This is a genomic window from Limnohabitans sp. (assembly GCF_036804465.1).
Lineage (GTDB): Bacteria > Pseudomonadota > Gammaproteobacteria > Burkholderiales > Burkholderiaceae_C > Limnohabitans.
Genome location: NZ_DAIRSK010000002.1, coordinates 136,331 through 183,700 on the forward strand (window position 1 = coordinate 136,331; position 47,370 = coordinate 183,700).

Below are 47,370 nucleotides of genomic sequence, written 5' to 3' on the forward strand. Positions count from 1 at the left end.
CAGGCGTCTTGTGTTGAGGTCTTCCAGCTTGAGTGACGTCATCTCAACGGCAAGGCGCCGAAGAAGTCTCTTCTTCTTCTCGGACACCCCCCCGTCAGCAATGTAGTCTTCAAAAATGACTGGGAGAGTTTTCTGCAACTGTTTGCGCTGCTGAACCGGCTTGCCCTCATTGATGTCGTTCTCAACCGATGTAGCCCACGCAACCGCATCGGATTTTTTGACGAATGTCTTGGATCGGTTGACACCGTTCAATCTGACCTTTGCTTGCCAAGAAGTCTGTCCCGTTCTACCTATGCGCTTGAGGAAGGCTGCCATTGTCTACTCCGTGTCCCAAATTTGTCCCACAGGGTCATTTATAGCGTACTTTTTCAAATTTTCTCATTTAAAGACAACGACTTAGAATAATAAAATCTAACCCCTCCTAAGGTGTAGATACAGGTTCGATTCCTGTCGGAGGCACCAGCTTTCAGTGGGCCTCGAGTTCTTGCGCATCAATGAGTCCCTGCCTCACCAAAGCGGACAGGCTTTGCTCCATGGTTTGCATTCCCACCGCACGTCCCGTTTGAATCGCTGAATACAACTGCGCCACTTTGCCTTCGCGGATCAAGTTGCGCACAGCAGGTGTGGCCACCATCACCTCAAAGGCGGCCACACGGCCCGCACCTTCTAGACGTTTGCACAGCAGTTGCGAAATCACGGCGATCAGCGATTCAGACAACTGGCTTCGCACCATATTTTTTTCCTCTGCGGGAAACACATCCACCATGCGGTCCATGGTTTTAGCGGCGCTGGATGTGTGCAAGGTGGCCAGCACCAAATGACCTGTTTCAGCTGCAGTGATGGCCAACCGCATGGTTTCAAGGTCGCGCAGTTCACCCACCAAAATGACATCGGGGTCTTCGCGCAGCGCAGATCGCAGGGCGCTGGCAAAACTCAAGGTGTGTGTACCCAACTCGCGCTGTTGAATCAAGCATCGCTTGGGTGTGTGCACAAACTCAATCGGGTCTTCGATTGTCACGATGTGTTTGGGTTGGGTTTGATTGATCTCATTCACCAAGGCGGCCAAGGTAGTGGACTTGCCCGATCCCGTCGGTCCCGTGACCAACACCAAGCCGCGTGAACGTTGCGCCAGTTCATTCAAAAGCGCGGGTGCTTGAAGCGATTTCAAACTAGGGATAAGGTGGGGAATAACTCGAAACACCGCCGACACACCCCTTGCTTGGTGAAACACATTCACACGAAAGCGGGCGAGGTTAGGCACCTCAATGGAAAAATCACATTCAAGGTGTGATTTAAAAAATGACTGCTGCGTCGATGACATCATGCTCATTAACGCCTCATGCGCCTGGTCGTGAGTAAAAACAACATCTAACAACGGTTGCAAGCAGCCATCAATCCTCAAACACACAGGTGTGCCTGAGGAGAGATGCAGGTCCGATGCGCCTTGAGCGATGCATTGTGTCAATAAATTTTGCAGTGTCATGTGCCTGTTTCTATGCTGAAACAGTTCTAGATGTGTAACTAAACAGAATTCATTTTTGAAGCCTATCTTGCAGAACCCGCCATCTCAGGGAATTTCCTAGGCATTCTTTGTCAAAAGCACGGCAACAAGCCAAAAATTACTGAGCAAAACTGGCACAATTTGCGCGTTATTGACAAGGAACTGACTCATGAACAAAACTGAATTGATCGAAGCCGTAGCTGCCCACACAGACTTGACAAAGGCCGATGCTGGTCGCGCTGTCAATGCCATCATTGATGTCATCACACACGCTGTTGCGAAAAAAGACGACGTGCAATTGATCGGCTTCGGCACTTTCAAAGCTGCTGCGCGCGCTGCACGCACTGGCAAAAACCCACGCACTGGCGAAGCCTTGAAAATCGCTGCAGCTGTGGTGCCTCGCTTCACTGCTGGTGCTGCCTTCAAAGCTGCTGTGAACACCAAGAAGAAGTAATTCTTCGCGTTCACGCACAAAAGCGGCATCGGGTTACCGAGCCGCTTTTTTTACGTCTGATTCAAATTGGAAAACACGATGTTCACACACATTTTTTTAGGCGCTCAAGATCTTGAGGCCTCACGCAAGTTTTATGACGCAGCACTCGGCGCCTTGGGCCACGCACCCGGCACGGATGCAGGCAACCGCTATGTGTATCGCACAGCCACAGGCACCTTTGGCATCAGCTCTCCCATCAACGGTGCAGCCGCCAGTTTTGGCAACGGCAGCACCTTTGGTTTTGCCGCCAAATCTGAGGCCGAAGTGAACGCCTTTCATGCAGCCGGCATTGCCAACGGCGGCGTGACCTGCGAGGACCCGCCGGGTTTGCGCACCAACCCAGCCTTTAGCTACTACATCGCTTATTTGCGCGACCCATCTGGCAACAAGATTTGCGCCATGTATAGGCCCGCAAAATGACTGAACGATTCACACAAATCACCTACGAGCAACTCGCTCCCGACGTTCGTCCGCTAGCAGATGACATTCTCAAAGTGTCCAGTGCCGCGCTTGGCGGCCCCTACAACGCTTTGCTGCGCAGTCCCGACATGGCGCGTCGCTGCTTTGACTTTCTGGACTACCTGCGCTTCAAAACATCGGTGAGCAAGCGGCTCAATGAATTTGCCATCCTGATTCAAGCCCGCATTGCCAACGCCCAATACGAATGGTGGGCACACGACCCTATTGCCCAGCGTGCTGGCTTGTCCACGGACATCATCGAACAACTGCGTCAATGCAAACGCCCTGAAGGCATGCAAGCTGACGAGGCCTTGGTGTATGACTTTTGCATCCAACTCAGCCTCAATCACCGTGTGCCAGATGCGCTCTGGCAAAAAGCGGTGGCCGACATGGGCGAACAAGCGGTGGTTGATCTCACCGTGCTGTCGGGCACCTATGTGATGGTGTCGATGCTGCTCAATGCCACGCAAGTGGGCATACCCAACGGCGGCGCTGAACCTCTTGAGGTGTTGTCACCGCTCGACATTCGCCAACGCTTACTGGCCTAACTTTGCTTCACACCTCAGGAGAATCCCTTGATTTCACGCCGTCACATCGCCTTGGCTACCAGCTTGCTGTTGGCCTCATTCAGTAGCTTTGCGCAAAACAACACGGTACGTTTGGTGGTGCCTTTTTCAACAGGCGGGCCCACTGACATTGCGGCCCGCGTGATTGCGCCTTTGTTGTCAGAGGCCATGGGCAAGACAGTCATTGTCGACAACCGCGTGGGCGCGACAGGCGCAATTGGCGCAGAGTTTGTGGCACGCGCACCCGCAGACGGCAACACCATTTTGTTTGGCACCAGCAGCATCATGGCGGCCAATCCCGCGCTCGTGCAAAAGTTGCCCTACGACCCTGTGCGTGACTTTGCAGCGGTCAGCACGGTCGCCACGATTGAAAACATCTTAGTGGTCCACCCTTCTGTGCCAGCCAACAACGTGCAAGAGTTGGTGCGCTACGCCAAAGAAAATCCAGGCAAATTGTTTTATGGCTCATCTGGCATCGGCAGCACCTACCACTTGGGCTCCGAAATGTTTGCCAACATGACCAAAACGCAGCTGGGCCATGCGCCCTACAAAGGCCAAGGTCCTGCCGCACAAGACTTGTTGGCTGGACATATTCAAATCATGTTTGATGCCTTCAACTCGGCCGTGCCCAACATCAAAGCAGGACGCGTGAAAGCGCTGGGCATTGCCAGCGCCAAACGCCATCCAGAGCTGCCCGACCTGCCCACCATCAGCGAACAAGGCGTGCCCGGCTACGCCACCACGATTTGGCTGGCCTTCTTCTTACCAGCCAAAACACCCACCGCCATCGTCGACAAAATGAACCAAGACCTGCGCACGATCTTGCAACGTCCCGATGTGAAAGAGCGTTTCAACAAGCTAGGCATGCAAGCCGCCAACTCCAGCACAGCTGAGCTCGATACCTTGTTGAGACAAGAACTCGTGCAGTGGGCCAAGGTGGTGAAAGACGGCAACATCAAGCCCGAGTGAGCTCAAGCGGTGGAGGCTTTTTGTCGCGCTAGCCACAGCAAGCCAGCACCGGTGATCAGCACGGGTACCAACGAGCCCCAGTTGAGCCACGTCCAGCCTTGAGTGGTCACCAACGCACCCGAAGCAAATGAGGTGAACGCCATCGTTGCAAAAACGCAAAAGTTGATGGCGGCTTGCGCGCGGTTTTTTTCTTGAGGGGTATAGGCTTGCATGGACAGCGTGGTGCTGCCTGTGAACAAGAAATTCCAGCCGACACCCAGCATGAAGAGTGCAAACAAGAACTGGTGCAAATCCACACCAGACAAAGCCACCGCAATACAGCCAATATTGAGCAGTACACCCACACCCATGATGGTCAGCACGCCAAAACGTTGGATGAGGTGGCCCGTGAAAAAACCAGGTGCAAACATGCCAATGACATGCCACTGCAACACCCAAGCTGTGTCTTCAAATGGGAACCCACACACTTGCATGGCCAGTGGCGTGGCAGCCATGAGCAGGTTCATCACGCCATAGCCCAAGGCTGCTGACATGGCGGCAATCACAAACACAGGTTGTCGCATGATCTGGCTCATGGGGCGACCCCCGGTGTCATTTACTTTGACCACAGTCGCCGCAGGAAATTCGATGAAATGCATCACCCCCATCGACAACACAGCCACTCCCATCAAAGCCACATAGGCTCCTGCAAACGGCATACCCAACAAGCTCTTGGTTTGAATGGCCAAGTTGGGGCCAATCACAGCGCCAATCAAACCACCCGCCATCACCAAAGAAACCGCCTTTTCACGGTAGTCGGGCTTGCACAACTCAGCCGCTGCAAACCGATACAACTGACCATTGGCGCTGTAGTAGCCCGCCACCAAAGTGGCCGTGACCAACAACCAAAAAGACTGTGAAAGCACAGCAAACGCACCCAAGGCTGCCGACAAAAAAGCCACCAACAGCCCCAACTGAAAGGAGCCCTTGCGCCCAAAACGCTCTTGCGATTTCGCCACCCAACCCGTACTCAACGCACCACCCACCACATAGCCCATCACGGGCAAGGTAGCCATCCAACTCTCTGGCGCCAAACTCAAACCGACCAAACCGTTGATCGCAATGAAGGTGATGTTGTTGGTCAGGAACAGTCCCTGCGCAATGGACAGCAATACGAGATGGATATTCATGCGTCCATGTTGCCATGGTTCACTGCAGTGGCCCTGAAAAATTAGAGGCTGTTCAAAGGAATTTTCAAATAATGGGTGCCATTCGCTTCGGCAGGCGGCAAGTTACCCGCACGGATATTGATTTGCACTGAGGGCAGGATCAGCGCGGGCATTTCTAGGGTGGCATCGCGTTGCTTTCGCATACGCACAAAGTCAGACTCACTCACGCCGTGATGCACGTGAATATTCTTTGTGCGCTGCTCTGCAACCGTTGATTCAAATGCAACAGCGCGATCTGTAGGCGGATAGTCGTGACACATGAACAAGCGGGTGTCATCTGGCAAGCTCAGAAGTTTTTGCACAGAAGCGTAAAGAGATTGGGCATTGCCACCAGGAAAGTCGCAACGCGCTGTGCCCACATCTGGCATGAACAAGGTGTCGCCCACAAACACGGCATCGCCAAACTGGTAAGCCACGCAGGCCGGTGTGTGTCCAGGCACATCCATGATGTGGCCGACGCCTTCATCAAGCGCAATCGATTGATTGGCGCTCAGCAACACATCAAACTGTGAGCCGTCGGTTTTGAACTCATCCTCAAGGTTGAAGACCTGCTTGAACACTTGCTGCACTTGCGCGATGTGGGCGCCAATGCCAATTTGGCCGCCCAGTTTTTCTTTCAAATAAGGTGCTGCAGTCAGGTGGTCCGCATGGGCGTGGGTTTCGAGTATCCACTTCACACGCAAATTGTGTTGATGCACATAGTGCACGACCTTGTCGGCTGATGCATGGCTGGTGCGACCTGATTTGGTATCGAAATCGAGCACTGAATCAATGATGGCGCAAGCACCGCCTGGTTTTTCGTACACCACATAAGTCACAGTCCACGTGGCGGGATCAAAGATGCCGTGCACCAAAGGTTTGAATGTGGTTTGGTTCATATTTTTCAATCTGTTAGATTACAATCTACTTTTTAATATACTATATATATCGACTATATGTAAAAAATCAACGATGAAAAGTAAAGAAATTGACCTCATCGATATGCACCAAGCCGCAGAGCAAGCCTGCAGGCTGATGAAAGTGCTTTCCAATGTGGACCGTCTGATGCTTTTGTGTCAGCTGTCACAAGGCGAGAAGTGCGTGGGCGAACTTGAAAGCCTGCTAGGGATTGTCCAGCCCACCCTCTCCCAGCAGCTCACCGTGCTGCGTCATGAAGAACTGGTCGTCACTCGCCGCGAGGGCAAAAACATTTATTACCAAATCAGCAGTTCCGAAGCTTTGGCGGTGATGCAGGTTTTGTACAAAACGTATTGCAAGGTCTAGAGAAAAACACATGAATAGGAGAAAAACATGACGATCGATTGGACACATTTCACACCTGGCACGTCGTTGGCAGGAGGCGTTTTGCTGGGCGTGGCTTCGGCCCTGTTTGTTTTATTGAATGGTCGCATTTTGGGCATCAGCGGCATTTTGGGTGGTTTACTTCCTGCCAAGGTCGGCGATGGCGCGTGGCGTGTGACGTTTTTGCTGGGCCTGCTTGTATCGCCTCTGGTGATGAAGGTCCTGGCGCCTGCCGATTTTTTGCATGCGCCGCGCATCGATGCCAGCATGGCGATGGTGGTCGTCGCAGGTCTGCTGGTAGGCGTGGGCACACGCTATGGATCAGGCTGCACCAGCGGTCATGGTGTGTGCGGCTTATCACGACTTTCCCCTCGCTCCATGGCTGCCACTGGCTTGTTCATGGCGGCTGGATTTGCCACCGTGTTTGTGCTCAAGCACATCCTCTGAGGAGCCATCATGCATCGCATCAGTGAATTTGTTGTCGGCCTGTTATTTGGTTTGGGGCTCATGCTCTCGGGCATGACCGATCCAAGCAAGGTCCTTGGCTTTCTTGACCTCTTTGGCGCGTGGGACCCCTCGTTGATGCTGGTCATGGGGGGCGCAATTGCGGTTGGCTTCTTTGCGTTTGCAGTAGCCCAAAAACGCACCACTAATTTTTTAGGTGGGGCTTTGCACTTGCCCACTTCCAGCCAAATCGACCAACGTTTGGTATTGGGCAGTTTGGTGTTTGGCGCAGGTTGGGGCTTGGCTGGTTTTTGCCCAGGGCCCGCATTGGTCAGCATGGCGGCTGGTCAGGACAAAGCCCTTGTTTTTGTAGTAGCGATGGTTTTTGGGATGATTGCCTATGAAGCTGCTCAGCGCTTCGTTCATTCACCCAAACAACCCAGAGATACAAAATGAACCACGACCCGATCACAGACAGCCATGCCCTGCTCAACAGCACCGACGCCTCACTCACGCCTACGCGTCGTTTAGCCTTGCAAACAGCATTGGGAATGGGCTACGCCGCTGCCGCCATGCCGTTGGTGGCGCAAACAGCGGTTCAAACCTCGTCAGAAGGTTTGACCACGGGGCGTGTTGAGATAGATGTCAGTGGCTTCAAAGTTCCCGCCTACCGCTCAGCCCCTGCGGGCAAAAGCAACCTGCCCGTGGTGCTGGTGATTTCTGAAATTTTTGGCGTGCATGAGTACATCGCTGACGTCACGCGACGGCTTGCCAAAGAAGGCTACTTGGCCATCGCTCCTGAAATGTTTGTACGCCAAGGCGACCCCAGCCAATACAAAGAGATTGCCAAGCTACAAGCAGAAATCATCACCAAAGTGCCAGACGCGCAAGTGATGGCTGACCTCGATGCCACCGTCAAGTGGGCCGCTCAAAACGGTGGCAATACCAACAAACTGGCGATCACAGGCTTTTGCTGGGGCGGTCGCATCACTTGGCTTTACGCCGAGCACAACCCCAAGGTCAAAGCTGGCGTGGCTTGGTATGGTCGCCTAGAAGGTCAATCCAATGCCATCACGCCGAAACACCCTATCGAATTGGCCGCTTCCTTGAAAGCCCCCGTGCTGGGCTTGTACGGCGGCGCAGACACAGGCATCCCGGTGACGTCGGTGAACAACATGAAAGAAGCCTTGGCGCAAGCGGCCTCCAAGGGCAACTCAGCGGCCAAGGCCAGTGAGTTTGTGTTGTACCCAGACGCACCCCACGCCTTCCATGCCGACTACCGCGCGAGCTTCCGTGCCGCGCCTGCGGCTGATGGCTGGAGCCGCGCTGTGGCTTGGCTCAAGCAATACGTTTAATCGAACAAGGCTTAAGCCACAAACACCCGCGCTTTGCGCGGTGTGAGCACCAAGGTGTCGCCCTCTGTAAATCCCTGCTCGTAGAACTGCGAAGCAGGGATTTGCGCTTCAATGATCTGCTGATCTGAGGGGCCATCGCCCTCAGCCGCCATCAGCTCTAGGCGCGCAATGGGCCCCACCACAATGGCTCGGCTCAACTGAGCCACGATACCGCCCTCGTTATCCTTGCCAGCGTTGTAGCGACGCACATCCAAATCGTGCGGGCGCACATAGGCAAAGGCTTTGGCGTCTTGCGCGGCGTGGTGCTCGGGACTGGCGACACGCACGGTCTGGTCTTCAACGCCAATGTGCATTTCGCCTTCGTGGGCACGGCCATGGAACAAGTTCACATCGCCTAAAAAGCCATACACAAACGGACTGGCGGGGTGTTCCCACACCTGTTGCGGGCTGCCCACTTGTTCGACATTGCCCTTGTTCATGACCACCACGCGGTCGGCCACTTCGAGGGCTTCTTCTTGGTCATGCGTGACAAAGATGGTGGTCACGTTCAAGTCGTCATGCAAGCGGCGCAACCAGCGGCGTAGCTCTTTGCGCACCTTGGCGTCCAAGGCGCCAAAGGGCTCATCGAGCAACAAGACTTTGGGCTCTACCGCCAGAGCACGTGCCAAAGCAATGCGTTGACGTTGGCCGCCTGAGAGCTGTGAGGGATAACGATCAGCCAACCAATCGAGCTGCACCAAGCTCAACAAGTCGTGCACCTTTTGTTTGATTTGTGATTCGCTGGGGCGCTCGTTGCGCGGCTTCACGCGCAAGCCAAAGGCGACGTTTTCAAACACGGTCATGTGACGGAACAAGGCGTAGTGTTGGAACACAAAACCCACTTGGCGCTCGCGCACATGCACATGGGTGGTGTCTTCACCGCTGAACAAAATAGTGCCCGCATCGGCGTGCTCTAAACCCGCAATGATGCGCAGCAAGGTGGTTTTGCCACAACCCGATGGGCCCAACAAGGCGATCAACTCGCCAGAATGGATGTCAAGGCTCACATCACCCAGCGCTTGGAAGTCGCCAAACTGTTTGTGGATGTTTCTGATTTCGATGCTCATGATTCGGTACTCGTATTCTTAAATTTCGCGCATGCGGTACGCCGTTAGGCTTGTGGCCGCTCCGGTGGCAAATCAGCCGTGGCTTTGAGTTCACGCGCATGACGCCACTCCACCACAGACTTGATGACCAAGGTCGCCACCGCCAACAAAGCCAACAGCGAGGCCACGGCAAACGCCGCCACCGATTGGTATTCGTTGTACAAAATTTCCACATGCAAAGGCATGGTGTTGGTTTGTCCGCGAATATGGCCCGACACCACCGACACCGCACCAAACTCACCCATGGCGCGTGCATTGCACAAGATGACGCCGTAAATCAAACCCCACTTGATATTGGGCAACGTGACATACCAAAAAGTTTGCCAGCCTGTGGCACCCAACACGATGGCTGCTTGCTCCTCGTCATTGCCCTGTGCTTGCATGAGTGGAATCAACTCACGCGCGATGAACGGAAACGTGACAAACACTGTGGCCAACACAATGCCAGGCACTGCAAAAATGATCTTGATGTCGTGCGCTTGCAGCCACGGACCAAACCAGCCCTGGGCGCCAAACATCAGCACATAAATCAAACCCGCCACCACGGGCGAGACCGAAAACGGCAAGTCCACCAGCGTGGTCAAAAACGCTTTGCCAGTGAACTCATATTTGGCAATCGCCCATGCAGCCGCCACACCAAACACCAAGTTCAAGGGCACGGCAATGAGTGCGGTGATCAAGGTCAGACGAATGGCCGACCAAGCATCGGGTTCTTGCAAAGCCAGCCAATACGCATCCCAGCCCTTGCGCAAAGCTTCGGTGAACACCGCTGCCAAGGGCAAGACCAAGAAGAAAAACATAAACGTCAGTGCCACCCCAATCAGGCTGTAGCGCACCCATGCGGACTCTGTGGTGGTCGTTCTCATACAGAGGCTCCACTGTGTCGGCGTTGCCATGCTTGCAGGGCATTGATGACCAACAACAAAATAAACGAGATGACCAACATCACCACCGCCACCGCTGTGGCACCGGCGTAGTCGTATTGCTCCAACTTGCCAATGATGATGAGCGGCGTGATTTCAGACACCATGGGCATGTTGCCCGCAATGAAAATGACCGAGCCATATTCACCAATCGCACGCGCAAACGCCATCGCAAAACCTGTCAGCAACGCGGGTGCGATGCTAGGAAAAATGACCCGCGTGAAAGTTTGCCAACGCGTAGCCCCCAAACACGTGGCTGCTTCTTCGAGTTCTTTCTCGGCGTCTTCCAACACCGGTTGCACCGTGCGCACCACAAAGGGCAAGCCAATGAAGATCAGCGCAATCACCACGCCGTTTGGGTTGAAAGCGAGTTGAATGCCCATGGGCTCCAAGTACTGACCAATCCAACCGTTGCCCGCCAACAAAGCGGTGAGAGAAATACCCGCCACGGCAGTGGGCAACGCAAAAGGCAAGTCCACCAACGCATCGACCACCTTTTTGCCAAAGAACTCGTAGCGCACGAGCACCCAAGCCACAAGCAAACCAAACACCACATTAACCAAGGCGGCAATCAGCGATGCACCAAATGTGAGTCGATAAGACGCCATCACGCGCGGCCCCGTGACGGCTGCCCAAAACTGGTCCCAAGTGAGCGTGAAGGTTTTGAACACCAAAGCGGAGAGTGGGATCAACACAATCAAGCTGAGGTAAGTGAGCGTGAAACCCAGCGTGATGTTGAAGCCTGGAAGCACGCGCGCAGCCTTTCGGCTGCGCGTCAGAGAAAACAATGCCATGAAAAATTACTTCACCGTGTACATCTTGTCGAACTGGCCGCCATCATTGAAATGGACTTTTTGCGCTTCGCTGAGTGAGCCGAAATACTCACTCACAGGTACCAACTGAATGGGCTTGAAGGTCGACGCGTATTTCTTTAGCAAAGCGGGTGAGCGCGGACGCAAGGCGTGCTTGGCGGCAATCTCTTGTGCTTCGTCAGAGTACAAATAGTTCAAATAGGCCGTGGCCAATTCGCCTGTGCCCTTTTTGTTCACAGTGCGCTCCACCACCGCCACAGGGTTCTCAGCGATGATGCTGACGGATGGATGCACGGCATCGACCTTGCCAGCACCAAACTCACGGTCAACAGACAACACCTCTGATTCAAACGTCACCAACACATCGCCAATGTTGCGTTGCAAAAAGATAGTGGTGGCATCGCGGCCACCTTTGGCGAGCACTGGCACGTTCTTAAACAACTTGGCCACAAACTCTGCAGCTTGCGCATCAGTTTGTCCTTTTTTACGCGCATAGGTCCAAGCGGCCAAATAAGCCATGCGGCCGTTGCCACCGGTTTTTGGATTGACGATGATGACCTGCACACCAGGCTTGATCAGATCGTCCCAATCTTTGATGCCCTTGGGGTTGCCATTGCGGGTGAGGAACAACATGGTCGAGGTGGTGGGCGACGCGTTGTTGGGAAACTTCTTGGCCCAGTCTTTGGCCACCACGCCGTTGCCAGCCAAGAACTCGATGTCGGTGGTGGTGTTCATGCTGACCACGTCGGCGTCTAAGCCGTCGTTGACTGCACGCGCTTGGGCGCTAGAGCCACCGTGGGCTTGGTCCACCTTGATGTCTTTGCCCGTGGTCTTTTTGTAGTGGGCCACAAAGGCGGCGTTGTAGTCTTTGTAAAACTCGCGGGCCACGTCATACGATGCGTTGAGCAAAGTTTGTGCACAAGCCAACGAACTGACAGCCAAGAGCGCAGCGGCCAAACTGGTGTGTAGAAATTTTTTCATACCGTGTGAAGTTCCAAATCTTTAGAAATGACCGCGATTGTGGTTTGCATCACTGCCATATCAAACAACTGTTTTTTTGTTTGTACATAACAAATCAATCTATAGAAAAACATCTCACTTCTTGAGGTAAATCTGGTCAAACAGGGCGCCATCGGCAAAGTGGTCTTTGGCGACTTTCTCCCAGCTGCCAAAAGCGCTCTCTAGTGTGAACAAGTTGAGCTTGGGCAGCTGCTTCACATACTTGGCTTGCGCTTTGACAGAGATAGGGCGGTAAAAGTTTTTGCCCGCAATGTCTTGGCCTTCTTCGGTGTAGAGGTAGTTCAGGTAAGCCTCGGCCACTTTGCGTGTGCCTTTGCGCTCGACGTTTTTATCGACCACCGTGACAGGTGGCTCAGCCAAGATGCTGATGGAGGGGTAGACGATGTCCACTTTGTTGCCGAATTCTTTTTCCAGCAAATGCGCTTCGTTTTCCCAAGAGATGAACACATCGCCTTGGTTGCGTTGTGCAAACGTGACCGATGAGCCGCGTGCGCCCGTGTCGAGCACTGGCACGTTCTCGTAGAGTTTTTTCACAAACTCTTTGGCCTTGCTGTCATCCCCTTTTGGACCGCCGTATTTGCGTTTGGCAAATTCCCAAGCCGCCAAATAGTTCCACCGAGCGCCGCCCGATGTTTTGGGGTTGGGCGTGATCACGCTGATCCCAGGTTTGACCAAATCGTCCCAGTCTTTGATGCCTTTGGGATTGCCTTGGCGCACCACCAACACGATGGTGGAGGTGTAAGGCGACGCGTTGTGGGGCAAACGCTTTTGCCAGTCTTGTGGAATCAGGCCACCGTTTTTAACCAGCGCATCGATGTCACCCGCCAAGGCCAAGGTGACCACATCGGCGTCGATGCCATCAATGACTGAGCGGGCTTGTTTGCCAGAGCCACCATGCGACTGTTTGATGGTCACGTCTTGACCCGTTTGCGCTTTCCAGTGCTTGGCAAAGGCGGCGTTGAACTCGGTGTAGAGCTCACGGGTGGGGTCGTACGACACGTTGAGCAAGGTGACGGGCGCGGGTTGCGCGGCGGCCAAACCACTCGCACCCAGCAAAGCAGTGACCCAAAGTGTTTTGAGAAAGTGTTTGCGTTGAATCATTTTGGTTCCCTTTGAATCCAGCAATAGTTGCGGAGCTGGATTCTTAGCGCGACAGCGCCAAAAGGGAACGACAGAGTTATTGGTTGTTCATAACCAAATCATCTAAGTCACTTCAAATTGAACCGACGGTTGCCTCGTCGCTGCGGCTCTCGCCACGACTGTCTTTCCATTGAATGGCCACCTTATCGCCCGCCTTGGTGCCTTTGAGGGTGAATTGCCAAAACGGATTTTTAGACACCGCGGTGCCCCACTCTGCCGTCATCACCGATTTGCCATTGAGCAAAACCGTCACGTCTTGGATGTGCCATGCAGGGATGACTTTGCCAGCGCTATCTTTGCGCTGGCCAGACTCCATTTCGTGGCTCATCAACACACGCACTGTGGCGTTGTTGCCGGCGGGAACGATGCGCATACGCGTTGCTTCAGACATAGGTGTTCCTTTCGTTACTCACCGCAGCCACCCAAGGTGACCTTGATGTCACGCTTGGCGAAATAGGCTTTGCCGTCTTGCGTCACAGCCACAGCAAAGACATCGGACGATTGGCTCATCTTGATGCGCAAAGAAAATTGGCTGTCGACCACAGGGCTGGTTTGAAAGTTGGCCACCAGGGCTGCGGGATTCTTTTCAACCAAGAGCAGCACGCGCTTGACGTTGGGCAGCGTGGTGCCAAAGCTCAACAACACACTGGCCCCGTTGTCTGCAATTTCGGGACCGTTCAGGGTCACATCCGCGCTGGCCAAGGGGGCTGACGCGCCCAGGGCTTTGAGCGCTGCGGCCACCGATTTGGCTTCAAAGGCAGCTTTGTCATAGGCAATGGCTTTGAACGGCACCAGGCCTGCTGTGCCCAGCAGCGTGGCCACTGCCCAGCTGTGTTGGAGGGTTTGACGTCGGTTCAACATAGGGGTTTTCGGGATAAAAGCGTATTTTGCCCTAGCAAATCCGTTTAGACTCAATGGCTGTTTTTTTCAATTTTTAGATGGGCTGGAGTTCACCATGACACAACGCTTCTCTGTGCGACACCGCTTGGCCTGGTTGGCCGCCATGTCTGCCTGTTTCGCTTCAAGTGCCTACGCACAAACTACAGCCGATGCGCTGCACCAACGCGCCACCGCTGCCACCTGCGCCAACTGCCACGGCACAGAAGGTCGCGCCGTTCAAGGCTCAGCCATTCCCTCGTTGGCTGGCATGCCCAAAGACTACATGGTCTTGCAAATGAAAGCGTTCAAAGAAGGCACGCGCCCAGCCACGGTGATGCATCAGCTCACCAAAGGTTATACCGATGCGCAAATCGACAGCATCGCCACTTATTACGCCAGCCTCAAACGCTAAAAGGATCCCCTCATGCAACGTCGCAGTTTTGTTCAAGCCTCTTTGGCAATCGGTTCTTTAAGCGCTTTGGGTTCATTGGCGGGTTGCGCCTCGACAGGGCGCATTCCTGACAAAGCGCGTGTGATCGTGGTGGGGGGTGGTTATGGCGGTGCGACAGCCGCCAAATACATCCGCATGTTGTCCAATTACCAAATCGATGTCACGCTGGTTGAACCCAATTCAGCCTTTGTGTCATGCCCCATGTCCAACTTGGTGATTGGCGGCAGCAAGACCATGGCCGATATCACCACGCCCTACGACAAGCTTGCAGGCAACCACGGCGTGAACGTGGTGCGCGACTATGTGGCCAGCATCGATGCTGTCAAGAAAACCGTCACCTTGGCCAGCGGCCCCAGCATTCGCTACGACAAGTTGGTGCTCTCTCCAGGCATCGACATGATGCTCAACAGCGTGGAAGGCTTGCAAGCCGCCAATGCATCTGGGCAAATCTTGCACGCATGGAAAGCAGGCGCCGAGACCTTGGCGTTGCGCAAGCAGCTCGAAGCCATGGACGATGGTGGCGTGTTTGCCATCACCATTCCCGAAGCGCCCTACCGCTGCCCGCCCGGCCCTTACGAGCGTGCCAGCCAAGTGGCGCATTACTTCAAGCAACACAAGCCCAAGTCCAAGGTGCTGATCTTGGATGCCAACCCAGATGTCACTTCCAAAGGCCCGTTGTTCAAGAAGTATTGGGCTGACAATTACAAAGGCATGTTGGAATACCGCGGCCAACACAAAACTGTGGCCGTGGATGCCAAAGCCAAGACGCTCAAGTTTGAAGTGCAAGGCGATGTGAAGGCCGATGTGATCAACATCTTGCCCACCATGCGTGCAGGCACGATTGCGATTCAAAGCGGTTTGGCCAATGCCAACGCACGCTGGTGCGGTGTGAACTACCAAACCTTTGAATCCACGCAAGCCAAAGATGTGCACGTGATTGGCGACTCGATTTTGTTGGCCCCCGCCATGCCCAAGTCGGGTCACATGGCCAACTCGCACGGCAAGGTCACTGCAGCGGCCATCGTGGCGCAGTTGTCAGATTTGCCCGTCAACCCAGACCCCTTGCTCACCAACACCTGCTACAGCTTTGTGAACGACAAGCTGGTGGTGCACGTGGCCTCGGTGCATCAATACGATGCCAAAGACAAGACCTTCAAAACCGTGCCAGGTTCGGGTGGTGTGTCCACCGCACCCAACGAACTAGAAGGTGTTTACGCTTGGAACTGGGCGCAAAACATTTGGGCTGACAGCTTGCTTTAAGTCCGTAACGCAGCCACCGTCGATTGCAGCTCTAGCGCCCACTCTCGGCGGTTGCGTCCATCGGCTGTTTGCTTGTCGCCGTAGCGCACTTGCGCCAGCAAAGGCGGCGCGCACAGCGTGCGCCAAAGTGACCCAATCAAGGTGTCATCATCGCGATAGCACGGGGCTAGGCTGACTTGATGGGTGCGCGCATCGATGAACTGCAAGGCAATGGGCTGGATGGGCGCATTCACCGAAATCGCGGCTTGCAACAAGTTGGCATGAAACGGCAGCAACGTGATGCCGTCGCCCGTGCCGCCTTCGGGGAACACCGCCAGCACATGGCCTTGTTGCAAAGCCTCAGCCATTTGATGCACCACGCGCAAGGCATCGCGGTTGGAAGATCGCTCAATGTAGAGCGATCCACCGCCCGTGGTGAGCGTGCCAAGCAAAGGCCAGCCACGAATTTCAGCCTTGGCCACAAAGCGGCAATGGCAAGCGGCATGCATGACCAAAATATCGAGCCAAGAAATGTGGTTGGCCGCCATCAGCACAGGCCCCGTTGCGGGGTGGCCCTTGACACGAACCTCAATGCCAATCACCGCCAACATGCCGCGCGCCCACACCTCCACATAACGGGCTTGCTGATCGTCGCTGTAGTTAGGAAATTGGGTACGAATATCCCAATACGCCACCAAGATGCAGCCAATGACGCGCACAAATTTGACAAGGGCCAACAGGTGCTTCATCACGTCCCCCTGAAGGCAATGCGGCCCGCCACCAAGGTGGCTTTGACGCGTGCGGGCATGACCATGCCCGTCATGTCAAACGCAAACGGGGTGTGTTTGCCTTGGCTGTGCAAGGCATCGGGAGTGACCTGCCATTCCACGGCTGGGTCAAATACCACCACGTCGGCGACGCCGCCCACGTGTAACTGACCCAAACTCTCACTCTGGCCCTGCACTGGGCCCAACACTTTGGCCGGTTGCGCCGTCAGCACGTCAAGGGCACGCAGCACGCTCACTTTGCTTTCTTGCGCCCACTTGAGCGAAAGGCTGAGTAACAGCTCCACACCGGTTGCCCCCGACTCGGCCTCGGCAAACGGCAGAGCCTTGCCATCGATGTCGATGGGCGTATGGTCTGACACCAACGCGTCCAGCGTGCCATCGGCCAAAGCGGCGCGCAGGGCATCGCGGTCGCGCTGTTGGCGCAACACTGGCGTGACGCGTGCACGGCTGTCAAAGTAGCCAATGTCATGGTCACTCAGGTGGAGCGAATTGATGCTCACGTCCGCAGTCAAGCGTAAGCCTTCATGCTTGGCAGCACGCACCAGCGCCACGCCTTCAGCACTTGAGATGCGGCACAGGTGCACGCGGGCTTTGGTGGTGCGCATCAACGCGAAGATGGTGTGCAGTGCAATGGTCTCTGCTGCCACTGGCACGCTGCCCAAACCCAAACGGGTGGCCAGCGGCCCGCTGGCGGCCACGCCACGCCCCAAGTGAAGCTCTTGCGGACGCAGCCACACGGTGTAGCCAAAGGTCGATGCATATTGCAAAGCGCGTTGGAGCACTTGGGTGTTTTCCAGTGGCACCTCGGCTTGGCTAAAGCCCACACAACCTGCATCCGTGAGGTCTGACATTTCGGTCAGCACTTCGCCCTTCAAGCCGCGGGTGAGAGCGCCCAATGGGAACACGCGCGCGCGGTGCAGTTTTTCGGCACGGAACTTGAGCATCTCGATCAAACCTGGCTCGTCCAACACAGGGTCGGTATCAGGTGGGCAGACGAGGCTGGTGACGCCGCCCGCTACAGCGGCCATGAGCTCAGAAGCCAGCATGCCTTCATGTTCGTAGCCAGGTTCGCGCAAGCGCACTTGTAAGTCCACCAAGCCGGGGGCGACGATACAGTCTTTGGCCTCTATCGTGTGTTCGGCTTTGAAATCGGCGGGCAAGCTTTCGCCACGCTTGGCAATGGCAAGAATGTGGCCATGCGCCACCGCGATATCCGCGATGTGGTCAAAGCCAGAGGCTGGGTCGATGACGCGGCCGTTTTGAATCAAGATATTCATGCTTCATTCCCCGCCACGATCGACATCACAGCCATGCGCACTGCAATGCCAAACGTCACCTGAGACAAGATGACACTTTGTGGCCCATCGACCACAGCAGAGTCAATCTCCACCCCTCGGTTGATAGGGCCAGGGTGCATCACGATGGCGTCGGGTTTGGCCAGTAGCAACTTGTCTGGCGTGAGGCCAAACGATTTGAAATATTCTTGGCTCGAGGGCAACAACGCGCCGCTCATGCGTTCGTTTTGCAAGCGCAATGTGATCACCACATCGCAACCCTTGATGCCCTCTTCCAAGTTGTTGAACACCTTCACACCCATGGCCGACAAATCGCTGGGCACCAAGGTCTTGGGGCCCACCACGCGCACTTCGGCGCAGCCCAGTGTGGTGAGTGCGTGGATGTCCGAGCGCGCCACACGCGAGTGCAACACGTCACCCACGATGGCCACGGTGAGGTTGGTGAAATCACCTTTGTAATGACGGATGGTGTACATGTCCAGCAAACCTTGGGTGGGGTGAGCGTGGCGGCCGTCACCCGCGTTGATCACGTGCACATGCGGTGCCACGTGTTCGGCGATCAGGTAAGGCGCACCCGACTCGCTGTGGCGCACCACAAAAATATCAGCCGCCATGGCACTCAGGTTGGCAATCGTGTCGAGCAACGACTCGCCCTTGGCCGCCGATGAACGCGCGATGTCGAGGTTGAACACATCCGCCGACAAACGCGTGGCGGCAATCTCAAACGTGGTGCGCGTACGCGTGCTGTTTTCGAAGAACAGATTGAACACGCTCTTGCCCCGCAAGAGCGGCACTTTTTTGACTTCGCGGTCATTGACAGACACAAAATTGGCCGCAGTGTCCAAGATATGCGTCAAGATGTTGCGCGACAAACCTTCGGTGGAGAGCAGGTGAATCAGCTCGCCATTTTTGTTGAGTTGTGGGTTGCGTTTGTAGAGCATGTCAGGCCTTTACTCGCTCTCGACTGAAAAATTGAATTGCCCGTTTTCGTCTTTGGTCAACGCAAGCGATTGGGTGGCAGGCAAGGCCACACGGGCCGCGGCAAATTGAGCCTCAATCGGCAGTTCGCGGCCACCGCGGTCCACCAGCACGGCCAACTGCACATGAGCAGGACGTCCGTAGTCAAACAATTCATTGAGCACCGCGCGGATGGTGCGGCCGGTGTAGAGCACATCGTCCAGCACGATGAGGTGCGCGCCGTTGACTTCAAACGGCAGCTTGGTTTGGCCGCCATCCGCCAAGCCGCGCTGCGCAAAGTCGTCTCGGTGCATGGCTGACGAAATGCTGCCTGCCTCGCCCTCCAGGCCCAAGTCTTTTTGCAACCGTGTCGCCAACCAAGCGCCGCCAGAGGTGATGCCCACCAAGCGTGTGGAAGGCGTGAGCATGCTGCGCACGCCTTTCAAGAGCTCGGTGTACAAGCTCTCTGCGTCCAGCATGAGGTTTCCGTGGATACTCATAAGTTCTCTCGAAAAAATTGATTCAGGATGATGCATGCCGATGCCGCATCTGCATCCTTGGCGCCTTGGGATTGGGCTTCGGTAGTGCTGTAGCGCTCGTCCACTTCAAACACAGTCAATTTGAAACGTCCGTGCAACTGACGCGCAAATTTTTTGGCCTTGGCGGTGTTGTCGTGCGCTGCACCATCGGGGTGATACGGCACGCCCACCACCAGTGCGTCGGGTTGCCAGTCGGCGATACGCTGCGCGATGATGGGCCAGCGAGCTTCGCCCTCGGCGTTGACTGTTGCCTGCGGTTGTGCTTCATGCAACAAGCGGCTGCCATAGGCCACGCCTGTGCGTTTGACGCCAAAGTCAAACGCTAAGAATGATTGAAAGTGGTCGGGCACTGCAAGTTTGGCCGCGGACACCAAGGGCGCAGCTTGCGCGCTCATGAGTGCCCCACTTCACTGGACAGCATCCACGATTCCAGGCCCAACAACTTCATCGCACTTTCGTAGCGTTGCTCGACCGGAGTGTCAAAAATCACCGCCATGTCTGCGCCCACCGTCAGCCAACTGTTTTCGGCCAGCTCGGACTCCAGTTGGCCTTCACCCCAAGCCGAGTAGCCCAGCGAAATCAACACACGTTTGGGTCCTGCCCCCATGGACAGCGCTTCGAGCACATCTTTGGAGGTGGTCATCTCTAAGCCACCGGGAATGCTCATGGTGGAGGCGTAGACCGATTCTTTGTCGCTCACAGCGAGGAGAGCTGACGCCTCTTGGGCCAACTCTGCAGGTGCTTGGGCTTCTATCAGTGATTGTTGAACAGGGGTTTGGCCCAAGGACTCGGCCTCATGGTTCCATAATGCGTCGTGCAACACAAAGCCGCGCTCGGTGTGGACGGGGCCACCTTTCAAAACGCAGGCATTCATCAGGTCTTGGCGATGCAGAGGCAAATCGACTTTTTCGAACAAACCCTTCATGGACAGTTCACCGGGTTTGTTGATCACCAATCCCATCGCGCCGCGTTCGCTGTGCTCACACACATAGACCACACTTTTGGCAAACGTCTCATCCTCCAAACCGGGCATGGCAATCAAAAAATGATGCGTCAGGTTGATGGAGGCAGAATCAGCAGTCATGCAGCAATTTTAAAGGGTGAACATGCCAAAGCTCACACATCATTCGCCCCATGTGCCCAAAGGGCTGATGTGGTTTCGCCGGGACCTGCGCGCTTTTGACAACGCAGCGCTGTTTCACGCGCTCAAAAGCTGCACACAGGTGCACTGCGTGTTTGTGTTCGACAAGGCCATTTTGGACAGCCTGCCTCGGCTAGACCGCCGTGTGGAGTTCATCCGAGAATCCTTGGTAGCACTAGACGCCGAGCTGCACGCCGTGGCTGGCCAAGCGGGTGCAGGCCTGATTGTGCGCCACGCCTTGGCCGCCCACGAAGTGCCACGCCTGGCCCATGAACTGGGCGTGCAAGAGGTGTTTGCCAACCATGATGACGAGCCTGACGCCTTGGCTCGCGACGCCCAGGTGCGGGGCGGCTTAGCCAACTTTGGTATTGGTTTTCAAACCTTCAAAGACCACGTGGTATTTGAGCGCAGCGAGGTGCTGACCCAAATGGGCAAGCCCTACGGCGTGTTCACCCCTTACAAAAACGCATGGCTCAACAAAGTGAACGGCTACTTTTTAAAGTCTTACCCGGTGGGCAAATACATCAAGGCTCTGGCTGCGCGACCCCCAGCTTACCAACTGCCCGTGCCAAGCTTGGCGGATATTGGCTTTGCGTCCACCAATCTCAGCAGCTTGCATGTGCCAACAGGCAGCCCGGGCGGCTTGGCTTTGTTTGAAGATTTCTTCGATCGCATGGACCGTTACGACGAAACCCGCAACTTCCCCGCCGTCAAAGGCCCCAGCTATTTGAGCGTGCACTTGCGCTTTGGCACGGTGTCGATTCGCCAATTGGCATCCACCGCGCTCAAGCGCATGCGGGTGGGCTCGGCAGGCGCAGAGGTGTGGCTGTCAGAGCTGATTTGGCGTGATTTTTATCATCAAATCTTGCACCACCACCCGCGCGTGGTGACAGGTGCCTTCAAGCCCGAGTACAACGACATCAAATGGGAGCAAAACAAGCACGCCAAAGAATTATTCGCAGCGTGGTGCGAGGGCCGCACGGGCTATCCGCTGGTAGACGCTGCGATGGCGCAAATCAACCAAACCGGCTATATGCACAACCGACTGCGCATGGTGGTGGCAAGCTTTTTGACCAAAGACCTTGGCATCGACTGGCGCTGGGGCGAGCGCTACTTTGCGCAACACCTCAACGACTTTGACCTCGCCGCCAACAATGGCGGCTGGCAATGGGCCAGCTCCAGCGGCTGTGATGCGCAGCCCTACTTTCGCATCTTCAACCCCACCAACCAAAGTGAAAAATTTGACCCCGAAGGCAAGTTCATCCGACGCTATGTGCCCGCATTGGCCAAGCTCAGCAACAAAGCCATTCACGCGCCGTGGTTGGCCAAACCTATAGAACTCGAAGCGGCAGGATTGGCGTTGGGGCGCGATTACCCCAAACCCATCGTGGACCACGCCGAGGCGCGCTCGCGCACATTGGAGCGCTACGCAGTGGTCAAAAAAAGTCAATGACACAACTCGGCCATTTGGCCCAACAAGCCTCGGGCGCAGTCATCTGACTTAGCCCAAGCTCATCAGCGCTTATTTGGCTCTGAGTGCGGCCAATACTTGTGGCTGGGCCTCGCGCACACTGCCCACGGCAAAATGCTGCAACAGACGACCGACCTCTTGGGCGCCGCTGAGGCTGGTTTTGATGTCCTCGGCCACACGCTTGGCGCGCAAGCGGGCGAGTTGCAGCGCCAAAGCATCGGCCACTTGTTGAACGGCAGTGAGTTGCACATCGTCAGCCAGTTGGGCCATGCTTTGCACATCCAGCTGGGCTTCGATGGGCAGGTCTGACTCAGGCGACTCGGACCAATCATTGAGGATGCTCACCAAACGCTGCGAAATCACATCGGCTTGCTCTAAAAATAGCAGATGGTTGATGGTTTGCAGCGTCTCGTCGACCGGCTTGTCGATCTGCTTGAGCTGCTCTCGCAGCTGCAACCCGCTTAACACCTGAGAGGCCGCACTTGCCTCGGACTCTTGAAAACTGCGATTGGGGGCCAAACGCAGGCCTTCAAAAAAATGGGTGGCCAGCGACCAAAAAGTGCGCCAAGCTGCCAAGGTCTCAGCGTCTAGCTGTCGCTGACACAACAGCTCTAGCTCGCGTGCTGCTTGCAGATTCAAGGCAGGTCGCTGTCGCAGCAAGGCCAGCACATGGCTTTCAAACTGCGCGCGAACTTGCATGGCCTTTAAATCTGCACCATTTCAAAGTCTTCTTTGCGCGCTGCACACTCTGGACATGTCCAATTCATGGGGACATCGGCCCAAGCAGTGCCGGGGGCAATGCCGTGTTCTGGCGCGCCGGCCTCTTCGTCATAAATCCATCCACAAATCAGACACATCCAGGTATTTGCCACAGTATTTCTTTCATCAACGCATAGAATGATTTGCATTGTATCGACCCACTTATGGCGCTAGAAAATACCCCCCTCCCCACCGAAATTGCCCTGTCTGACGAAACCAGCGGAGCGCCTCCTTGTATTTTGGTTTTCAATGCCAACGACCCCAGCGGGGCGGGTGGCTTGTCTGCTGACATCTTGGCTGCGGCCTCCGTGGGTGCACATGCCCTGCCTGTGGTGACTGGCACCTACATGCGCGACACGGCTGAAATTTTTGACCACATCGCCTTTGATGACGATGCAGTGGCCGAGCAAGCACGCAGCGTGCTGGAAGATGTGGGGGTGCAAATCATCAAAGTTGGGTTTTGCGGCAGCCCCGATAACCTGAGTGTGATTGCCGAAATCAGCACCGACTATGCCGATGTGCCCGTGGTGGCTTACATGCCCAACCTCTCGTGGTGGGAAGACGAAAAGATTGACGATTACTTAGACGCCTTTCGCGAGCTGATCTTGCCCCAAACCACCGTGTTGGTGGGCAACCACAACACCTTGTGGCGCTGGCTATTGCCAGATTGGAGTAACGAGAAAAGCCCCAGTCCACGTGACATTGCGCGCGCTGCCGCCGAAGTGGGCGTGCCCTATGTGTTGGTGACGGGCATCAACCACCCCGACCAACACATTGAAAACGCCTTGGCGACTGCCCACACGGTGATCATGAGCGAACGTTTTGAGCGCTTTGATGCCTTGTTTTCGGGTGCGGGCGATACGCTGAGCATCACATTGGCTGCCGTGCTGGCCGCCGGCACCGACCTCGAGTTAGCCTCCCGCGAAGCGCTGAACTACCTCGACCAAAGCCTCAACAGTGGATTCAGACCAGGCATGGGCCACGTGCTGCCCGACCGCATGTTTTGGGCCGAAGAGGATGCTGAAGGCGAGGAAGGTGATGCCGCCGACGGCCTGCCCGCCACCGCGGAAGACTTCTCGCTACCCCGTCACGAAACCAAACATTAATTCCCAAACTCCATGACCGATCTGAACCAAACCCTGTTTGACCGCGCTGCCCAAGTCATCCCCGGTGGCGTGAACTCCCCCGTGCGCGCGTTTCGCGCGGTAGGCGGTACGCCTCGCTTTGTTCAACGTGCGCAAGGCGCTTACTTTTGGGATGCCAATGGCCAACAGTACATTGACTACATCGGCTCTTGGGGTCCCATGATTTTGGGCCACGGTCATCCGGTGGTGTTGGAGGCTGTCCAAAAAGCGGCCCTGGATGGTTTTTCGTTTGGCGCCCCCACTGAGCGCGAAATTGAACTCGCTGAAGAAATTTTGAAGCACGTGCCGTCCATGGACATGGTGCGCTTGGTCAGCTCTGGCACCGAGGCTGGCATGAGCGCCTTGCGTTTGGCACGGGGCGCAACGGGGCGTAGCAAGTTCATCAAGTTTGAAGGCTGCTACCACGGCCATGCCGATGCGTTGTTGGTCAAAGCGGGTTCTGGCCTCGCCACCTTTGGCAACCCGACCAGCGCGGGTGTGCCGCCCGAAGTGGTGCGCGACACCTTGGTGCTGGAATACAACAACATCGAGCAACTGGAGCAAGCCTTCGCGCTTCACGGCAAAGAACTGGCCTGTGTGATGATCGAACCGATTGCAGGCAACATGAATTTTGTGCGTGCCAGCGTTCCCTTCATGAAACGCTGCCGTGAGCTGTGCACTGAGCATGGCGCTTTGTTTGTGTTTGACGAAGTGATGACGGGTTTTCGCGTGGCTCTGGGCAGCGCGCAAAGCGTGTATGCCAAACTCATTCCAGGCTTCAAGCCAGATGTCACCGTGCTGGGCAAGGTCATTGGCGGCGGCATGCCACTGGCCGCATTTGGTGGCCCGCGCGCCATCATGCAGCAACTCGCACCCACAGGCCCTGTGTACCAAGCCGGCACCTTGAGCGGCAACCCTGTGGCCACAGCCTGTGGCCTGGCCACCTTGCGAGAAATTGCCAAACCTGGCTTCTACGAAACACTGGGAGCGCGCACGCAAAGCTTGGTGGATGGCCTGACGGCTGCAGCCGCCCAAGCGGGCGTGGCGTTTAGCGGCGACTGCCAAGGCGGCATGTTTGGTTTCTTTTTGTTGCCCGAGTTGCCTAGCAACTACGCCAAAGTCATGACCAGCGACAGCCCCAAGTTCAACCAACTCTTTCACGGCTTGCTCGACCGTGGCGTCTACATCGCCCCTGCGTTGTATGAAGCAGGATTTGTCAGCGCTGCACACACGGACGCTGACATTGCGCAGACCGTGGCGGTAGCCGCAGAGGTATTTGCGCAGCTATGAAAAAACTCATCCTTGCCCTAGCCACTGCGGCCGTGTTGCCGGCGGCGCAAGCCCTTGATTTGGCACGCACATGGGTCAACCCAGGCTTTTACTCCTTGCATTTTGAGCGTGACAAAAACCTCAACAACGTCAACACAGGTCTAGGCATTGAGGTGCCCCTGAGCAACACCTACGCGTTCACCGCAGGTGTGTTTGAAAACAGCAACCGCGCGACCTCCCACTATGTGGGCCTGTATGTCATGCCTTTTGAGATCGGGTCGTTCAAAGCAGGTGCGGTGGTGGGCGGATTCAACGGCTACCCCAACGCCAATCAAGGCGGCTGGTTTCCGGCACTCATCCCTGTCATCGCTATAGAGGGACAACAATTGGGAATGAATGTGAGCTTCGTGCCCACCGTGCAAAACCAATTACACGGCGCGATCAGCTTCCAACTCAAATACCGCTTTAAGCCTTGATTGCATTTTTAGACTCTCGTCCTGACACGGCGTATTTCCCCAAAGGACACCCATGAAAAAAACATTCCAACTTAAAGCTGAAGGCAAACACCCTGAGCGCTTGCTTGAGGCCATCAAACACGACATCCGCAAATACCTCAAACGCGAACGCCGCCGGGACGTGCCTGATGGCGCTGACTTTTGGGACTTCGACTGCAAATTTGGCTTGACCGAAGAAACCGCTGAAGTGGTGCACATGGCCAACGTCATCACCTGCATTGACAACGCTGTGGCCAACCAAGCCACGCAGTTTTATTTAGAGCTACTGGCTAAGCCTGGCGTGCGCACCAAGCGACCAGCGGGTGAAGCAAAGGAACACCAAGAACGTCACGCATTTGATGGCTTTGACGACTTGGACGATTGATCGCTTCAAGACTCAGCATGCGCTCGCGCTGCAGCGGCCGCTCTTAACTTGTCCTTTTTGCTCGGGCGTGCACCTTTGATGCCGCCTGTTCCGTCGTTCAGCGCTGACACAGGCGGCGGAACTTCGGTGGGCTCAAAGCCTTCCAGCACTTCGACAGGCAGTTGCATTTGGGCACGTGTTTGAATCAACAGCCAATGCGCCTGCGAAGCCGCCGTGACAAAACTGAGCGCCTCGCCATGAGCGCCAGCACGGCCAGTGCGTCCAATGCGATGCGTGTAATCGGTGGCTGAGCGCGGCAAGTCGTAGTTAACCACCACGGGCAGCTGCGCGATGTCAATGCCACGCGCCGCCAAGTCGGTAGTGACCACCACCTCCCAGCGATCTTCTTTGAATTCGGCCAGCACATCTTGACGAGCACCTTGGCTCATCTCGCCATGAAACGCGGTGGCAAAAATACCCGCTTTGTACAGCTTATTGGCCACATGCTCACACGCATAACGCGTGGCGACGAACACCAACACGCGCTTCCACGCATGGGTTTTGATAAGGTGGCGCAGCAAAGCCGTGCGGCTTTTTTCGTCTACCTGGATGGCACGTTGCGCAATGTCGGGCGCGTGCGCTTCGGTGTGGGCGATGGTGATGCGCTCGGGGTTGTGCAGCAGCGCTTGTGCAAGGCTTTGCACCGCTGGCTCGAAGGTGGCGCTGAACAACAAGTTTTGTCGCTGAGCGGGCAACAGCGCCAAGATGCGTTGCAGTTCTTCGGAAAAGCCGAGGTCGAGCAAACGGTCGGCTTCGTCGAGCACGAGGTGCTGCACATGGCCGAGGTTCAAGGCCTTGTGATCGACGATGTCGAGCAAGCGTCCGGGTGTGGCTACCACCACATCAGCGCCACTGCGCAGGCTCATCATTTGGGGGTTGATCGACACGCCGCCGAACAAGGTGCCTACTTTGATGGACTGCGCCAAAGGCCGCGCCAAATCGCGCAGCACGTCGCTCACCTGTGCGGCTAGCTCGCGCGTGGGCACGAGCACCAGCACTTGGGTGCTGCGCTTGGTTTTGGTATTTCGTGAATTTGCGGCTTCGTCTCGCGAAGCAGCTGTGGCCATGAGCAGCTGCAACATGGGCAGCACGTAGGCGGCTGTTTTGCCGGAGCCCGTTTGGGCTTGGGCCAATACATCGCGGCCATTGAGCACGGGGCCAATGGCTTGCGCCTGCACGGGCGTGGGAAGCGTAAAGCCGGCTTGGGCGGCAGAGATTTGCAGTTCAGCATTGAGACCGAGTTGCGCGAAGCTCAGGACAGATTGCGCCGCATCGAGCGACGCGAGGGTGTTGTCAATGTTCAATGTGGGCAATCAATGACGGAAGTGCCGCACACCCGTGAACACCATCGCCACGCCACGCTCGTCGGCAGCAGCTATGACTTCTTGGTCGCGCATGGAGCCGCCAGGCTGGACCACGCAGGTCGCGCCTGCATCCACCACCACGTCGAGGCCGTCGCGAAAGGGGAAGAACGCATCGCTGGCCACCACGGTGTGTTGCAGGCTCAGCTTGGCGGCTTCGGCCTTGATGCTGGCGATGCGGGCCGAGTCGAGGCGGCTCATTTGGCCTGCGCCCACACCCATGGTCATGCCGTTTTTGCAGAACACGATCGCGTTGGACTTGACGAACTTGGCCACTTTCCAAGCGAACAACAAGTCATGCAATTGTTCAGGGGTGGGTTGTTTGACGGTGACGATCTTCAAGTCAGCCAAAGCCAACTCGTGGTTGTCGGCGCTTTGCAGCAAGAGGCCTGAGCCCACGCGCTTGGTTTCAAGCGCATTGCGCACGTCGCCGTAGTGGGCGGGCAAAGCGATTTTCATCAAGCGCACATTCACTTTGCTCTTGAACACGTCCAGCGCTTCGGCGCTGAAGTCAGGGGCCATCAATACTTCGACGAATTGTTTGCTGACCGCTTCAGCGGCCGCTTTGTCCACGGGACGGTTGAAGGCAATGATGCCGCCAAACGCGCTGGTGGGGTCGGTTTGAAAAGCCTTGCTGTAGGCCTCGAGTGGGTTTGCGCCCACGGCCACGCCGCAGGGGTTGGCGTGTTTGACGATGACGCAGGCTGCAGCCTGTGAAGGGTCGCCGTTGGCGCCCGTGTCAAAGCTCTTGACACATTCCCACGCCGCATCGGCATCGGCAATGTTGTTGTAGCTGAGTTCTTTGCCTTGCAGTTGCACGCCTGTGGCGAGCGAGCCCACCGCTGGAGCCAAGTCGCGGTACCAAGCGGCTTGCTGGTGGCTGTTTTCGCCATAACGCAGGTCTTGCACTTTCACATACTCCGCGTTGAACTGGCCGCTGAATTGGGCAAGCTCGGGCACGTAGGTTTCGCTCAACTTGTCAGTTTCAAAGTTCACGCTGGATAGGTAGTTGCTGATCGCACCGTCGTATTGGCTGATGCGGTTGAACGCGGCCACAGACAAAGCAAAGCGCAGTTTGTCACTGAGTTTTCCGCTGGCTTTGAGTTCAGCCATCACGTCCGCGTATTGGCTGGCGTCGGTCACGATGCCCACGTCTTTCCAGTTCTTGGCGGCAGAGCGCACCATCGCTGGGCCGCCGATGTCGATGTTCTCGATCGCATCGGCCAGGGTGCAGCCGGGCTTGGCCACAGTGGCTTCAAAGGGGTAGAGGTTGACGATGAGCAAGTCAATCGTGTCAATGTTGTGCGCCTTCAAAGCGGCCATGTGCTCTGGCGTATCACGGCGTGCCAACAAGCCGCCGTGCACTTTGGGGTGCAGGGTTTTCACACGGCCATCAAGCATTTCAGGAAAGTTCGTGACTTCTGCCACCTCAGTCACAGGCAGGCCTTGTTCGGCCAAGAGTTTGGCTGTACCGCCTGTGGAGATGAGGCCCACGCCCAAGGCGTGGAGTTCACGCGCGAGTTCGACGATGCCGGTTTTGTCAGCGACGGAAATGAGTGCTTTCATGCTTTTCTTTGTAAGAGTCTTATTTGATGAGTTTGTGATCGAGAAGTTTTTTGCGCAGCGTGTTGCGGTTCAGTCCCAGCCATTCGGCGGCGCGCGACTGGTTGTGGTCGGCGTGCTGCATCACCACTTCAAGCAGCGGTTTTTCAACCACACGCACCATCATGTCGTGCATGTTGTCGGGCTCAGTGCCCTTGAGGTCACGGAAATAGGCATCGAGGCTGGCACGCACCACCTCTTCAATGTGTTTTTTACTCATGCAAAGCTAAAGGTTCAACTGATAAAACTGATTGAGGCAAGCGCTCATGCGCCTGCGCGAGGTCATCAAAGAAGGCCGCCACGGCGCGGTGTTGAGACGCGCTGTCTTCCAGGGCATTCATGTGTTGGCGAAACGCCCCACCGCCTGGCAAGCTGCGGATATACCAAGCAATGTGTTTGCGAGCGCTGCGCACGCCGGTGCGCTCGCCGTACAGGGCGTAGTGATCGTCGAGGTGCGCCAGCAACAAGCGGCTGACCTCCTCCACCAAAGGCTGGGCCAAGTGTTCGCCCGTGGCCAAGTAGTGCGCGATTTCGCGGAATATCCAAGGACGACCTTGGGCGGCGCGGCCAATCATCACGGCATCTGCGCCGGTAAGCTTTAAAACTTGTTTGGCCTTCTCGGGCGAATCAATGTCGCCATTGGCCACCACGGGCACGCGCACCGATTGCTTGACCGCGGTGATGGTGTCGTACTCGGCCAAGCCTTTGTAGCCTTGTTCGCGGGTGCGGCCGTGCACGGTGATCATTTGCACGCCTGCGGCCTCGGCGGCGCGGGCCAAGGTCACGGCATTTTTGTGTTGGTCGCACCAACCCGTGCGCATCTTCAAGGTGACGGGCACACCGTGAGGCTGAGCCGCATCGACCACCGCCTGCACGATGGACATGGCCAGCGGCTCGTCTTGCATCAAGGCCGAGCCCGCCCATTTGTTGCACACCTTCTTGGCGGGGCAACCCATGTTGATGTCGATGATTTGCGCACCGCGCTCGATGTTGTAGACCGCGGCCTCGGCCATCATGGCCGCATCGGTGCCCGCAATTTGCACGGCGATGGGGCCGATCTCACCCGTGTGGTCGGCGCGGCGGGAAGTTTTGAGGCTGGTCCACAAGTCTTTGCGCGAGGTGACCATCTCGCTCACCGCATAGCCCGCACCCAATTGCTTGCACAACATGCGAAATGGTCGGTCGGTCACGCCAGCCATCGGCGCGACAAACAGGTTGTTTGCCAAGGTGTAAGGGCCGATGTGCATGGGGTGAGAGATGGCAAGCGCTTAAAAAGGAGGCACCATTGTACCTGCTTAAATTTTCAGCAGTTGCAGATTGAATGACCATTTCGTCAGCGTTTTCCAAGCTTGACAAGCCCAGTCACTACACTTGGACCATGGAAATTTGGATGCAATCTATGCTGGCCGCCTTGGCCCTGCCCCAATACGGTCTGAGCACCGTGTTTGTGGTGTCGTTCATCTCGGCCACCTTGTTGCCCATGGGCTCAGAGCCCGTGGTGTTTGGTTTGGTCAAACTCAACCCCGAGTTGTTCTGGCCCGCGATTTTGGTGGCCACGGTGGGCAACACAGGTGGTGGCGCGCTCAGTTGGTGGATGGGTCACGGCGCGCACAAGGTCAGCGACAAATTGCGCCAGACAGAAACCAATCAAGACGCGCGTGCCCTGCGCTGGCTCGAAGCGTTTGGACCCAAAGCATGCTTGATGGCCTGGCTACCGGTGGTAGGCGATCCGCTGTGCGCCGTGGCGGGTTGGCTGCGCCTGCCCTTTTGGCCCTGCGTGGCCTACATGGCGGTGGGTAAGTTTGCGCGGTATGTGCTGATGACGGCGGCCTTGCTTTGGGTGTTTCCGCAGCATTGGGGGATGGGTTAATCAAACCTCAGCCAACCGCTCAACCGTATCTGGATATTTCTCGACAAGACGAATGAGCAAAGAAAAAAAAGCCGCTCACTGAGCGGTTTTTTTTCGCTGCAAAGCAGTGACTTAAGACGAGAACAAGAAGTTCATCACGTCGCCGTCTTTCACCACGTATTCCTTGCCTTCCGCGCGCATCTTGCCTGCGTCTTTGGCGCCTTGTTCGCCTTTGAAGGCGATGAAGTCGTCAAACGCGATGGTCTGGGCGCGGATGTAGCCCTTTTCAAAATCGGTGTGAATCACACCAGCCGCTTGTGGGCCGGTGTCGCCCACGTGGATGGTCCATGCGCGCACTTCTTTGACGCCGGCAGTGAAGTAGGTTTGCAGGCCCAAAAGTGTGTAGGCTGAACGAATCAAACGGTTCAGGCCTGGCTCGTCTTGGCCGAGTTCTTTCAAGAACTCCAAGCGGTCGGCGTCTTCCATTTCGGACAACTCGGCTTCGATCTTGGCGCAGATGGCGACCACGGGCGCGTTTTGCGCTTTTGCAAATTCTTTGAGGCGATCGAGGAAGGGGTTGTTCTCAAAGCCGTCTTCAGAAACGTTGGCCACAAACATGGCGGGTTTGGCGGTGATGAAGAAGAACTGCTTGAGTTCGACCAACTCTTCTTTGCTGAAGTCGATGGTGCGCACGGGTTTGGTGTCATTGAGCGCGGTTTGGCATTTCTCCAAAATCGCCATTTGTTTGACGGCTTCTTTGTCGCCAGAGCGGGCAATTTTGCTCACGCGGTGGAGGGCTTTTTCCACGGCGGCTAAGTCGGCCAAGCACAACTCGGTCTGGATGACTTCGATGTCGGCAATCGGGTCTACTTTGTTGGCCACGTGGATGACGTTGTCGTCTTCAAAGCAACGCACCACATTGACGATGGCGTCGGTTTCGCGGATGTGGGCCAAAAACTTGTTGCCCAAGCCTTCGCCCGTGCTGGCACCCGCCACCAAACCTGCGATGTCCACAAACTCCACAATGGCAGGCACGATGCGCTCGGGCGTGATGATCTGGGCCAACTGTTGCAAGCGCGGGTCAGGCACTTCGACCACGCCGGTGTTGGGCTCAATCGTGCAAAAGGGGTAATTCTCAGCCGCGATGCCCGCTTTGGTGAGGGCGTTGAACAGGGTGGATTTGCCAACGTTGGGCAAACCCACGATGCCGCATTTCAAACTCATAAAAATATCCTTATAACTGCCTCAGATTGTAATGACGCAGCTCTGCCGTTTTAAAACGCCCAATCAGCGCTGACGCGTTGGCCCACACACAGCACTTGGCCAATACCCGCCACAGGCAAACAATTCATGCCAAACGTCAGCGCGCCGTCGACTCTTGGGTCTTGACGATAAGCCAGCAACGTGTCGCTCACCGCAGGGTGGCTTTGGGCCGAGTCGGGGTCGATGTTGGGAATAGGGCACCGCGGACAGGGTTTGACAGGTTTGAGTTGGGCAGGCTCACCTTCTGTGTGGAAGGTGAGTGTTTCAATGCGGTCTTCGTCATGCGCGTTCAAAGGATGCGACTGAGCGTCTTGACCCAACACCACGTTTGCTCGAAAACGTCGCATGTCCACGGCCGCTTCGCCCTTGGCTTGCAAACGGGTGTTGAGTTCGTCCAACGACGCGGTGCTGGCCACCAGCAACGGAAAACCATCACTGAATTGGTTGAGCGATGGCAAACCTTGCGTCCAATGGGCACTGCTAGAGCGGGGGTGGTTTTCGTCAAAACGCACCAAACGCAATGGGCCAAAGCTTTGACCCAAAAACTCGGTCAGCCAAGCGCTGGCGGCCTCTCCCATGTCGAAAGCGGGCACTTGGTCGTACCAGATGCGGACTTGCATGGCGTGAGCCTGTGGGGTGGCTGGCTTGTTTGGCCGTTCAATCGAGTTGCGTCCCTGAGCCGTCCAAGGCAAATGCAACGCCGCCATGCCCGTGGCGTGCAACACCAACTCGGACACGCTTGCGCCTGCGTGCAGCAACTCAGGCTGAACCAGCGCCATGCGCGGCAGTTCACGTTGGGTCAGCATGTCGCCCTGCGCATCCACCACCATCCACGCACGGTCATGGGCCAAACCCGTGGCTGTGAGCAAGGCTTGCTGCACCGAGATACCCGCGCACGACTTGATGGGAAACACCCACAAGGCGGCAATGCTTGCTTGGAACTCTGCACAGGCATGCAGGGGCAGCGCAGCCACTTGGGCTTGTGAAGTAGAGGGCTGAAAACTGGAGGTCATGCTGCATTGTGCCGCCCTCCTACAATCAACTTCATGGTTCAAAAACTAGACGTTTGTATTCGTGGCGATGGCATGGTGGGGCGCACCTTGGCGCTGCTGCTTGCTCGACAAAAACTGCGCGTGGGCTTGGTCAGCGCCACCCCGCAAACTGTGCAGGACGTTAGGGCTTACTCACTCAATAGTACTTCTCGCAGCCTGCTGTCTGAATTACGCTGCTGGCCCGATGGCTTGCATGCCACGCCCGTCCAGCACATGCGCGTGTGGGGCGACAAGGGTGGCTTTACCCACTTTGAAAGCCCTACCCCCGAGGGGCTGACTTGGATTGTGGACGTTCCCGTGCTCGAAGCCCAATTGGCCGATGCCGTGCGTTACCAAGCAGAAATCACCCCCCTCTGCGCCCCCGAAGCCGCCGCCTTGACGGTGGTGTGCGAAGGCCGCACCAGCGCCACCCGCGCAGAGCTGGGTGTGAACTTTGAAGTGCTGCCCTATCAGCAAAACGCCGTGGCCGCCCGGGTGCGTTGCAGTTCGCCGCACCGCCAGCAAGCGCTGCAGTGGTTTCACCGCGGCACCCACGGCTTAGAAATTTTGGCGCTGCTGCCCTTGGGCGGCGCGCAGGGCAACACAGCCAGCGTGGTGTGGTCACTGCCCCCGGAACGCGCCCACCACATGCTGGCTTTGAGTGCCGAAGCATTTGGTGCCGCACTTGAACAAGCAAGCCACGGCGTGCTCGGCCAAATCGAGCTGACCAGCGAACGCGCCATATGGCCGCTGCAACTGGCATGCGCCGACCGCTGGACGGGTAACTTTGCCGATGGCAGCGCTTGGGCGCTGGCCGGCGATGCGGCCCACACCATCCACCCCCTCGCAGGTTTAGGCCTGAACCTGGGTTTGGCAGATGTGTCCGAACTGGCCCATGTGCTGAAAGCTCGTGAGGCCAAAGACTACTGGCGCAGCGTGGGAGACCGTTACTTTTTGCGACGCTACGAGCGCGCGCGCAAATCCGACATGGCGCCCGTGTGGCTGGCCTGCGATGGCTTGCAACGCCTGTTCGCCCACCCCAACACAGGGGTGCAAGCGGTGCGTAACTGGGGCATGAATCGTTTTAACCAACTTGCACCCCTCAAGGCTTGGACCATGCAACAGGCCATGCGCTAAGCAACCGTTGAGGACGCGCTGACCCACCGCGGCACAACTTTTAAACACACCCATTTTTTGAAGCTCAAGCCCATGCAACACACCTTTCGCTCACTCGCCGCCGCCGCACTGATGGCCCTCAGCTTTTGCACTGCCTTGGCCCAAGGCCATGAAGCCACAATCCGCAAAAACCTGAGCGAGCGCATTCCGCAAATTCCAAAGATTGAAGAAATCACGCCCACCCCCTTGGCTGGAATTTACGAGCTACGCCTGAGCACCAACGAGATTTACTACAGCGACGCCGCCGGCAACTTTTTGATTCAAGGCAATTTGATTGACACCAAAAGCAAGCGCAACCTGACCGAAGAGCGCGAGGCCAAACTGAGCGCGATTGATTTCAACACCTTGCCCCTCAAAGACGCCTTCACCTTAGTCAACGGCAATGGCAAACGCAAACTCGCGGTGTTTGAAGACCCCAACTGCGGTTACTGCAAACGCTTCGAACGCGACTTGGCCAAGGTCGAGAACGTGACGGTCTATGTGTTCTTGTTGCCCGTGCTTGGCCCCAATTCGGTTGAAAAATCCCGCAATGTCTGGTGTGCCAAAGACCCAGCCGCCACATGGGTCAACCTGATGCAAAAAGACATGCCGGCTCCTACCGCACAATGCAACACCGCTGCCATTGACCGCAACCTTGAGTTCGCCCGCAAATACAAAATCACTGGCACACCCACTTTGGTGGCGCAAGACGGCACGCGCGTGCCAGGGGCGATTGACAGCGCCAAAATTGAACGCCTCTTGGCCGACGCCAGCAAATAACCCATCAGAAACGAGTCCGCCATGGTTCACTCCCCCATCACGCCAGACAGCAATGCTGGCAAGTTGATTGAGCGCTTAGGCTACACAGGCCTCATCCCCTTTGTGGTGCTGGCCTTTTTCATGTGGATCGTCACACCTGAAGCGCATCCGCTGGTGGCCATGGCACTCAGCGCTTATGGCGCCACGATCGCGGCGTTTTTGGGTGGCATCCATTGGGGCATTGGGTTGCGTCACAACGCACCGCAGCGCAAGCTGCACATGGTGTGGGGCGTGATTCCATCGTTGGTAGCTTGGATAGCTGTCATCATGCCCGCCTTCGCTGGCTTACCTTTGCTGGCTTTGCTGCTGTTGGCCTGTTATTTGGTGGACCGCAAAACATGGCCCGAAGCGGGCCTGCGCGATTGGATGACCATGCGCTTTCGCTTGACCGTGGTGTCCACCTTGGCTTGCTTGTTGGGCGCTGCAGCCACTTAACGCCATGCACTACCGCATCGAAGCCGCCGACCTGCACGCCCACTTGTATGGCGTGACACTCACCATCGCGCAACCCGCCGCAAAACAACGCGTGTCGTTGCCAGTGTGGATTGCGGGCAGCTACATGGTGCGCGAGTTTGCCAAGCAAATCACCGGCATCAGCGCGCGCCAAGGCTCGCGTGCCGTGTCTGTGCAACAGCACGACAAAGCCTCTTGGGCGGTGGACTGCGAAGCTGGCACGCCTCTGACCCTCAACTACCAAGTGCATGCGCACGATGACTCGGTGCGCACAGCCTGGTTGACCACACAGCGCGGCTTTTTCAACGGCACAAGTTTGTGTTTGCAAGTCGAGGGGCAAACCGATGTGCCGCATCATTTAGAGCTGGTCGCGACATCGTTCAACGCGCACGACAAAGCCACCGATCACACACACACACCCTGGCAAGTGGCCACTGGCCTGACCCCCGTCAAAACCGACCGCCATGGCTTTGGCACCTATGTGGCCGCTGACTACGACGAGTTGGTGGACTGCCCCGTGGAGATGGGTACTTTTTGGAGCGGCAGCTTTCAAGCCTGCGGCATCGAACACCGCTTTGTGGTGGCCGGTGCCACGCCCGCGTTTGACGGCGACCGCTTGCTGCGGGACAGCCAAAAAATTTGCGAAACCGCCATCCGCTTTTGGCACGGCCATTCAAAGTCCAACAACAAACGCGCGGCCACACCGCACAAGCGCTATGTGTTCATGCTCAACGCAGTGGCCGAAGGCTATGGCGGCCTAGAGCACCGCAACTCCACCGCGCTGATTTGCAACCGAGCTGACCTACCGCGTCTCAGCGACAGCAGCATCGGCACTGCCAAAGATTCCAAGTCACACGAAGCCAAACCAAGCGACGGCTACATCACGCTGCTGGGCCTCATCAGCCATGAGTATTTCCACACCTGGAATGTCAAGCGTTTGCGTCCTGCCGAGTTTTCGCGCTACGACTACACCCAAGAAAACTACACCCAGATGTTGTGGTTCTTTGAGGGCTTCACCAGCTACTACGACGACTTGCTGCTGCGCCGCGCAGGGCTGATTGACGATGCGCAGTACCTGAAGCTGCTCAACAAAAGCATCAACCAAGTCTTGCAAACGCCAGGGCGCGAGGTGCACAGCGTGGCGCAGTCGAGCTTTGAGGCCTGGACCAAGTACTACCGCCAAGACGCCAACAGCCCCAACCTCACGGTGAGTTACTACACCAAAGGCGCGCTGGTGGCTTTGTGCCTGGACTTGTCGCTGCGTCAGCACGGCGTCAAAAACCACAGTGTCTCGCTAGACGATGTGATGCGCGCCCTATGGGCGCGCTGTTGCACGGGCAAACACGATGGCACGATGACCCAAGCCGATGTGCAGGCTGTTCTAAAAGAACTCACTGGCCGTTCATGGGCGCCAGAGCTCAAAGCCTGGGTGCATGGCACGCGCGAGCTGCCGCTCGAAAAACTGCTGGCCTCGCACGGTGTGGGTGTGCAACACGACCCCGCCCAATTGGCACAACGTTTGGGCTTGCGTGTGGTACAAGAACACGCCGTGCTGATCAAAACCGTGCTCAATGGCAGCGTGGCACACAAGGCTGGCTTTGCCCCAGGCGATGAGTGGCTGGGAGTAGAAGTCACTGGCAAAGCAAACACACCCAACACCACCGCTTGGCGCATCAAAAAGCTAGACGACTTGTTGCTCTACGCAGGCACGGCCAAAAAGGTAGGGGTCCTGGTGAGCCGTGACCACCAACTGCGCCATCTCACGCTTGCATTGCCTGACGCCAAAGCCAACAGCACTTGGCGGCTCGTGTTGCACAACCCCCAACTTGTCCAGCCATGGCTCAGCCCCTAGTTGCGCCCCACCCCTCACTGCTTTAACCCCCATCCACACCTTCTTGGAGAGCCACGCCATGCACTACGAATTCATCACCGTCCACACCGAAGCCGACCAAGTGGGCATCATCACCCTCAACCGTCCCAAGCAGCTCAACGCGCTGAACGCACCACTGATGGTCGAGTTAGGCCAAGCACTGAAAGCTTTTGATGCCAACGAAACCATTGGCTGCATGGTCATCACGGGCAGCGAAAAAGCCTTTGCCGCAGGCGCTGACATTGGTGCCATGGCCACCTACAGCTTTGCCGATGTTTACAAAAACGACTACATCACCCGGGACTGGGAAACCATCCGCAGCATCCGCAAGCCCGTCATTGCCGCCGTCAGCGGCTTTGCCTTGGGAGGCGGTTGCGAGCTCGCCATGATGTGCGACTTCATCATTGCGGCTGACAACGCCAAGTTTGGCCAACCCGAAATCAAACTCGGCGTCATTCCTGGCGCGGGCGGCACACAACGTTTGCCACGCGCCGTGGGCAAATCCAAAGCCATGGACTTGGCTTTGACGGGCCGCATGATGGACGCGGCGGAAGCCGAGCGCTCAGGCTTGGTCAGCCGCGTGGTACCGCTGGACAAGCTGATGGAAGAAACCTTGGGTGCGGCCCTGATGATTTGCGGCTACTCGCAAATCGCTGCGATGGCTGCCAAAGAGTCGGTCAACCGCGCCTTTGAAAGCGGCTTGGCCGACGGCGTCATGTTTGAGCGCCGCTTGTTCCACGCCTTGTTTGCCACGGCAGATCAAAAAGAAGGCATGGACGCATTTGTCAACAAACGTGCTGCCGCTTTTAAGCACCAATAAGCCTTGGTCTCCAACACCCACAAAATGCACACAGCTTGTGGACCATTGATCGCTCGCTACCATGCAGCCATTCCAATCAGAAAGTGCCCATGGAACTCTTGACCGACCCACAAGCATGGATTGCCTTTGCCACCCTCACCGCACTCGAGTTGGTGCTGGGCATTGACAACATCATCTTCATCTCCATCCTGGTAGACAAATTACCGCCTGACAAACGTGAATTTGCACGTCGCCTTGGCTTGTTCATGGCCATGTTCATGCGCATTGGTTTGTTGTTGCTGTTGTCGGTCATCATGGGTTTGGTTCAGCCTTTGTTCACGGTGCTCGAGCAAGACATTTCTGGTCGCGACTTGATTTTGATTTTGGGTGGCCTGTTCTTGGTGTGGAAAAGCACGGCTGAAATTCACCAGTCCCTCGAAGGCGAAGAATGGCACAGTGGCTCAGCTGCTGGCAACACCATGATGTCTATCATTTTGCAAATCATGGTGATTGATTTGGTGTTCTCACTCGACTCCATCATCACCGCGGTGGGCATGGTGGATGACGTCAACATCATGATTGCAGCCGTCATCACCTCGGTCGCTCTGATGATGGTGTTTGCCACCAGCATTGGCCGCTTTGTGTCTAACCACCCGTCTATCAAAATGCTGGCCCTTACCTTCTTGGTGGTCGTGGGCGTGGTGCTGATGGCTGAGGGCTTGGGTCATCACATCCCCAAGGGATACATCTACTTTGCCATGGCGTTTTCGCTGGGCGTTGAAATGCTCAACATCCGCTTTCGTAAGCGCGCCAAGAACGTGGTGCATCTGCACCAGCAGCAGCCCTGAAGCAGGTATACACCCCGCCCATGTATTGAAAATATAATGTCGGGGATGCAAACGCAAGAGAAAATCAATCTTCACCTCCATGCAGCTTTGGTGCTTGTATGTTCGCTGGCGTACTACTTCGCCTTTCATCTCAACATGTATTGGTTTGAATGGTTCGAGTTTTCGCATGGCACCAATTGGATATTCATCCCCAGCGGCTTGCGACTGTTGTTGGTGCTTGTGTTGCCATTGGCAGGGACTTTGGGCATCGCAGCAGCGTCACTGGCAATCAACTACTCTTTTACGAACGATGCACATGTCTACAACATCGTGACATCCCTGATCTCGGCGGGTGCACCCTTCCTGTCGCGCCACATCGCGGTTCATTTTCTTCAACTCAACCCTCAGCTCAACGGGTTGAGGTCTGTCGGGTTCTTCAAACTTTCTGTGCTGTTTGCCGTCATCAACGCCACCCTGCATCAAATTTGGTTTGCTTGGGTTGACCTCACACAAAACTGGCTACAAAGCGCCTTGGTCATGGGAGTGGGTGACTGGACGGGCACCGTGCTGGTATTGACATTTGCCAGTGTGGTGATCAAGGGCTACAAGCTCATGCACAGCACACACGCCCGTTGACCTGACGGCCAAGTGGCAACAATGTCATTGAATCAGCGCAAGCCGACCCCTAAAATTTGATTTGTAATGACCCAGACATACAGGCCCCTCAACAAAATACGCAAGCCCAAGGTATGGCTGCGCCATGAAAAACAACTCAGCAACCCCGAGTACAAAAAGTACTTGTACGAAAAATACAAAGTCACCTTCTCTATGAGTGATTTGCAGTTCACCTTCAATGGACAACAGTTTTCAACCACTGTTCAGTTGATGCATTTGCTGCACCGCTACGAAAGCACTGAATTCAAACTCACTTGGTATGTGCTGGCCGTGTTTTTGTGTTTGCTGGGTTTGGTGTCTTACGGCGTCTTCATGATCGATGAGTACTTGCAAACATTTCGCTAATTTTTCATTCATCGATGCACCCAAGAGTTTCCATCCCGCTGCTCGCCTTGGTCATTTGCGGTGTCTTCGCGACGCACATTCAGATTGAGCCAACAGAAAATGGCAATTTGCTGGCCATCGACGGCCGCAAGGTGGATTTATTGGGGCATGTCAACAACCAATGGGTTGCGCTCACACGAAGCTGTCAAAACGTGACCATGCTGGGCGTTGACGAGGCGCTGTTGCGCCAAGCTCAAAGCACCATCCAAAACTACAGCCCCCCCAACTCCCAATCTGCACAAATTGCCAGTGCATGGTCAAGTGGTGCTTGGCTCTTGGTTGAAGTGGAATTTGACGATCTGTTGCCTGCGGTGGTGACACTCACCCAAGCGAATGGTGCGCTCTCAGTGGTCCCCAATGCCATTTGGAGTGGCTACACACAGCCTTGGGTGGCAGCGCCCTTTATTCGCGACTACCTGTCACGGCAAGCACCAGAGATGCCATCTGATTTAGTCAAGTGCTTCACGCCTCGGTCCAAGAGTTTTACGCAAAACGTTCTATCCCCAGGGTAGGGCCTCCAGTGGGCTGGTGCATTTTGAGAAATCAAGCGACCGAGTCAAGGTCATTTGATTGATGAGACACCCAGTTCTTAGCCATGGATCAAAATAATCTACCTTGAGAGATTGCCTTGCGCGATCATCTCTGTGACCTGAATAAGAACGACATGCCCAAACAACTGGCCAACGCCAATGAATGCCAACGCCACTGAGCCGCCTCATCTAGAGGCAGACCCCCAACCCCCTCTCGCGCTTGTGATTGGCAGCGGTTTTGGTGGATTGGCGGCAGCCGTTCGCCTCTGCGCCAAAGGTTGGCGGGTGCAGGTGCTCGAGAAGTTGCATGAGCCTGGCGGCCGTGCCCGCGTGATGCGTGTCGACGGCCACACCTTTGACGCTGGCCCGACGATCGTCACCGCACCGCTCTTGCTTGAGGAGTTGTGGCGTCTGGCTGGGCGCCATATGGCCGATGACGTCACGCTTCGTTTACTCGACCCTTTTTACCGAATCCAATTCGACGACGGGGACCACTTCGATTACAGCGGTGACCCCGAGCGCATGCGTGCGGAGGTGCTGCGCATCGATCCCACGGCTGGGCCAGGATACGCCGCATTCTTGGCTGAGGCTGACCTTTGTTTAGATCTGTGCTTTGACACCTTGAGTTGCCAATCCTTTGACAACATGGGTGATCTTTTCAAAGCGGTGCCCGCGATTGTTCGCATGAAAGGCTGGCGAAGCCTGCATGCCATGGTCGCCACGCACCTTCAACATCCCAAATTGCGCCAAGCCTTGAGTCTGCAGTCGCTGTTGATTGGTGGCAATCCGTTTTCAGTGACCTGTGTGTACTCCCTCATCAATGCGCTAGAGAGACGTTTTGGCGTGCACTGGACGATGGGCGGCACGGGGATGTTGGTGAAGGGCTTGGTGGATGTGATCCAAGGCATGGGCGGCCGTCTGCGCATGGGCGCTGAAGTGCGCAGCATCCATGTCAGCGATGGACGCGCTTGTGGCGTCTCGTTGACCAGCGGGGAAACAATTGCAGCCGATATCGTGGTCTGCAATGGCGATGCGGCTTGGACCTACAAAAACCTGATCGAAGCCAAACACCGCAAGGTCTGGACCAACGCCAAAGTGGAGAAGGGCAAGTATTCGATGAGCCTTTTCGTCTGGTACTTTGGCACCAACAAACGTTTTGATGACGTACCGCACCACATGATGATGATGGGCCCGCGTTATGAAGGCTTGCTGCAAGACATCTTCAAGCACCACCATCTGTCTAAAGATTTCAACCTCTACTTGCATCGCCCAACAGCCACGGACCCTGCCATGGCGCCGCCAGGTTGCGACACTTTTTATGTTTTGGCGCCTGTCCCCAACCTCCAAAGTGGCACCGATTGGGCCAGTCATGCGGAGCCTTACCGCGCTGCCATTGCCAAAGCGCTAGAAGCCACTGTGCTGCCCAATTTAAGCCAGCACCTGACGGTCTCGTTCATGACCCATCCGCAAGACTTTCAAGACCATCTGCTGTCCTACCAAGGCGCAGCCTTTGGGCTGGAGCCGCTGATGACGCAAAGCGCTTGGTTTAGACCGCACAACCGGAGCGAAGACATTCAAAACCTGTTCATGGTGGGTGCCAGCACCCATCCTGGCGCTGGCATACCGGGTGTGCTGATGTCGGCAAAAGCGCTGGACACCGTGCTACCCGAGGCGACTACTTTTAAGCGGTCCTTGTGATGCACAGCAGCCATCTTTTGTGGATACAAACAAGTGCAGTGGCGCAGCGGCTGCTACTAGAACAATGGCGGCAACAGCGCGGCCTGATTTTTTGGGCTGTGTTTCCCTCGACGATGATGCTGCTGTTTGGTTTGGTCTATGCGCACAACGACAGCATGCGTGCTGGTTTGGATGCGGCGGCAGCAGGTATTTTGGTAGGTGCCGCGCTGTTTTTCAGTTGCTTGGGTGGCACCGTCGCGGTGATCGCCTCTGAACGCGAGAGAGGCACGCTGCCCCGTTTGCTCACCACACCTCTGCTGCCCGCTGCCTACTTTTTGGGCGTGGTCATGGCTCAGCTGTTGCTGGCTTTGATGCAAGTGGTCATGCTCTACAGCATTGCCCTGCTCATCGGTGTTCAATACCATGGCAGCCTTTTATTGGGCGGCGTGGTGTTGCTGCTCTGCGTCTTTTCCTACGTGGGCATGGGATTTTTTCTAGGTGCACGCTTTGCGAGACGCAGCGAAGAAGTGGTGGTGGCCTTGTCGGCGATAGGTGTGCCGCTGTTGGTGCTTGGCGGCACTTTTTTCCCACTCGAGATCATGCCAGTGGGCATGCAAGCCGTGGCCCAAATCAACCCCATGCTGCACATGAACCAAGCCTTCAAAGGGGTGGCAGCCTACGGCATGGGGTGGCATGAATTGCGCTTTGAGTTGACGTTTTTGTTGGTGTTTTGTGGCCTATCTCTGGCTTTGGGCATGCAGTCTTATCGGCATCTGCTGGGTGTGGACAAACACAAATGACAACGGTTCTCCACATCGATGATCTTCACAAGTGGTATGGCAGCCAGCATGTCTTGAATGGGTTCCATCTGCGGGTAGAGCCAGGCGAGGTGGTGGGTCTGCTTGGGCCCAATGGGTGCGGCAAATCGACGGTTCTCAACATCGTTGGCAAGCTTGTGTCCTACGACCATGGACAGGTGCGCTTGATGGGTAAGCCGTTGATGGAACTGGGTTATCGCGCGCGCGGCATGGTTGGCGTGTGTTCGCAGCACTGCGCTCTGTATCCTGATTTGCTGCCCGCTGAAAACCTGCACTTTTTTGCCCGCGTGTACGGCTTGTCTGACAAGCAACGCACACAACGGGTGGCAGAGTTGATGCACAGCTTTGAACTGGACAACTACGCACACACCCGCGTGGGCAAGCTGTCGGGCGGCTGGCAACAGCGGCTTCACTTGGCCGTTGCCTTGATCCACCGACCCCAGCTGCTATTGCTGGACGAGCCCACCGCAGCTGTTGACTTACAAGCGCGCATGGATCTTTGGCGTCTGATCGAGGGCTTGCGTGACAGCGGCACAACCATCTTGCTCACCAGTCATCATCTTGCGGAGGCCCAGCGACTGTGCAGCCGAGTGGCCATGATGCGCTGCGGCCAAGTGGTGGCCGAGGGCAGCGTGCCGCAATTGTTAGCCCGCATCCCTGGCCAAGCAGTGGCCATGGTGCAGTCGACTGACAGCGCTGCCCTGACGCAACGGGCTCTGAGCTTAGGTTGGACCGTTCGCCAACACGCGGATCAAATACGTCTTTTGCTGCCTCACGATTTGAGCTTGCGAGAGATTGTTGACGCGCTAGACGGGACACAGGTCAGCGCCGTGCGTGTGCAACCCGTCACCCTAGAAGATGCCTACCTTGAGCTTGTCGGTCACACTCCGATAACAGCCTCCAGCCAAACTGAACACACCATCACACCACCATGAGAGACAAAATTCCTCTGTTCCCCCTGTCGCATGGCTTGTTTCCAGATGGCATGCTGTCGCTGCAAATTTTCGAAGTTCGCTACCTTGACTTGATCAAACGTTGCCACCAACAAGGCCTTGCGTTTGGTGTGATCGGGTTAAAAAAAGGCAGCGAGGTGCAAGTGCCAGGTGAGGTGCCTTTGCTGCACGCCTTCGGCTGTGTTGCACACATCCGAGACTTTCAGCAGCTTCAACCCAACTTGTTTCTGGTGACGTGCCAAGGTGGGCCGCGCTTTGAGTTGCATGACACACAAGCCGGGCCATTGGGCGTCTGGCAAGGTGACATCACCTACCTTGCGAACGACCCAGAAGTTGAATTACCAACGGCACTGCAAAAAAATGCGGATCGATTAGGTCAAGTGATCGCGCGTGCACAGCAGCAGGGGCAAATCCAACACCTGCCCATTTTTCAACCCTATCTGTTGGACCAATGTGGCTGGGTGGCTAACCGCTTTGCAGAAGCCATGGCCATCGATACCGAACAGAAACAAGCGCTCTTGCGCGAACTGGACCCCTTGAAAAGACTGCAAGACGTGGATTGGCTGCTGTCAAATGCCAACTTAGATTAGACGCAATCGCTCTGAAATTTTTCGCGCCAGCTGAGGCCGCAAATTAGCGTGCACAAACTTTCCGAAATAGGTGTTTTGACTGCCCTGCCTCAGTTCAACGATTTCGTTCAGATGGCTCACAGTGTCGACTCGGGTCAGCGACTTGACCAATTGCACCTGGTGGGTTTTAAACCCAACTTTTCTCTCTAAGGTGATGACGTTGCCGTCCACGGTTAATTTTTCATAATCATTGGCATGGATGGCATTGTAAAAATAAGCCATCACCAGTGCTGCAATCTCTACCAAGCAAAAGGGCAACACCAACGATGCCCCCATCCAATAAAAACCAAAACCAATCAGCAAAGAAACAACACCCAGGCCCATAAAAATAAATGCCAAGTGCGACGGTGCCATTGAAATATTTCTCTTCAGGTGCCAGACCCAGCCAGTGCCATCCAACTTGCCTGAAATACGGTCTGATAAATGAACGTTGCTCGTATCCATGGATCGAATCAGTTGACGAGGGGGGAAGTGACTTGGTTTGCGCAATGCGCAAGCCAACGAATACGGCGGCAATAGGCCACAAAGCGACTCGCGCGGCGCTGCAACCACCTCAGCCATGTTGCGCCTGCGCCTCGCCATTGCACCACCCGCGAGGGCAAGTGATGAATCAAAAACAACAGCACGGTGTAGAGCATCAGTTTGCCCATGAACACCATGCCCGCTATAGCCAAAGGCGCCACCCCGCCCAAAGCCAGTAAAGCAATGGAGGCGCGTGGTGCGTCTGGAAAAACAGACACAAACACCAGTCCGACCGGCCCCCAGGTTCGCACCCAATGCAAGGCTTGTGGGCCTTGGTCGCCCAGAAGGTTCAAGCCCAACCACTCACCCGATGGGCTCCACGTCCCCAAAACCAAAGCCAAGAAAGAAGCACTCAAGGCACTCGCCGCTGCAAACGACAGCACGACAACTTTGCCTTGTTGCGGCTGAAGAATGCACAAAACCACCACAAACATTTCAGCGGGCAAAACCGGCAAGAACCCATCCAAAACTGAAAACAAGGCCAAGAAAAAAATGGTTAGCTGCTGTGTGCCATGGCGCAAAAGCACAGTTTGGCACTGCTTGAAAAAGCGCTGCACCAAGCCCATCAATCCACAACAGCTTGGCTTGGGCCCGAAGCCTGGTCATCCACACGGGTGGTGTCATTGGACTGTGGGAAACACATCTTTTCCCCATCCCACGTTTGGCCGCACCAACACTGTCCGTCTTCGTTGATGATGCAAGTCCCGGTTCCGCAGCATCTTGGGTCTTCAGTCATTGGGTTCTCCGCAAAAGGTTCAATCAGCAATTGGCTCGGCGGTGATTTGCCACCGAACGGTCTTCAAATTTCATCTCAGGGCTTCTCAAAGCACGGTGTTTGGTCACTCGGCCTTTCATGCGCATGCGCCACAAACGGAAAGAGCTGGCATTGAGTTCGTGGCGCATGAGTTGAATGACCTCAGATTCTGACAGCCCCACACGCTCATGAATCGTTTCAAAGGTCGTCCTGTCCTCCCAGGCCATTTGAATCACGGCCGAGACATCACCTGGAGAAAGAAGTGCAAGCCGTTGAGAAAATTTAACTGACATGGCTGATTTAAGGATGAACAGACATGTTGGCGCAAATCTGGCTCATGTCAATCACCCGAGTGGGCAAGGTCACTTTGCTGTAGACGATTTGCGATTTACTCCCAAATGAAATGGATGCGTTTTTGGGCGCTGTGATTTCGGTGTGATCGAGGTACACATTCAAAAGACTCAGTCGATCCACCGTCACGCGCACGTCAATCCAATCCAAGATCGACTGCAAATGCGCCAGACTTTCTAAGTCGTGCGTCCACTGCCACGCCTGCCCGCGCGGCACACGGCGACCATGGCCTTCTTTGTTGTGGAGCATGTAAGAAAATCTCATCACCCAAGATTTTGAGAGATTTCTCTATCAAAAGTTAAATTATCTGTGGTGATTCTGATTTTTCGACAATTTAGCTACTCAATAACTACTCAAAACAGGCGCTGAATGACAAATTAAATTCAATGTGGTCACACTTTTTGACAAACACCGCTAGCGCCAAAATTAAGACCCTGAATCAGTATTGTGTTGCCGGAATTCACAGGGATTAATAAAAACTCTGTATTTCCTCCCAGTTCAGGCGTCACCACTACGCCCTTTTTTGCACCAGGCATTTGTGGAAAATCAGTCAGCGTTATCGCCCTGTTGGATATGGCCTCAACTCTGTAAGTCACAGTATCTGAATTTCGATTAAAGGTGCCTTGGTTGACCACGATATAAGCTTTGTTGTTGGTCAAATCAAGTTGTACAGATGCATTCAATCCCTCAGTGTCAATGGTTCCGCCCGTTTGACGCATCGCCACTTCATAGGGATTGGCTACATTAAAAATCCCAGCGCAAACACCAGAAAAGGCTGAAGTTGTGGACTGCGCTAGTGTTTTAGGTGCTATGAATATTGCAGCCCCTAACACTGACGCTGCAAAAATGACACCGATCATTCGGAAACTTAAATTGCGCATATTCATCCTTTACTTATTGAG

The 47,370-nt window shown here is 55.8% G+C and carries 58 protein-coding genes and 1 pseudogene; 29 read left to right on the plus strand and 30 right to left on the minus strand.

Annotated elements, in window-relative coordinates:
- Both V7Q41_RS01785 and V7Q41_RS01790 read right to left on the minus strand, forming a co-directional pair.
- A pseudogene (locus V7Q41_RS01785) lies at positions 1–315 on the minus strand (hypothetical protein); the annotation flags it as partial.
- 151 nt (positions 316–466) lie between these two features.
- Positions 467–1,483 (minus strand): type IV pilus twitching motility protein PilT, encoded by a 1,017-nt coding sequence (locus tag V7Q41_RS01790; protein ID WP_333842017.1) that lies wholly within the window; start codon positions 1,481–1,483, stop codon positions 467–469.
- A gap of 187 nt (positions 1,484–1,670) precedes the next feature.
- Between V7Q41_RS01790 and V7Q41_RS01795 the strand changes: the two genes are divergently transcribed.
- From V7Q41_RS01795 to V7Q41_RS01810, 4 genes are all read left to right on the plus strand, one after another.
- Positions 1,671–1,955, plus strand: coding sequence for an HU family DNA-binding protein (locus V7Q41_RS01795; protein ID WP_333842019.1), 285 nt, complete (start codon positions 1,671–1,673; stop codon positions 1,953–1,955).
- Positions 1,956–2,033: 78 nt separating this feature from the next.
- Entirely contained in the window at positions 2,034–2,414 is a 381-nt protein-coding gene (locus tag V7Q41_RS01800) for a VOC family protein (RefSeq protein WP_333842020.1), read from the plus strand.
- Positions 2,411–3,001, plus strand: coding sequence for a carboxymuconolactone decarboxylase family protein (locus V7Q41_RS01805; RefSeq protein WP_333842022.1), 591 nt, complete (start codon positions 2,411–2,413; stop codon positions 2,999–3,001). Before V7Q41_RS01800 ends, V7Q41_RS01805 begins: the two co-directional genes overlap by 4 nt.
- 27 nt (positions 3,002–3,028) lie before the next feature.
- Positions 3,029–3,988 (plus strand): Bug family tripartite tricarboxylate transporter substrate binding protein, encoded by a 960-nt coding sequence (locus V7Q41_RS01810; protein ID WP_333842024.1) that lies wholly within the window; start codon positions 3,029–3,031, stop codon positions 3,986–3,988.
- Positions 3,989–3,990: 2 nt separating this feature from the next.
- Here V7Q41_RS01810 and V7Q41_RS01815 read toward each other — a convergent pair whose 3' ends face one another.
- Both V7Q41_RS01815 and V7Q41_RS01820 read right to left on the minus strand, forming a co-directional pair.
- Positions 3,991–5,157: an MFS transporter gene (locus V7Q41_RS01815; protein WP_333842026.1), complete on the minus strand. Its 1,167-nt coding sequence runs from the start codon at positions 5,155–5,157 to the stop codon at positions 3,991–3,993.
- Positions 5,158–5,198: 41 nt separating this feature from the next.
- On the minus strand, positions 5,199–6,074 hold the full coding sequence (locus V7Q41_RS01820; protein WP_333842029.1) for an MBL fold metallo-hydrolase: 876 nt from the start codon (positions 6,072–6,074) through the stop codon (positions 5,199–5,201).
- Between the two features lie 73 nt (positions 6,075–6,147).
- Here V7Q41_RS01820 and V7Q41_RS01825 point away from each other — a divergent pair, with 73 nt between their 5' ends.
- Genes V7Q41_RS01825 through V7Q41_RS01840 form a run of 4 tightly spaced genes read left to right on the plus strand, consistent with a single transcriptional unit; the run spans position 6,148 to position 8,276 of the window.
- The gene (locus V7Q41_RS01825) at positions 6,148–6,459 is read left to right on the plus strand and encodes an ArsR/SmtB family transcription factor (RefSeq protein ID WP_333842032.1); all 312 of its coding nucleotides are present in this window, start codon (positions 6,148–6,150) and stop codon (positions 6,457–6,459) included.
- Between the two features lie 27 nt (positions 6,460–6,486).
- Positions 6,487–6,924: a YeeE/YedE family protein gene (locus V7Q41_RS01830; protein WP_333842034.1), complete on the plus strand. Its 438-nt coding sequence runs from the start codon at positions 6,487–6,489 to the stop codon at positions 6,922–6,924.
- Positions 6,925–6,933: 9 nt separating this feature from the next.
- Positions 6,934–7,377 (plus strand): YeeE/YedE family protein, encoded by a 444-nt coding sequence (locus tag V7Q41_RS01835; protein WP_333842035.1) that lies wholly within the window; start codon positions 6,934–6,936, stop codon positions 7,375–7,377.
- Positions 7,374–8,276, plus strand: coding sequence for a dienelactone hydrolase family protein (locus V7Q41_RS01840; protein WP_333842038.1), 903 nt, complete (start codon positions 7,374–7,376; stop codon positions 8,274–8,276). The genes V7Q41_RS01835 and V7Q41_RS01840 overlap by 4 nt, the downstream gene beginning before the upstream one ends.
- 11 nt (positions 8,277–8,287) lie before the next feature.
- On the opposite strand, the gene V7Q41_RS01845 is transcribed toward V7Q41_RS01840, so the two are convergent.
- From V7Q41_RS01845 to soxY, 7 genes are all read right to left on the minus strand, one after another.
- A complete protein-coding gene (locus tag V7Q41_RS01845) occupies positions 8,288–9,382 on the minus strand; it encodes a sulfate/molybdate ABC transporter ATP-binding protein (protein ID WP_333842041.1) in 1,095 nt (364 codons plus the stop codon).
- Positions 9,383–9,426: 44 nt separating this feature from the next.
- Positions 9,427–10,287 (minus strand): sulfate ABC transporter permease subunit CysW, encoded by an 861-nt coding sequence (gene cysW, locus V7Q41_RS01850; protein ID WP_442918776.1) that lies wholly within the window; start codon positions 10,285–10,287, stop codon positions 9,427–9,429.
- The gene (gene cysT, locus V7Q41_RS01855) at positions 10,284–11,138 is read right to left on the minus strand and encodes a sulfate ABC transporter permease subunit CysT (protein WP_333842046.1); all 855 of its coding nucleotides are present in this window, start codon (positions 11,136–11,138) and stop codon (positions 10,284–10,286) included. Before cysT ends, cysW begins: the two co-directional genes overlap by 4 nt.
- 6 nt (positions 11,139–11,144) lie before the next feature.
- Positions 11,145–12,137, minus strand: a complete 993-nt coding sequence (locus V7Q41_RS01860; protein WP_333842048.1) for a sulfate ABC transporter substrate-binding protein — start codon at positions 12,135–12,137, stop codon at positions 11,145–11,147.
- A gap of 114 nt (positions 12,138–12,251) precedes the next feature.
- Positions 12,252–13,277 (minus strand): sulfate ABC transporter substrate-binding protein, encoded by a 1,026-nt coding sequence (locus V7Q41_RS01865; protein ID WP_333842051.1) that lies wholly within the window; start codon positions 13,275–13,277, stop codon positions 12,252–12,254.
- Positions 13,278–13,389: 112 nt separating this feature from the next.
- On the minus strand, positions 13,390–13,707 hold the full coding sequence (soxZ, locus tag V7Q41_RS01870; RefSeq protein ID WP_333842055.1) for a thiosulfate oxidation carrier complex protein SoxZ: 318 nt from the start codon (positions 13,705–13,707) through the stop codon (positions 13,390–13,392).
- 14 nt (positions 13,708–13,721) lie between these two features.
- Positions 13,722–14,177: a thiosulfate oxidation carrier protein SoxY gene (soxY, locus tag V7Q41_RS01875; protein WP_333842058.1), complete on the minus strand. Its 456-nt coding sequence runs from the start codon at positions 14,175–14,177 to the stop codon at positions 13,722–13,724.
- A gap of 94 nt (positions 14,178–14,271) precedes the next feature.
- On the opposite strand from soxY, the gene V7Q41_RS01880 reads away from it, so the two are divergent.
- Complete coding sequence (locus V7Q41_RS01880) at positions 14,272–14,607, plus strand: c-type cytochrome (protein WP_333842060.1); 336 nt, start codon at positions 14,272–14,274, stop codon at positions 14,605–14,607.
- A gap of 12 nt (positions 14,608–14,619) precedes the next feature.
- Positions 14,620–15,906: an NAD(P)/FAD-dependent oxidoreductase gene (locus V7Q41_RS01885; protein WP_333842062.1), complete on the plus strand. Its 1,287-nt coding sequence runs from the start codon at positions 14,620–14,622 to the stop codon at positions 15,904–15,906.
- Here the strand turns inward: V7Q41_RS01885 and V7Q41_RS01890 are convergent.
- From V7Q41_RS01890 to V7Q41_RS01915, 6 genes are read right to left on the minus strand one after another with little or no spacing between them, the layout of a single operon-like run.
- On the minus strand, positions 15,903–16,634 hold the full coding sequence (locus tag V7Q41_RS01890; protein ID WP_333842065.1) for a lysophospholipid acyltransferase family protein: 732 nt from the start codon (positions 16,632–16,634) through the stop codon (positions 15,903–15,905). The two genes, V7Q41_RS01885 and V7Q41_RS01890, sit on opposite strands and share 4 nt — an antisense overlap.
- Positions 16,634–17,950, minus strand: a complete 1,317-nt coding sequence (locus V7Q41_RS01895; protein WP_333842068.1) for a dihydroorotase — start codon at positions 17,948–17,950, stop codon at positions 16,634–16,636. The genes V7Q41_RS01890 and V7Q41_RS01895 overlap by 1 nt, the downstream gene beginning before the upstream one ends.
- On the minus strand, positions 17,947–18,909 hold the full coding sequence (locus V7Q41_RS01900; RefSeq protein WP_333842070.1) for an aspartate carbamoyltransferase catalytic subunit: 963 nt from the start codon (positions 18,907–18,909) through the stop codon (positions 17,947–17,949). The genes V7Q41_RS01895 and V7Q41_RS01900 overlap by 4 nt, the downstream gene beginning before the upstream one ends.
- Positions 18,910–18,918: 9 nt before the next feature.
- Complete coding sequence (gene pyrR / locus V7Q41_RS01905) at positions 18,919–19,425, minus strand: bifunctional pyr operon transcriptional regulator/uracil phosphoribosyltransferase PyrR (protein ID WP_333842071.1); 507 nt, start codon at positions 19,423–19,425, stop codon at positions 18,919–18,921.
- The gene (ruvX, locus tag V7Q41_RS01910) at positions 19,422–19,859 is read right to left on the minus strand and encodes a Holliday junction resolvase RuvX (protein WP_333842074.1); all 438 of its coding nucleotides are present in this window, start codon (positions 19,857–19,859) and stop codon (positions 19,422–19,424) included. The genes pyrR and ruvX overlap by 4 nt, the downstream gene beginning before the upstream one ends.
- Positions 19,856–20,548, minus strand: coding sequence for a YqgE/AlgH family protein (locus V7Q41_RS01915; RefSeq protein ID WP_333842078.1), 693 nt, complete (start codon positions 20,546–20,548; stop codon positions 19,856–19,858). Before V7Q41_RS01915 ends, ruvX begins: the two co-directional genes overlap by 4 nt.
- 22 nt (positions 20,549–20,570) lie before the next feature.
- Between V7Q41_RS01915 and V7Q41_RS01920 the strand changes: the two genes are divergently transcribed.
- On the plus strand, positions 20,571–22,058 hold the full coding sequence (locus tag V7Q41_RS01920; protein ID WP_333842080.1) for a cryptochrome/photolyase family protein: 1,488 nt from the start codon (positions 20,571–20,573) through the stop codon (positions 22,056–22,058).
- 69 nt (positions 22,059–22,127) lie between these two features.
- Here the strand turns inward: V7Q41_RS01920 and V7Q41_RS01925 are convergent, their stop codons facing one another.
- Together V7Q41_RS01925 and V7Q41_RS01930 are read right to left on the minus strand one after the other, a co-directional pair.
- The gene (locus tag V7Q41_RS01925) at positions 22,128–22,775 is read right to left on the minus strand and encodes a hypothetical protein (RefSeq protein WP_333842082.1); all 648 of its coding nucleotides are present in this window, start codon (positions 22,773–22,775) and stop codon (positions 22,128–22,130) included.
- A 5-nt stretch (positions 22,776–22,780) separates the two neighbouring features.
- Positions 22,781–22,984: a rubredoxin gene (locus V7Q41_RS01930; RefSeq protein ID WP_333842084.1), complete on the minus strand. Its 204-nt coding sequence runs from the start codon at positions 22,982–22,984 to the stop codon at positions 22,781–22,783.
- Positions 22,985–22,999: 15 nt separating this feature from the next.
- Here V7Q41_RS01930 and thiD point away from each other — a divergent pair, with 15 nt between their 5' ends.
- From thiD to V7Q41_RS01950, 4 genes are read left to right on the plus strand one after another with little or no spacing between them, the layout of a single operon-like run.
- Positions 23,000–23,941: a bifunctional hydroxymethylpyrimidine kinase/phosphomethylpyrimidine kinase gene (gene thiD, locus V7Q41_RS01935; RefSeq protein ID WP_333842086.1), complete on the plus strand. Its 942-nt coding sequence runs from the start codon at positions 23,000–23,002 to the stop codon at positions 23,939–23,941.
- A gap of 12 nt (positions 23,942–23,953) precedes the next feature.
- A complete protein-coding gene (hemL, locus tag V7Q41_RS01940) occupies positions 23,954–25,249 on the plus strand; it encodes a glutamate-1-semialdehyde 2,1-aminomutase (RefSeq protein ID WP_333842089.1) in 1,296 nt (431 codons plus the stop codon).
- The gene (locus V7Q41_RS01945; protein WP_333842090.1) at positions 25,246–25,704 is read left to right on the plus strand and encodes a hypothetical protein; all 459 of its coding nucleotides are present in this window, start codon (positions 25,246–25,248) and stop codon (positions 25,702–25,704) included. The genes hemL and V7Q41_RS01945 overlap by 4 nt, the downstream gene beginning before the upstream one ends.
- 52 nt (positions 25,705–25,756) lie before the next feature.
- Positions 25,757–26,107 carry a DUF6172 family protein gene (locus V7Q41_RS01950; protein WP_333842093.1) on the plus strand — a complete coding sequence of 117 codons (351 nt, stop codon included), beginning with the start codon at positions 25,757–25,759 and terminating at the stop codon, positions 26,105–26,107.
- Between the two features lie 5 nt (positions 26,108–26,112).
- On the opposite strand, the gene V7Q41_RS01955 is transcribed toward V7Q41_RS01950, so the two are convergent.
- From V7Q41_RS01955 to dusB, 4 genes are read right to left on the minus strand one after another with little or no spacing between them, the layout of a single operon-like run.
- Positions 26,113–27,402, minus strand: coding sequence for a DEAD/DEAH box helicase (locus V7Q41_RS01955; protein WP_333842149.1), 1,290 nt, complete (start codon positions 27,400–27,402; stop codon positions 26,113–26,115).
- Positions 27,403–27,459: 57 nt separating this feature from the next.
- Positions 27,460–29,073: a bifunctional phosphoribosylaminoimidazolecarboxamide formyltransferase/IMP cyclohydrolase gene (purH, locus tag V7Q41_RS01960; protein WP_333842095.1), complete on the minus strand. Its 1,614-nt coding sequence runs from the start codon at positions 29,071–29,073 to the stop codon at positions 27,460–27,462.
- 19 nt (positions 29,074–29,092) lie between these two features.
- Positions 29,093–29,329, minus strand: a complete 237-nt coding sequence (locus V7Q41_RS01965) for a helix-turn-helix domain-containing protein (RefSeq protein WP_333842098.1) — start codon at positions 29,327–29,329, stop codon at positions 29,093–29,095.
- Positions 29,322–30,356, minus strand: a complete 1,035-nt coding sequence (gene dusB, locus V7Q41_RS01970; RefSeq protein ID WP_333842100.1) for a tRNA dihydrouridine synthase DusB — start codon at positions 30,354–30,356, stop codon at positions 29,322–29,324. The genes V7Q41_RS01965 and dusB overlap by 8 nt, the downstream gene beginning before the upstream one ends.
- 131 nt (positions 30,357–30,487) lie before the next feature.
- Between dusB and V7Q41_RS01975 the strand changes: the two genes are divergently transcribed.
- A complete protein-coding gene (locus V7Q41_RS01975) occupies positions 30,488–30,979 on the plus strand; it encodes a YqaA family protein (RefSeq protein WP_333842152.1) in 492 nt (163 codons plus the stop codon).
- 111 nt (positions 30,980–31,090) lie between these two features.
- Here the strand turns inward: V7Q41_RS01975 and ychF are convergent, their stop codons facing one another.
- Positions 31,091–32,182, minus strand: coding sequence for a redox-regulated ATPase YchF (ychF, locus tag V7Q41_RS01980; RefSeq protein WP_333842101.1), 1,092 nt, complete (start codon positions 32,180–32,182; stop codon positions 31,091–31,093).
- Positions 32,183–32,232: 50 nt separating this feature from the next.
- Positions 32,233–33,234, minus strand: coding sequence for an MOSC domain-containing protein (locus tag V7Q41_RS01985; protein ID WP_333842103.1), 1,002 nt, complete (start codon positions 33,232–33,234; stop codon positions 32,233–32,235).
- 33 nt (positions 33,235–33,267) lie between these two features.
- Here V7Q41_RS01985 and V7Q41_RS01990 point away from each other — a divergent pair, with 33 nt between their 5' ends.
- The 13 genes from V7Q41_RS01990 to V7Q41_RS02050 all read left to right on the plus strand — a co-directional run bounded on the left by V7Q41_RS01990 (position 33,268) and on the right by V7Q41_RS02050 (position 44,802).
- Positions 33,268–34,389, plus strand: coding sequence for an FAD-dependent monooxygenase (locus tag V7Q41_RS01990; protein WP_333842108.1), 1,122 nt, complete (start codon positions 33,268–33,270; stop codon positions 34,387–34,389).
- A 72-nt stretch (positions 34,390–34,461) separates the two neighbouring features.
- Positions 34,462–35,187 (plus strand): DsbC family protein, encoded by a 726-nt coding sequence (locus V7Q41_RS01995; protein ID WP_442918778.1) that lies wholly within the window; start codon positions 34,462–34,464, stop codon positions 35,185–35,187.
- Between the two features lie 21 nt (positions 35,188–35,208).
- Entirely contained in the window at positions 35,209–35,661 is a 453-nt protein-coding gene (locus V7Q41_RS02000; protein ID WP_333842111.1) for a DUF3429 domain-containing protein, read from the plus strand.
- A gap of 4 nt (positions 35,662–35,665) precedes the next feature.
- On the plus strand, positions 35,666–37,531 hold the full coding sequence (locus tag V7Q41_RS02005; RefSeq protein ID WP_333842113.1) for a M61 family metallopeptidase: 1,866 nt from the start codon (positions 35,666–35,668) through the stop codon (positions 37,529–37,531).
- 58 nt (positions 37,532–37,589) lie between these two features.
- The gene (locus tag V7Q41_RS02010) at positions 37,590–38,369 is read left to right on the plus strand and encodes an enoyl-CoA hydratase (protein WP_333842116.1); all 780 of its coding nucleotides are present in this window, start codon (positions 37,590–37,592) and stop codon (positions 38,367–38,369) included.
- 89 nt (positions 38,370–38,458) lie between these two features.
- A complete protein-coding gene (locus V7Q41_RS02015; RefSeq protein ID WP_333842118.1) occupies positions 38,459–39,196 on the plus strand; it encodes a TerC family protein in 738 nt (245 codons plus the stop codon).
- Positions 39,197–39,241: 45 nt separating this feature from the next.
- Positions 39,242–39,811 carry a hypothetical protein gene (locus tag V7Q41_RS02020; RefSeq protein ID WP_333842120.1) on the plus strand — a complete coding sequence of 190 codons (570 nt, stop codon included), beginning with the start codon at positions 39,242–39,244 and terminating at the stop codon, positions 39,809–39,811.
- A 66-nt stretch (positions 39,812–39,877) separates the two neighbouring features.
- The gene (locus tag V7Q41_RS02025) at positions 39,878–40,195 is read left to right on the plus strand and encodes a hypothetical protein (RefSeq protein WP_333842123.1); all 318 of its coding nucleotides are present in this window, start codon (positions 39,878–39,880) and stop codon (positions 40,193–40,195) included.
- A gap of 14 nt (positions 40,196–40,209) precedes the next feature.
- Positions 40,210–40,746 (plus strand): hypothetical protein, encoded by a 537-nt coding sequence (locus V7Q41_RS02030; protein WP_333842125.1) that lies wholly within the window; start codon positions 40,210–40,212, stop codon positions 40,744–40,746.
- 177 nt (positions 40,747–40,923) lie between these two features.
- Positions 40,924–42,462, plus strand: coding sequence for a phytoene desaturase family protein (crtI, locus tag V7Q41_RS02035; protein ID WP_333842126.1), 1,539 nt, complete (start codon positions 40,924–40,926; stop codon positions 42,460–42,462).
- Positions 42,462–43,241 carry an ABC transporter permease gene (locus tag V7Q41_RS02040; RefSeq protein ID WP_333842128.1) on the plus strand — a complete coding sequence of 260 codons (780 nt, stop codon included), beginning with the start codon at positions 42,462–42,464 and terminating at the stop codon, positions 43,239–43,241. Before crtI ends, V7Q41_RS02040 begins: the two co-directional genes overlap by 1 nt.
- Complete coding sequence (locus V7Q41_RS02045; protein ID WP_333842129.1) at positions 43,238–44,194, plus strand: ABC transporter ATP-binding protein; 957 nt, start codon at positions 43,238–43,240, stop codon at positions 44,192–44,194. Before V7Q41_RS02040 ends, V7Q41_RS02045 begins: the two co-directional genes overlap by 4 nt.
- Entirely contained in the window at positions 44,191–44,802 is a 612-nt protein-coding gene (locus tag V7Q41_RS02050) for an LON peptidase substrate-binding domain-containing protein (RefSeq protein ID WP_333842130.1), read from the plus strand. The genes V7Q41_RS02045 and V7Q41_RS02050 overlap by 4 nt, the downstream gene beginning before the upstream one ends.
- On the opposite strand, the gene V7Q41_RS02055 is transcribed toward V7Q41_RS02050, so the two are convergent.
- From V7Q41_RS02055 to V7Q41_RS02075, 5 genes are all read right to left on the minus strand, one after another.
- A complete protein-coding gene (locus V7Q41_RS02055) occupies positions 44,794–45,285 on the minus strand; it encodes a DUF2244 domain-containing protein (protein ID WP_333842132.1) in 492 nt (163 codons plus the stop codon). The two genes, V7Q41_RS02050 and V7Q41_RS02055, sit on opposite strands and share 9 nt — an antisense overlap.
- Before the next feature lie 8 nt (positions 45,286–45,293).
- A complete protein-coding gene (locus tag V7Q41_RS02060; protein ID WP_333842134.1) occupies positions 45,294–45,848 on the minus strand; it encodes a hypothetical protein in 555 nt (184 codons plus the stop codon).
- A gap of 274 nt (positions 45,849–46,122) precedes the next feature.
- Complete coding sequence (locus V7Q41_RS02065) at positions 46,123–46,410, minus strand: TIGR03643 family protein (RefSeq protein WP_333842136.1); 288 nt, start codon at positions 46,408–46,410, stop codon at positions 46,123–46,125.
- A gap of 7 nt (positions 46,411–46,417) precedes the next feature.
- Positions 46,418–46,732, minus strand: a complete 315-nt coding sequence (locus tag V7Q41_RS02070) for a hypothetical protein (RefSeq protein ID WP_333842138.1) — start codon at positions 46,730–46,732, stop codon at positions 46,418–46,420.
- A gap of 128 nt (positions 46,733–46,860) precedes the next feature.
- A complete protein-coding gene (locus V7Q41_RS02075) occupies positions 46,861–47,355 on the minus strand; it encodes a hypothetical protein (RefSeq protein WP_333842141.1) in 495 nt (164 codons plus the stop codon).
- Positions 47,356–47,370: the final 15 nt, after the last annotated feature.

Excerpts from the sequence above, each read along its gene's own strand:
- V7Q41_RS01790 (WP_333842017.1), bottom strand. The coding sequence starts at position 1,483 with ATGACACTGCAAAATTTATTGACACAATGCATCGCTCAAGGCGCATCG.
- V7Q41_RS01795 (WP_333842019.1), top strand. The coding sequence starts at position 1,671 with ATGAACAAAACTGAATTGATCGAAGCCGTAGCTGCCCACACAGACTTG.
- V7Q41_RS01800 (WP_333842020.1), top strand. The coding sequence starts at position 2,034 with ATGTTCACACACATTTTTTTAGGCGCTCAAGATCTTGAGGCCTCACGC.
- V7Q41_RS01805 (WP_333842022.1), top strand. The coding sequence starts at position 2,411 with ATGACTGAACGATTCACACAAATCACCTACGAGCAACTCGCTCCCGAC.
- V7Q41_RS01815 (WP_333842026.1), bottom strand. The coding sequence starts at position 5,157 with ATGAATATCCATCTCGTATTGCTGTCCATTGCGCAGGGACTGTTCCTG.
- V7Q41_RS01820 (WP_333842029.1), bottom strand. The coding sequence starts at position 6,074 with ATGAACCAAACCACATTCAAACCTTTGGTGCACGGCATCTTTGATCCC.
- V7Q41_RS01825 (WP_333842032.1), top strand. The coding sequence starts at position 6,148 with ATGAAAAGTAAAGAAATTGACCTCATCGATATGCACCAAGCCGCAGAG.
- V7Q41_RS01830 (WP_333842034.1), top strand. The coding sequence starts at position 6,487 with ATGACGATCGATTGGACACATTTCACACCTGGCACGTCGTTGGCAGGA.
- V7Q41_RS01835 (WP_333842035.1), top strand. The coding sequence starts at position 6,934 with ATGCATCGCATCAGTGAATTTGTTGTCGGCCTGTTATTTGGTTTGGGG.
- V7Q41_RS01840 (WP_333842038.1), top strand. The coding sequence starts at position 7,374 with ATGAACCACGACCCGATCACAGACAGCCATGCCCTGCTCAACAGCACC.
- V7Q41_RS01845 (WP_333842041.1), bottom strand. The coding sequence starts at position 9,382 with ATGAGCATCGAAATCAGAAACATCCACAAACAGTTTGGCGACTTCCAA.
- cysW (WP_442918776.1), bottom strand. The coding sequence starts at position 10,287 with ATGAGAACGACCACCACAGAGTCCGCATGGGTGCGCTACAGCCTGATT.
- cysT (WP_333842046.1), bottom strand. The coding sequence starts at position 11,138 with ATGGCATTGTTTTCTCTGACGCGCAGCCGAAAGGCTGCGCGCGTGCTT.
- V7Q41_RS01860 (WP_333842048.1), bottom strand. The coding sequence starts at position 12,137 with ATGAAAAAATTTCTACACACCAGTTTGGCCGCTGCGCTCTTGGCTGTC.
- V7Q41_RS01865 (WP_333842051.1), bottom strand. The coding sequence starts at position 13,277 with ATGATTCAACGCAAACACTTTCTCAAAACACTTTGGGTCACTGCTTTG.
- soxZ (WP_333842055.1), bottom strand. The coding sequence starts at position 13,707 with ATGTCTGAAGCAACGCGTATGCGCATCGTTCCCGCCGGCAACAACGCC.
- soxY (WP_333842058.1), bottom strand. The coding sequence starts at position 14,177 with ATGTTGAACCGACGTCAAACCCTCCAACACAGCTGGGCAGTGGCCACG.
- V7Q41_RS01880 (WP_333842060.1), top strand. The coding sequence starts at position 14,272 with ATGACACAACGCTTCTCTGTGCGACACCGCTTGGCCTGGTTGGCCGCC.
- V7Q41_RS01885 (WP_333842062.1), top strand. The coding sequence starts at position 14,620 with ATGCAACGTCGCAGTTTTGTTCAAGCCTCTTTGGCAATCGGTTCTTTA.
- V7Q41_RS01890 (WP_333842065.1), bottom strand. The coding sequence starts at position 16,634 with ATGAAGCACCTGTTGGCCCTTGTCAAATTTGTGCGCGTCATTGGCTGC.
- V7Q41_RS01895 (WP_333842068.1), bottom strand. The coding sequence starts at position 17,950 with ATGAATATCTTGATTCAAAACGGCCGCGTCATCGACCCAGCCTCTGGC.
- V7Q41_RS01900 (WP_333842070.1), bottom strand. The coding sequence starts at position 18,909 with ATGCTCTACAAACGCAACCCACAACTCAACAAAAATGGCGAGCTGATT.
- pyrR (WP_333842071.1), bottom strand. The coding sequence starts at position 19,425 with ATGAGTATCCACGGAAACCTCATGCTGGACGCAGAGAGCTTGTACACC.
- ruvX (WP_333842074.1), bottom strand. The coding sequence starts at position 19,859 with ATGAGCGCGCAAGCTGCGCCCTTGGTGTCCGCGGCCAAACTTGCAGTG.
- V7Q41_RS01915 (WP_333842078.1), bottom strand. The coding sequence starts at position 20,548 with ATGACTGCTGATTCTGCCTCCATCAACCTGACGCATCATTTTTTGATT.
- V7Q41_RS01920 (WP_333842080.1), top strand. The coding sequence starts at position 20,571 with ATGCCAAAGCTCACACATCATTCGCCCCATGTGCCCAAAGGGCTGATG.
- V7Q41_RS01925 (WP_333842082.1), bottom strand. The coding sequence starts at position 22,775 with ATGCAAGTTCGCGCGCAGTTTGAAAGCCATGTGCTGGCCTTGCTGCGA.
- V7Q41_RS01930 (WP_333842084.1), bottom strand. The coding sequence starts at position 22,984 with ATGCAAATCATTCTATGCGTTGATGAAAGAAATACTGTGGCAAATACC.
- thiD (WP_333842086.1), top strand. The coding sequence starts at position 23,000 with ATGGCGCTAGAAAATACCCCCCTCCCCACCGAAATTGCCCTGTCTGAC.
- hemL (WP_333842089.1), top strand. The coding sequence starts at position 23,954 with ATGACCGATCTGAACCAAACCCTGTTTGACCGCGCTGCCCAAGTCATC.
- V7Q41_RS01945 (WP_333842090.1), top strand. The coding sequence starts at position 25,246 with ATGAAAAAACTCATCCTTGCCCTAGCCACTGCGGCCGTGTTGCCGGCG.
- V7Q41_RS01950 (WP_333842093.1), top strand. The coding sequence starts at position 25,757 with ATGAAAAAAACATTCCAACTTAAAGCTGAAGGCAAACACCCTGAGCGC.
- purH (WP_333842095.1), bottom strand. The coding sequence starts at position 29,073 with ATGAAAGCACTCATTTCCGTCGCTGACAAAACCGGCATCGTCGAACTC.
- V7Q41_RS01965 (WP_333842098.1), bottom strand. The coding sequence starts at position 29,329 with ATGAGTAAAAAACACATTGAAGAGGTGGTGCGTGCCAGCCTCGATGCC.
- dusB (WP_333842100.1), bottom strand. The coding sequence starts at position 30,356 with ATGCACATCGGCCCTTACACCTTGGCAAACAACCTGTTTGTCGCGCCG.
- V7Q41_RS01975 (WP_333842152.1), top strand. The coding sequence starts at position 30,488 with ATGGAAATTTGGATGCAATCTATGCTGGCCGCCTTGGCCCTGCCCCAA.
- ychF (WP_333842101.1), bottom strand. The coding sequence starts at position 32,182 with ATGAGTTTGAAATGCGGCATCGTGGGTTTGCCCAACGTTGGCAAATCC.
- V7Q41_RS01985 (WP_333842103.1), bottom strand. The coding sequence starts at position 33,234 with ATGACCTCCAGTTTTCAGCCCTCTACTTCACAAGCCCAAGTGGCTGCG.
- V7Q41_RS01990 (WP_333842108.1), top strand. The coding sequence starts at position 33,268 with ATGGTTCAAAAACTAGACGTTTGTATTCGTGGCGATGGCATGGTGGGG.
- V7Q41_RS01995 (WP_442918778.1), top strand. The coding sequence starts at position 34,462 with ATGCAACACACCTTTCGCTCACTCGCCGCCGCCGCACTGATGGCCCTC.
- V7Q41_RS02000 (WP_333842111.1), top strand. The coding sequence starts at position 35,209 with ATGGTTCACTCCCCCATCACGCCAGACAGCAATGCTGGCAAGTTGATT.
- V7Q41_RS02005 (WP_333842113.1), top strand. The coding sequence starts at position 35,666 with ATGCACTACCGCATCGAAGCCGCCGACCTGCACGCCCACTTGTATGGC.
- V7Q41_RS02010 (WP_333842116.1), top strand. The coding sequence starts at position 37,590 with ATGCACTACGAATTCATCACCGTCCACACCGAAGCCGACCAAGTGGGC.
- V7Q41_RS02015 (WP_333842118.1), top strand. The coding sequence starts at position 38,459 with ATGGAACTCTTGACCGACCCACAAGCATGGATTGCCTTTGCCACCCTC.
- V7Q41_RS02020 (WP_333842120.1), top strand. The coding sequence starts at position 39,242 with ATGCAAACGCAAGAGAAAATCAATCTTCACCTCCATGCAGCTTTGGTG.
- V7Q41_RS02025 (WP_333842123.1), top strand. The coding sequence starts at position 39,878 with ATGACCCAGACATACAGGCCCCTCAACAAAATACGCAAGCCCAAGGTA.
- V7Q41_RS02030 (WP_333842125.1), top strand. The coding sequence starts at position 40,210 with ATGCACCCAAGAGTTTCCATCCCGCTGCTCGCCTTGGTCATTTGCGGT.
- crtI (WP_333842126.1), top strand. The coding sequence starts at position 40,924 with ATGAATGCCAACGCCACTGAGCCGCCTCATCTAGAGGCAGACCCCCAA.
- V7Q41_RS02040 (WP_333842128.1), top strand. The coding sequence starts at position 42,462 with ATGCACAGCAGCCATCTTTTGTGGATACAAACAAGTGCAGTGGCGCAG.
- V7Q41_RS02045 (WP_333842129.1), top strand. The coding sequence starts at position 43,238 with ATGACAACGGTTCTCCACATCGATGATCTTCACAAGTGGTATGGCAGC.
- V7Q41_RS02050 (WP_333842130.1), top strand. The coding sequence starts at position 44,191 with ATGAGAGACAAAATTCCTCTGTTCCCCCTGTCGCATGGCTTGTTTCCA.
- V7Q41_RS02055 (WP_333842132.1), bottom strand. The coding sequence starts at position 45,285 with ATGGATACGAGCAACGTTCATTTATCAGACCGTATTTCAGGCAAGTTG.
- V7Q41_RS02065 (WP_333842136.1), bottom strand. The coding sequence starts at position 46,410 with ATGTCAGTTAAATTTTCTCAACGGCTTGCACTTCTTTCTCCAGGTGAT.
- V7Q41_RS02070 (WP_333842138.1), bottom strand. The coding sequence starts at position 46,732 with ATGAGATTTTCTTACATGCTCCACAACAAAGAAGGCCATGGTCGCCGT.
- V7Q41_RS02075 (WP_333842141.1), bottom strand. The coding sequence starts at position 47,355 with ATGAATATGCGCAATTTAAGTTTCCGAATGATCGGTGTCATTTTTGCA.